Origin of the sequence: Ruegeria halocynthiae, assembly GCF_900106805.1 — a bacterium.
Taxonomy (GTDB): Bacteria; Pseudomonadota; Alphaproteobacteria; order Rhodobacterales; family Rhodobacteraceae; genus Ruegeria; species Ruegeria halocynthiae.
Genome location: NZ_FNNP01000001.1, coordinates 1,700,083 through 1,757,753, shown reverse-complemented (window position 1 = coordinate 1,757,753; position 57,671 = coordinate 1,700,083). Strand labels below are relative to the sequence as shown.

The 57,671-nt window shown below is 54.4% G+C and carries 43 protein-coding genes (2 of these 43 only partly in view); 33 read left to right on the top strand and 10 right to left on the bottom strand.

The window, feature by feature from the left end; translation table 11 throughout:
• The 6 genes in view from BLU89_RS08745 to BLU89_RS08720 are tightly spaced (at most 11 nt apart) and all read left to right on the top strand, a layout consistent with a single transcriptional unit that may run on beyond the window.
• On the top strand, positions 1–205 hold the 3' portion of the coding sequence (locus BLU89_RS08745; RefSeq protein WP_074736110.1) for a carbohydrate ABC transporter permease. 746 nt of this gene lie to the left of the window's left edge; the window shows 205 of its 951 coding nt (coding positions 747–951); its start codon lies off the left edge, out of view; the stop codon is at positions 203–205.
• A gap of 10 nt (positions 206–215) precedes the next feature.
• The gene (locus tag BLU89_RS08740; RefSeq protein WP_074736108.1) at positions 216–1,058 is read left to right on the top strand and encodes a carbohydrate ABC transporter permease; all 843 of its coding nucleotides are present in this window, start codon (positions 216–218) and stop codon (positions 1,056–1,058) included.
• Between the two features lie 11 nt (positions 1,059–1,069).
• On the top strand, positions 1,070–2,137 hold the full coding sequence (locus BLU89_RS08735; RefSeq protein ID WP_074736107.1) for an ABC transporter ATP-binding protein: 1,068 nt from the start codon (positions 1,070–1,072) through the stop codon (positions 2,135–2,137).
• Between the two features lies 1 nt (position 2,138).
• Positions 2,139–4,526, top strand: coding sequence for a transketolase (locus BLU89_RS08730; RefSeq protein ID WP_083347713.1), 2,388 nt, complete (start codon positions 2,139–2,141; stop codon positions 4,524–4,526).
• A 3-nt stretch (positions 4,527–4,529) separates the two neighbouring features.
• Entirely contained in the window at positions 4,530–4,877 is a 348-nt protein-coding gene (locus BLU89_RS08725; RefSeq protein ID WP_083347691.1) for an AGE family epimerase/isomerase, read from the top strand.
• A complete protein-coding gene (locus tag BLU89_RS08720; protein ID WP_074736104.1) occupies positions 4,874–5,260 on the top strand; it encodes a YybH family protein in 387 nt (128 codons plus the stop codon). The genes BLU89_RS08725 and BLU89_RS08720 overlap by 4 nt, the downstream gene beginning before the upstream one ends.
• 788 nt (positions 5,261–6,048) lie before the next feature.
• Here the strand turns inward: BLU89_RS08720 and BLU89_RS08710 are convergent.
• Positions 6,049–6,702: a GntR family transcriptional regulator gene (locus BLU89_RS08710; RefSeq protein ID WP_074736101.1), complete on the bottom strand. Its 654-nt coding sequence runs from the start codon at positions 6,700–6,702 to the stop codon at positions 6,049–6,051.
• A gap of 208 nt (positions 6,703–6,910) precedes the next feature.
• Between BLU89_RS08710 and BLU89_RS08705 the strand changes: the two genes are divergently transcribed.
• The 12 genes from BLU89_RS08705 (at position 6,911) to BLU89_RS08650 (ending at position 20,979) form a co-directional block, all read left to right on the top strand.
• Positions 6,911–8,038 (top strand): Gfo/Idh/MocA family protein, encoded by a 1,128-nt coding sequence (locus tag BLU89_RS08705; protein ID WP_074736099.1) that lies wholly within the window; start codon positions 6,911–6,913, stop codon positions 8,036–8,038.
• A 52-nt stretch (positions 8,039–8,090) separates the two neighbouring features.
• The gene (gene dctP / locus BLU89_RS08700) at positions 8,091–9,101 is read left to right on the top strand and encodes a TRAP transporter substrate-binding protein DctP (RefSeq protein ID WP_074736098.1); all 1,011 of its coding nucleotides are present in this window, start codon (positions 8,091–8,093) and stop codon (positions 9,099–9,101) included.
• A gap of 30 nt (positions 9,102–9,131) precedes the next feature.
• Positions 9,132–9,707 carry a TRAP transporter small permease gene (locus tag BLU89_RS08695; protein WP_074736096.1) on the top strand — a complete coding sequence of 192 codons (576 nt, stop codon included), beginning with the start codon at positions 9,132–9,134 and terminating at the stop codon, positions 9,705–9,707.
• A complete protein-coding gene (locus BLU89_RS08690) occupies positions 9,704–10,999 on the top strand; it encodes a TRAP transporter large permease (RefSeq protein ID WP_074736095.1) in 1,296 nt (431 codons plus the stop codon). The genes BLU89_RS08695 and BLU89_RS08690 overlap by 4 nt, the downstream gene beginning before the upstream one ends.
• Positions 10,999–12,891, top strand: a complete 1,893-nt coding sequence (locus BLU89_RS08685; RefSeq protein ID WP_074736093.1) for a bifunctional sugar phosphate isomerase/epimerase/4-hydroxyphenylpyruvate dioxygenase family protein — start codon at positions 10,999–11,001, stop codon at positions 12,889–12,891. The genes BLU89_RS08690 and BLU89_RS08685 overlap by 1 nt, the downstream gene beginning before the upstream one ends.
• A complete protein-coding gene (locus BLU89_RS08680; protein ID WP_425441368.1) occupies positions 12,888–13,715 on the top strand; it encodes a citryl-CoA lyase in 828 nt (275 codons plus the stop codon). Before BLU89_RS08685 ends, BLU89_RS08680 begins: the two co-directional genes overlap by 4 nt.
• Complete coding sequence (locus tag BLU89_RS08675) at positions 13,705–14,892, top strand: Gfo/Idh/MocA family protein (protein WP_245709684.1); 1,188 nt, start codon at positions 13,705–13,707, stop codon at positions 14,890–14,892. The genes BLU89_RS08680 and BLU89_RS08675 overlap by 11 nt, the downstream gene beginning before the upstream one ends.
• On the top strand, positions 14,882–15,556 hold the full coding sequence (locus tag BLU89_RS08670; protein WP_074736089.1) for a hypothetical protein: 675 nt from the start codon (positions 14,882–14,884) through the stop codon (positions 15,554–15,556). The genes BLU89_RS08675 and BLU89_RS08670 overlap by 11 nt, the downstream gene beginning before the upstream one ends.
• Complete coding sequence (locus BLU89_RS08665; RefSeq protein WP_074736087.1) at positions 15,549–16,739, top strand: Gfo/Idh/MocA family protein; 1,191 nt, start codon at positions 15,549–15,551, stop codon at positions 16,737–16,739. The genes BLU89_RS08670 and BLU89_RS08665 overlap by 8 nt, the downstream gene beginning before the upstream one ends.
• Positions 16,740–16,893: 154 nt before the next feature.
• Positions 16,894–17,808 (top strand): sugar phosphate isomerase/epimerase family protein, encoded by a 915-nt coding sequence (locus tag BLU89_RS08660; protein WP_074736085.1) that lies wholly within the window; start codon positions 16,894–16,896, stop codon positions 17,806–17,808.
• Complete coding sequence (locus BLU89_RS08655) at positions 17,789–19,198, top strand: aldehyde dehydrogenase family protein (RefSeq protein ID WP_074736083.1); 1,410 nt, start codon at positions 17,789–17,791, stop codon at positions 19,196–19,198. The genes BLU89_RS08660 and BLU89_RS08655 overlap by 20 nt, the downstream gene beginning before the upstream one ends.
• Entirely contained in the window at positions 19,198–20,979 is a 1,782-nt protein-coding gene (locus BLU89_RS08650; RefSeq protein ID WP_074736082.1) for a thiamine pyrophosphate-binding protein, read from the top strand. The genes BLU89_RS08655 and BLU89_RS08650 overlap by 1 nt, the downstream gene beginning before the upstream one ends.
• Positions 20,980–21,991: 1,012 nt before the next feature.
• Here BLU89_RS08650 and BLU89_RS08640 read toward each other — a convergent pair.
• The 4 genes from BLU89_RS08640 to BLU89_RS08625 are packed head-to-tail and all read right to left on the bottom strand — an operon-like array spanning position 21,992 to position 25,822.
• Entirely contained in the window at positions 21,992–22,903 is a 912-nt protein-coding gene (locus tag BLU89_RS08640) for a LysR family transcriptional regulator (protein ID WP_074736078.1), read from the bottom strand.
• Between the two features lie 15 nt (positions 22,904–22,918).
• A complete protein-coding gene (gene leuD / locus BLU89_RS08635) occupies positions 22,919–23,524 on the bottom strand; it encodes a 3-isopropylmalate dehydratase small subunit (protein ID WP_074736076.1) in 606 nt (201 codons plus the stop codon).
• A gap of 1 nt (position 23,525) precedes the next feature.
• The gene (leuC, locus tag BLU89_RS08630; RefSeq protein ID WP_074736075.1) at positions 23,526–24,920 is read right to left on the bottom strand and encodes a 3-isopropylmalate dehydratase large subunit; all 1,395 of its coding nucleotides are present in this window, start codon (positions 24,918–24,920) and stop codon (positions 23,526–23,528) included.
• Positions 24,917–25,822 (bottom strand): alpha/beta fold hydrolase, encoded by a 906-nt coding sequence (locus BLU89_RS08625; protein WP_074736074.1) that lies wholly within the window; start codon positions 25,820–25,822, stop codon positions 24,917–24,919. Before BLU89_RS08625 ends, leuC begins: the two co-directional genes overlap by 4 nt.
• Positions 25,823–25,991: 169 nt before the next feature.
• Between BLU89_RS08625 and BLU89_RS08620 the strand changes: the two genes are divergently transcribed.
• From BLU89_RS08620 to BLU89_RS08610, 3 genes are all read left to right on the top strand, one after another.
• The gene (locus BLU89_RS08620) at positions 25,992–26,993 is read left to right on the top strand and encodes a DctP family TRAP transporter solute-binding subunit (RefSeq protein ID WP_074736072.1); all 1,002 of its coding nucleotides are present in this window, start codon (positions 25,992–25,994) and stop codon (positions 26,991–26,993) included.
• Positions 26,994–27,062: 69 nt separating this feature from the next.
• The gene (locus BLU89_RS08615; RefSeq protein WP_074736070.1) at positions 27,063–27,728 is read left to right on the top strand and encodes a TRAP transporter small permease; all 666 of its coding nucleotides are present in this window, start codon (positions 27,063–27,065) and stop codon (positions 27,726–27,728) included.
• The gene (locus tag BLU89_RS08610; RefSeq protein ID WP_074736068.1) at positions 27,728–29,146 is read left to right on the top strand and encodes a TRAP transporter large permease; all 1,419 of its coding nucleotides are present in this window, start codon (positions 27,728–27,730) and stop codon (positions 29,144–29,146) included. The genes BLU89_RS08615 and BLU89_RS08610 overlap by 1 nt, the downstream gene beginning before the upstream one ends.
• 1,610 nt (positions 29,147–30,756) lie before the next feature.
• Here the strand turns inward: BLU89_RS08610 and BLU89_RS08600 are convergent.
• Both BLU89_RS08600 and BLU89_RS08595 read right to left on the bottom strand, forming a co-directional pair.
• Positions 30,757–31,281, bottom strand: a complete 525-nt coding sequence (locus BLU89_RS08600; protein WP_074736065.1) for a redoxin domain-containing protein — start codon at positions 31,279–31,281, stop codon at positions 30,757–30,759.
• 58 nt (positions 31,282–31,339) lie between these two features.
• Positions 31,340–32,089 (bottom strand): hypothetical protein, encoded by a 750-nt coding sequence (locus BLU89_RS08595; protein ID WP_074736063.1) that lies wholly within the window; start codon positions 32,087–32,089, stop codon positions 31,340–31,342.
• A gap of 86 nt (positions 32,090–32,175) precedes the next feature.
• On the opposite strand from BLU89_RS08595, the gene BLU89_RS08590 reads away from it, so the two are divergent.
• The 7 genes from BLU89_RS08590 to BLU89_RS08560 all read left to right on the top strand — a co-directional run bounded on the left by BLU89_RS08590 (position 32,176) and on the right by BLU89_RS08560 (position 41,150).
• Positions 32,176–32,721 carry a MarR family winged helix-turn-helix transcriptional regulator gene (locus tag BLU89_RS08590; protein ID WP_074736062.1) on the top strand — a complete coding sequence of 182 codons (546 nt, stop codon included), beginning with the start codon at positions 32,176–32,178 and terminating at the stop codon, positions 32,719–32,721.
• Positions 32,718–33,416: an MOSC domain-containing protein gene (locus BLU89_RS08585; protein ID WP_074736060.1), complete on the top strand. Its 699-nt coding sequence runs from the start codon at positions 32,718–32,720 to the stop codon at positions 33,414–33,416. Before BLU89_RS08590 ends, BLU89_RS08585 begins: the two co-directional genes overlap by 4 nt.
• Positions 33,417–34,703: 1,287 nt before the next feature.
• Positions 34,704–35,330: a hypothetical protein gene (locus tag BLU89_RS08580; RefSeq protein WP_143030532.1), complete on the top strand. Its 627-nt coding sequence runs from the start codon at positions 34,704–34,706 to the stop codon at positions 35,328–35,330.
• Positions 35,331–35,393: 63 nt separating this feature from the next.
• On the top strand, positions 35,394–35,960 hold the full coding sequence (locus BLU89_RS08575; protein WP_143030531.1) for a hypothetical protein: 567 nt from the start codon (positions 35,394–35,396) through the stop codon (positions 35,958–35,960).
• Between the two features lie 92 nt (positions 35,961–36,052).
• Positions 36,053–36,514, top strand: coding sequence for a hypothetical protein (locus BLU89_RS08570; protein ID WP_143030530.1), 462 nt, complete (start codon positions 36,053–36,055; stop codon positions 36,512–36,514).
• Between the two features lie 395 nt (positions 36,515–36,909).
• Positions 36,910–38,013 carry an efflux RND transporter periplasmic adaptor subunit gene (locus BLU89_RS08565; RefSeq protein ID WP_074736054.1) on the top strand — a complete coding sequence of 368 codons (1,104 nt, stop codon included), beginning with the start codon at positions 36,910–36,912 and terminating at the stop codon, positions 38,011–38,013.
• A gap of 8 nt (positions 38,014–38,021) precedes the next feature.
• Positions 38,022–41,150, top strand: coding sequence for an efflux RND transporter permease subunit (locus BLU89_RS08560; RefSeq protein WP_074736052.1), 3,129 nt, complete (start codon positions 38,022–38,024; stop codon positions 41,148–41,150).
• Positions 41,151–41,224: 74 nt separating this feature from the next.
• Here BLU89_RS08560 and BLU89_RS08555 read toward each other — a convergent pair whose 3' ends face one another.
• Positions 41,225–43,315 carry a heparinase II/III domain-containing protein gene (locus BLU89_RS08555; RefSeq protein ID WP_083347690.1) on the bottom strand — a complete coding sequence of 697 codons (2,091 nt, stop codon included), beginning with the start codon at positions 43,313–43,315 and terminating at the stop codon, positions 41,225–41,227.
• A gap of 789 nt (positions 43,316–44,104) precedes the next feature.
• On the opposite strand from BLU89_RS08555, the gene BLU89_RS08550 reads away from it, so the two are divergent.
• The 3 genes from BLU89_RS08550 to BLU89_RS08540 are packed head-to-tail and all read left to right on the top strand — an operon-like array spanning position 44,105 to position 51,302.
• Positions 44,105–49,939 carry a GAF domain-containing protein gene (locus BLU89_RS08550; protein WP_176797673.1) on the top strand — a complete coding sequence of 1,945 codons (5,835 nt, stop codon included), beginning with the start codon at positions 44,105–44,107 and terminating at the stop codon, positions 49,937–49,939.
• A 3-nt stretch (positions 49,940–49,942) separates the two neighbouring features.
• Entirely contained in the window at positions 49,943–50,284 is a 342-nt protein-coding gene (locus tag BLU89_RS08545) for an Hpt domain-containing protein (protein WP_074736046.1), read from the top strand.
• Positions 50,277–51,302: an adenylate/guanylate cyclase domain-containing protein gene (locus tag BLU89_RS08540; protein WP_074736045.1), complete on the top strand. Its 1,026-nt coding sequence runs from the start codon at positions 50,277–50,279 to the stop codon at positions 51,300–51,302. Before BLU89_RS08545 ends, BLU89_RS08540 begins: the two co-directional genes overlap by 8 nt.
• Positions 51,303–51,534: 232 nt before the next feature.
• Here BLU89_RS08540 and BLU89_RS08535 read toward each other — a convergent pair whose 3' ends face one another.
• Positions 51,535–53,589, bottom strand: coding sequence for an alkyl/aryl-sulfatase (locus BLU89_RS08535; protein ID WP_245709683.1), 2,055 nt, complete (start codon positions 53,587–53,589; stop codon positions 51,535–51,537).
• A 303-nt stretch (positions 53,590–53,892) separates the two neighbouring features.
• Here BLU89_RS08535 and BLU89_RS08530 point away from each other — a divergent pair, with 303 nt between their 5' ends.
• Positions 53,893–55,599 carry a tetratricopeptide repeat protein gene (locus BLU89_RS08530; RefSeq protein WP_074736043.1) on the top strand — a complete coding sequence of 569 codons (1,707 nt, stop codon included), beginning with the start codon at positions 53,893–53,895 and terminating at the stop codon, positions 55,597–55,599.
• A 165-nt stretch (positions 55,600–55,764) separates the two neighbouring features.
• Here BLU89_RS08530 and BLU89_RS08525 read toward each other — a convergent pair whose 3' ends face one another.
• The gene (locus BLU89_RS08525; RefSeq protein WP_074736042.1) at positions 55,765–56,394 is read right to left on the bottom strand and encodes an IS6 family transposase; all 630 of its coding nucleotides are present in this window, start codon (positions 56,392–56,394) and stop codon (positions 55,765–55,767) included.
• Positions 56,395–56,542: 148 nt separating this feature from the next.
• Here BLU89_RS08525 and BLU89_RS08520 point away from each other — a divergent pair, with 148 nt between their 5' ends.
• On the top strand, positions 56,543–57,671 hold the 5' portion of the coding sequence (locus BLU89_RS08520; RefSeq protein WP_074736040.1) for a CocE/NonD family hydrolase. Its footprint extends 848 nt past the window's final position; 1,129 of the gene's 1,977 nt are visible here — the first part of the coding sequence; the start codon lies at positions 56,543–56,545; the stop codon falls past the right edge of the window.

The following is a 57,671-nucleotide window of genomic DNA, read 5'->3' as shown; positions in this document are numbered from 1 at the left end:
CGCAAACTTTGCTGACCTGATATTCGTGATGACTGGCGGTGGTCCAGCCAACTCGACGCAAATTCTGTCGACCTACATATTCACCACGGCCTTCCGCAAACTGGATTTTGGCTATGCGTCCACCATTGCCGTGGCACTCCTGGTGATCCTTCTGATCTACGCCGTTATCCTGCTCTGGCTTCGCAAGAAGCTGGTCAAGATTTGAGGAGTTGGCCATGTCAGCCGTCAAGAACCCCAACCCCGCATTGATCGTGGGAAAATACGCGGCGCTTGCGTTCTATCTGATCTTTGCGCTGTTCCCGCTTTATTGGTTGCTCAAGATCGGATTGACGCCGGATGCGCTGATCTATTCCGAAGGCACCAGGCTGTTTCCGAGCGAGATCACGTTCTCGAACTTCACGACGGTCATTTTCCAGACTGATTTTGTGGCCTACTTTCGAAACTCACTTGTTGTATCCCTAGGGGCAGCCTTCTTTACCACTCTGTTTGCGGCCGGGGCGGGCTATGCCTTTTCACGCTTCGTATTCGCTGGCAAACGGATCATCATTGCATTGATGCTGGTCACCCAGATGTTCCCGCTTCTGATGATCATTGCACCGATCTACAAGATCGTCGCTGAACTGGGGCTGTTGAATTCGCTGACAAGCCTGATCGTCGTCTACACCGCCTTCAATATTCCTTTTGCAACATTTCTGATGCAGTCATTCTTTGACGGTATACCGAAGGACCTGGAAGACGCGGCGATGATGGATGGCTGTTCGCGGTTTCAGGCGCTGTGCAAAGTGGTCTTCCCGCTGACATTACCGGGCCTCGGTGCAACGCTTGGTTTCGTTTTTACCGCAGCTTGGTCAGAGTTGCTGTTTGCGCTGATGCTGATCTCGAAGAACGACGCGATGACCTTCCCGGTTGGCTTGTTGACGTTTGTTTCCAAATTCTCGGTCGATTGGGGGCAAATGATGGCGGCCGGCGTGCTGGCGCTGATCCCAAGCTGTCTCTTTTTCATCTTCATTCAACGTTATCTCGTGCAGGGCCTCACGTCCGGCGCAGTTAAAGGATAGGAGGCCAGATCATGGCACGTATCGAACTTCGTGACGTTGCAAAACGTTATGGATCCGTTGAGGTCTTGCGCAACATCGACCTTGAAATCCAAGATGGTGAGTTCATTGTTTTGGTGGGGCCGTCGGGTTGTGGCAAGTCTACGCTACTGCGCATGGTAGCTGGTCTTGAGCCGATATCAAGCGGTGACTTCCTGATCGATGGCGAGCGTATGAACGATGTAAGACCAAGGGATCGGGACATCGCGATGGTGTTCCAATCCTACGCTCTCTATCCGCATATGGATGTCGCGCGAAACATGGGCTTCTCGATGGAAATCCGCAAAGATCCGGTAGCGGAACGCAAATCAAAGGTCGCCCAGGCGGCGGAAACCTTGGGCCTATCCAACTTGACGGATCGCTTGCCCAAGGCCCTTTCGGGCGGTCAACGTCAGCGGGTTGCCATGGGTAGAGCCATCATCCGTGATCCGCAGGCCTTCCTGTTTGACGAGCCCCTGTCAAATCTCGACGCGGCGCTGCGTGTCGAGATGCGGCTGGAAATTGCGCGACTGCATCAAAAACTCAGCGCAACCATGATCTACGTGACACATGATCAGGTTGAGGCTTTGACGCTGGCAGACAGGATCGTTGTTCTGAACGGCGGTGATATCCAACAGGTCGGCAGCCCGTTGGAACTTTACGAACGTCCGGCCAATAAATTTGTTGCGCAGTTCATCGGCTCGCCCACAATGAATGTCGTGCCTGTCATTGGAACCGATACAGGTGTGACCGCCGGAAATGGAGCCGCAATTGAACTTCCTGATCAACCACTTACCGCGCAGGCGAAAGAGCTGGGTGTAAGACCTGAGCATATCGATGTTGTGGACAACGGGACCGGTGATCTTTCGGCCGTGGCAGATGTTGTTGAACATCTTGGCTCGGACACGAACATCTATGTCAACGTCGAGGGCATCGGATCAATGATGGTGCGCAAGCATGGCAATATCCCCGTAAATTCTGGCGAACAGCTTGGTCTGCGCATTCAGACAGAAAACGCTCATCTTTTTGCCGATGACGGCACAGCTTTGCGGCCGGTCGCCTGAGATGACGAACGAATTGGAAGCTCGAGCAGCGCTTGAGAAAAAGACGCTCTGGCTGTCATCGTGGATGATCCACAATGCCAACAACATTCGCGCCAAAGGCAGGATCAAGGTGGGTGGTCATCAGGCGTCATCAGCCTCGATGAATGCGATACTGAACGCGCTATACTTTGATGTGCTGCGCCCTGAGGATCGCGTAGCTGTCAAACCGCACGCGAGCCCGGTCTTCCATGCAATCCAGTATCTTCTTGGAAACCAGAGCCTGCAGCAGTTGCAGGATTTCCGAGGCCTTGGAGGCGCACAACCCTATCCATCGCGCACCAAGGACAAGGATGATGTCGACTTCTCGACCGGGTCGGTTGGGATGGGTGTTGCGATGACGGCGTTTGCCAGCCTGACGCAGGACTACCTGGTCGGTCACGGATGGCTCAACCAGCCCAAAGGCCGAATGATTGCGTTGGTCGGCGATGCTGAGCTGGACGAAGGCAATGTTTATGAGGCGCTTCTTGAAGGCGCCAAACACGACCTGCGCAATTGCTGGTGGGTCATCGACTATAACCGGCAATCGCTTGATGGCGTCGTTACCGAAGGTCTGAACGCCCGGTTTCGCGATATATTCCTCGCCTGCGGGTGGGAAGTGATTGAACTGAAATACGGCTCGCTCATGCAAGCCGCTTTCCGGCGCCCGGGTGGCGAACATTTACGCGATTGGATTGATAGCTGTGAAAATGCGCTCTATTCAGCTCTGACCTTCAAAGGTGGCGCTGCATGGCGCGCTCAGCTGGAGCAGGATTTCGGTGGTAACAATGAAGCGTTGGCACTGGTCGCGGATCATGACGATGACGCGCTGGCGCAGTTGATGGGCAATCTGGCGGGGCATGATGCTGCGCTGATGTCTGAGACAATGAAGGCCATCGACCACGATCGCCCGGTATGTTTTATCTGCTACACGGTGAAAGGTCACGGGTTGCCTCTTGCTGGACATAAGGACAACCACGCCGGGATCATGACCACGGCGCAGATTGAAAGTCTGCGCGATGATTTGGGGATAGATGCGGGCCATGAATGGGAACGCTTTGCGGGCATCGGTTTAGACCAAGAAGACGTTCAGGCGTTTCTGAACAATGTCCCTTTTAATGCCAAGGGGCGTCGCCGCCACATCGCTAACCCGATCAGGGTTGATGAAGTGGCCCGGCCAAGGGTCAAGGATGTAGCCTCCACCCAGGAAGCATTCGGGCAGATTTTGTCGGCCATTGCCAGTGAAGCTCCGGCCCTCGCCGAGCGGATTGTCACCACGTCACCCGATGTCTCGGTCTCGACCAACCTCGGTCCTTGGATCAACAAGACTGGCCTGTTTGCAAAAGCTGAGCAAGGCGATGTGTTTCGCGATCAGGAAATCCCTTCGACACAAAAGTGGCGCAGACATACGGAAGGGCGGCATATCGAACTTGGTATAGCTGAAAACAACCTGTTCACGTTTCTGGGCGCACTTGGACTCTCTCATTCATTGTTTGGCGAGCGGTTGTTTCCAGTCGGAACAGTCTATGATCCGTTTATTTGCCGCGGGCTCGATGCCCTGAACTATGCCTGCTATCAGGATACGCGTTTCATGTTGGCTGCGACCCCCTCTGGCGTATCGCTTAGCCACGAGGGCGGCGCACACCAATCCATTTCGACTCCTTTGATCGGTATGGCACAGGATGGGCTTGCAACATTCGAGCCTGCTTTTGCGGACGAACTGAACGTGATCATGCGTTGGGGGTTCGAATATTTGCAACGGGATGGCGCAGCACGTCAGGCCGAACAAAACTGGCTGCGCGACGAAAAGGGTGGGTCTGTGTATCTGCGCCTATCCACAGTACCGCAAGAACAAATCGGGCGCGAAATGACCGGTGATCTTGTGCAAGACGTGATTGCGGGCGGGTACTGGATGAGACCCCCAACAGCAACTAGTGCGGTGGTGCTGGCCTACACAGGTGTTGTCGCGTCCGAGGCCATTCAGGCTGCGGGACTACTATCTGATGACGTTCGGGACGTTGCCGTATTGGCTGTGACATCCGCAGATCGGTTGAACGCTGGATGGCAGGCTGCCGAGCGCGCCCGACAACGCGGCGTTGGCACGGCGCTCTCGCACATCGAGCAACTGTTCGCCAATGTGCCGCGAGACGCTGGGTTGGTCACTGTTGCAGATGGTCATCCGGCAAGCCTCAGCTGGCTTGGCGGGGTACACGGGCACCGCACCAAATCCCTTGGCGTGGAGCATTTTGGACAGGCCGCAACAGTGGAAGACACCTATCATCTGCATGGAATTGACGTGAACGCAATTCTGCACGCGGCGCGAGCGTTGCTGCCGGGACGCGGCGGGCGCTACATTACACCTCTTGCGAGATAAAAGATGATCAAAGACCAACCTTTGCCTCCCGGTGCGCATTCCGAGCCTGGGTTTTGGCTTGAAACTTCCAATCACCGCAAATGGTTGATGGATCAGGCTATGCGGCAGCTTGAGTTCTTCAGCGCGAGTTGCCGAAACGGGCCTGGGTTCTTCATCCTTGGTCATGATGGCAGCCCATTGCCTGGTGAGCCTCAAGAGCTGCACACGACAACGCGTCTGATCCACTCATATGCTTTGGGGCATCTTGCAGGTTTTCGGGGCGCTGAGCGGATTATTGATCACGGCATGGCATATCTCGAAAGCCACCACAAAGATCGGGACCATGGCGGGAATCCGAAGGCAACGACATGACACAACGCATTGCCCATCAACCCCGTGAAATCGCTGATTGCGTCAGCGCCTATCTGCAAGAAGGTGATCTGGATGGCATCACCTCGATGTTTCATCCAGATTGCCAGATCTTCTTTCCACCCGACCAGCCGCCACTGACAGGGCTGGAAGGGGCTCGCAAAACCTTTGAAGGTTTCTTGGACATCCGCCCTCAGATCAAAAGCGAGGTGTTCAGCGAGGTCATTAATGGTGATGTCGCCATGCTGCGCGCAAATTGGAGTGTGATTGCGCCGGACGGCACGGTGTTGGCCGAAGGTCAATCCACCGAGGTCGCCAAAAAGCTGGAGAGCGGCGGTTGGGGGTATTTGATCGACTGCCCTAACGGTCCCCCAAGCCTTACGTGATTGCATGAGCATTTGAGGGCGTCCCACGGCTGTCGGGCGCTCTCATGTTCGCTGGGTGGGGTTGCAAAACAGATCGGCATCCGGGCAAAGATCGACGTGAGGCCCGCACATTACATGTGGGATTTCGCGTGGGATAGACCGGCGCTCCGTTGCCATGTGTGCGAGGAGTGAAAGAGCCAAAAAGCAGTTTGGATTTGACTGCTTAGACCAGTTTATAATGGCTGCACTACTGACTTCGGCAACGGTGCAAAGATGGCCGTGCTGCAAGCATGAGAAAATGCAGCGTCAGCAACAACCGCGGAAGCAAACGGCAACAAGGTCCCGCAGACTGATGACTCTTACAAAGCGCAGCGAAAGTACGATCTTTGTTCGGGCGGGAATGCCGCCGGCGAATGACCGGTTTGGCGACATGGGCTGCGAAACGGAGCTGGGGTCGCTGCAGATGCAAACCTATGCTGCGTCGGCGAAGGGTCGAAATCGGATGACGGCTTCGTCCCGCGAGAGAGCCATTCGCAATGATCCCTATGAATGGCGACCACTCAACCAGAGATCGCTTCACATAACACCGCTTCAACGACTTTCGCGGTTCGTTATGGTGGTGCAGGGCAACCCTTGGTTGCAGAAGCTTGGCGTTCTCGTCCCTGTTCAAACGGCTGCCTGATGCAGCGGGGTTAGGAAGTTGAATAATGAACTTACGAAATTCATCTGGTAAGCACAGAAATTAAACTTGCCTATCAGGCCCCGCGGCGCTGATCCAAGTGATGGTGATAGGCAGCAATAACAGCGAGCTACATAGCCTCAAGCGTATGTGAGAGACCGTTTCGGATGTGATCTTCCAACAGCTTCTTTGCGGTGCTCGCGTCTCTTGCCAATGCGGCATCGAACATGCCCTTGTGCTCCTTGACGGCCTCTTCGCCGCGATAGGTCAGCACGAGCATCTGATACCGCAGGTACTTGTCGTAGATGATCGAGTGCAGTGACAGAAGGTTCTTGGAGTTGCAGGCCGCGATCATCGCTTGGTGAAACTCCCAATCATATCGTTTCCAGGTTTCTTTCTCGGACTCGTCGCCCTTGAGAAGCTGTTGTTCCATCAGGTGCAGTTTGTGGTGTGCCGCAACCAAGTTGCCCTCCCAGTCCGTGTCGCCGTTCGCAATGGACAATTCCAACGCGTGGCATTCCAACAGAACGCGCAGCTCTGATATCTCGGTCAGGTCTTCTCGTGAAACCGGCGTGACCAGGAATCCTCGTTGCACGGGAGCTTCGACAAATCCGTCGCTGGCGAGCCTGTTCAGCGTTTCACGAAGTGTCGAAAGGCTTGCCGAGTAGCGTTCCTTCAAGGCGTCCAGCTTCAGTTTAGAGCCGGGCTGCAGCTCCCCGAAGATGATATCCCGCTTGATGCGCTGATAGGTGCTTGCACCTATCGTAGAAGGCTGTTTCGCCATGCGTTTCACCCGATATTATCAGTTTCCTCGTTCAATTAGCATTTTTCAGAGACATCAGCAATCCAAACTGATGTATGGTAAAAATAAAAATATCATACATTATTGTGGAATCGCGAAAACCCCAATACGGTCGTGGCCAAGTTGGGCAAAGCAGCCCGATCGAAATCATCGGTTTCGGGATTGTCCGGACCCTCCGGAAGGAAGCAAAGTGTCTAAGAACTTTCGCATTGCCATTGTCGGCATTGGCCTTGTTGGACGCCGCCACGCAGACGCTATCCGAGCGTTGCGCCATGTTGATCTCGTCGCGGTGGTCGACCCCAGTGATGAAGGTCGTGCTTACGCCGTTGAGCACGGGGTCGCATGTTACGAGACCCTAGAGGAAATGTTTGCAAATCAGACGCCGGACGGAGCTGTGCTTGCGACCCCGACCACGCTTCATGTCGAACAAGGCCTCAAGTGTGTTCGACGTGGTTGTCCCGTTCTTGTCGAAAAACCGATCGCCGTAGAAGCCACTGCTGCACTTGAGCTTGTTCAAGCAGCGGAGAAGGCCAATGTGCCACTGATGGTCGGACATCATCGTCGACACAATCCTTTGATCCGGTCGGCTAAGGAAGCCATTGTCGATGGGAAGATTGGAGATGTGCGCGCTGTCCATGCGAATTGCTGGTTCTATAAGCCAGACGAGTATTTTGATGCTGCGCCCTGGAGAAAGAAACCCGGTGCAGGGCCCATCTCCGTCAATCTTGTCCACGATGTGGATCTGCTGCGGTACCTGGCCGGAGAAGTCATGACCGTACAAGCTCAGTCGGCTGCATCGCAGCGGGGTTACGACAACGAAGATGTTGCCGGTGCGCTATTGACGTTCGAAAGCGGGGCGATAGGGACCATAAGTGTGTCCGACAGCATCGTTGCTCCATGGAGCTGGGAGATGACGTCTCAGGAATATCCAATCTATCCTTCAACTACTGAGAGTAGCTACATGGTAGGTGGGTCTCATGGTTCATTGTCCGTTCCCGATCTTCGCCTGTGGAGTTACCAAAGAGAGCAAAGGGATTGGTGGACGCCAATCTCATCAACCGCGCTGAAGAAGGGTGCCGCTGACCCCCTGGTCAATCAACTCAGGCACTTTGTTGAAGTTGCTCGGTGCGAAGCAGAACCGATTGTGTCTGGATGGGAAGGTTTTAGAACACTTCAAGTTATTGAAGCTATTCAGAATTCCTGCAGGACTGGCGAGACTGTCAGGATAAGAAACCTTCAGGAAACGCAAGAACAGAGACTGCAGGTAATGAAAAATATCAGATATTTTGTAAAAAATCTTGCAAAATGTCCAAAATAGGTCAAAACTCAGAATCGGAAAAATACATCATGATGTCTCAGGGAGGAGCAAAGTGATTACCAAACTTACCCGCCGGGCTGCTGTATCAGCCCTTGTTGCAACCGGTGTTCTGTTTAGCGCAACAAGTGGTGCGCTGGCGGAAGACAAAGTGCAACTTCGCCTCGCAACATCAGGATCGGAGACCGATCAGCGCTCGGTCGCCATGGCCGAGGTTTTTGCGCCCATGGTCGCTGAATTTGCGACGTATGAGCCCAGCTATAACGGCACAATCTTCGCACAAGGTACGGAGTTGGACGCCATCAGCCGGGGCAACCTGGAAATGTCGATCACATCGGCGCAGGAACTGGCGCAGTTCTTCCCCGAGTTTTCGATCTTTACCGCAGGCTATGTCCACCAGGACGCCGCGCATCAGGTGGCTGTCTTCAACGATCCCTTGATGGATGCCTTCAAGCAAAAGGCCGAAGAAGAACTGGGCGTCAAACTGCTTTCGGTCATGTATTTGGGCCGTCGTCAGGTGAACCTGCGCCAACCCAAGGATGAACTGACCGTCAGCACTCCAGCTGATCTGGAGGGTGTGAACCTGCGGATGCCGGGCACAGATGCGTGGCAGTTCCTTGGCAAAGCGCTGGGTGCCGCCCCGACACCAATGGCGTTCTCAGAGGTTTACACAGCTCTGTCGACCGGTGCCGTTGACGGTCAGGACAACCCGTTGCCGACTGTGGTTGATGCCAAATTCTACGAAGTGACCAATCAGATCATCCTGACATCGCATTTGGTCGACTTGAACTATATCGCCATCGGCAAAGAGGTTTGGGACGGGCTGACGCCGGAACAGCAGGCTAAGGTTCAGGAAGCTGCGGATGCTGCGGCTGAAGCCGGCCGTCAGAAGCAGCTTCAGAAAGAAGAGGACCTTGTCAGCTTCCTCAAGGAGCAGGGTATGGAGGTCTACGAGCCCGACCTGGCGGCGTTCCGCGATCAGGTACAGTCTATGTATCTGGAAAGCGAGTTCGCTGGTTCATGGCCGGACGGTGTTTTGGAGCAGATCAACGCTCTGGGCAACTAAGTTCGTCTACACAAGGGAGGGAGAACCACAATGAAAGGCTTCATAAAGGGGTTCTCCCGACTGACAGAAGCAATTGCCGGCGGGATGCTGGCGGCAATCTTCCTGATCTTCCTTCTGCAAATTCTACTGCGGTACTTCTTTACCCCCGCTGGTTGGACGCTTGAATTGATCGGCATCCTCTGGGTCTGGGTGATCTTTTTTAGCTGCGCGTTCATCGTGCGCGAGAGAGATCACGTAAAATTTGACATTGTCTATCTGTCTGTACCCCGACGCGTCCGTCAGGTCTTTGCGATGCTGGCAGCTGCGGCAATCGTGGTCGGGATGCTCTACAGTTTCCTGCCGACCTGGGACTACATCGACTGGATGAAAATCCGCAAGACCGCGACCGTTCGCAATCCCTTCTCGGGTGAGAAGATACCGCTGCGTACCGTGTTTTCGATCTATGCCGTGTTCATGCTGGTTGTCGCCGCACGGTATGCATGGCTGTTCTTTGACATCATGCGCAACGGCCCACCAAAAACCGAACTTGAAATGGTCGTGGGATACAACGTGGTCGACGAACATCCCCGCGTTGACGTGGAAGACGACGGGGACGCAAGCAAATGAGTTTTGAACTTCTTTCCTGCCTGCTGACCCTTTTTGTTCTGGCAGGTATCGGGACCCCTATCGGCTATTCCATCCTTTTGGCGTCACTGATGTATCTGGGTGTCGCTGGTCTGGACGTCGCGCTGGCGGGCGAAAAAATCCTGCAAGGCTTCTACAAAAGCACGATCCTGCTTGCCGTGCCGTTGTTCATCGTCGCCGCCAATATCATGAACGCGGGGTCGATCACCGACCGTCTGCTGAACTTCTGCGTCGCTGCGGTCGGTCGGTTCAAGGGCGGCCTCGGGCACGTCAACGTGGTAGCGTCCCTGATCTTCTCGGGTATGTCCGGTTCGGCTGTCGCGGATGCCGCCGGGATCGGCAAGATCATCATTGAGATGATGACCAAGGATGGCCGTTACAGCCGAGGTTACGCAGCCGCGATCACGGCGGCGTCGGCGACGATTGGCCCGATCATCCCGCCCTCGATCCCGATGGTTTTGTATGCGCTCGTCTCCAAGGCTTCTATCGGATCCCTGTTCCTGGCCGGAATTCTGCCGGGCCTGATCATGGGCGTCGTCCTCATGGCGATGAACTACTATCTGGCCGGAAAGCGGAACTTTGCCTTAGAAGAACCTGTTCCGCTGCGCGAGTTACCGGCTAAAACCGCCAATGCGTTCCCGGCACTGCTGATGCCCGCAATCCTTCTCTATGGTATCTATGGAGGCGTCACCACTCCGACCGAGGCTGCCGCTGTAGCTGCATTCTACGCCCTGCTACTGGCAGCCTTGTTCTACCGTGCATTGACCTTCCGTGGCCTTTATCAGGTGTTCGTCGATAGCGCCCGTTCGTCTGCTGCCGTTGGGGTGGTCATTGGCGGCGCGTTCATCCTGAACTTCATCGTCATTCAGGAGCAAATTCCTCAGTCGATCTCGGCACTGCTGGAGGGTTCGGATGTTAGTCCGATTGTTTTCCTGATCCTGGTTAACCTGCTGATCCTCGCGCTGGGTTGCGTGTTGGACGCGACAACGATCATTCTTGTGATTGTGCCCCTGTTCATTCCAACCTGCGAAGCGCTTGGGATTGATCTGGTGCATTTCGGAGTGCTGGTCGTCGTGAACTCGATGATTGGTCTGATCACGCCGCCTTATGGCATTCTACTCTTTGTGATCAACGCCGTGACGGACATTCCGCTGCGCGAAATCATCTCGGAAATCTGGGCCTTCCTCGCGGTTCTCATCTTTGCCTTGGTGATCATGATGCTGATGCCGGATCTGGTCCTGTGGTTGCCGCGAATGTTTGGATATCAGGGATAATGTGCCTCTCGGTTTCGACAACGTCGATCCCCGGTGATCTGGCCGAAAAACTAAGTGCTATCGCTGAAGCGGGATTCGGAGGTGTCGAATTACACGAACCGGATTTGACCGCTTTTGACGGGCCGCCATCGCAAGTCCGCGAAATTGCGTCGGACCTCGGCCTTAAGATTTGCCTGCTACAACCCTTCCATAAACTTGAAGGCCAGTCCGGCGGTGGACGGGAGCGCGCCTTTGATCGGCTGAAACGCAAACTCGACCTTATGACCGAGTTGGGAACGGAATTACTGCTAATCGGGTCTGCTTTCGACGTCGATGCCGCTGCAACCGAAGAACAGGTAATCGCAGATCTTGGCGAGGCGGCCCAAATCGCTAAAGAAATAGGGATGCGTCTGGCCTATATGGGCTTGCCATGGTCGGATATTATTCGCTCGGATGAGCAGGCGTTACGCGTCGTTGAAGCCATCGACAGCCCCCATTTCGGGCTGGCCCTGAATTCCTTCTTCTCGCTTGCCGATGGGTCCAAACCAGCCCGCCTTCGGGACATTCCCGGAGAGCGGTTGTTCCATGTGCAACTGTCCGATGCACCCCGGCTTGAGATGGATATCCGCAGGCTCAAGCGGCATTTCGGGCTTTTGCCCGGGCTCGGATCGCTGAACCTTGCGGGCTTCGTGCGGGTGTTGTCGCGCGCCGGTTACAAGGGGCCTTGGTCCATTGCGCGCGTCAACGAAGCAGCTCCTCAACCCGGTGGCCGCACACTGGCCCGAGACAGCTATAGGTCGCTGGTGAACCTTTTGGATGAGGTGTCGCGGACCGAGCCGGGAACGGATTTCGGCATCCCGGACTTGCCTGAACGCGTCTATGCGTCAGGCTTTGAGTTCGTCGAATTTACAGCTGATGAAGTAAGCGGCGCGCAACTGGCAGATATGCTGTCAGCAATGTGCTTTCGAATGGAGCGAAAGCATGTGAGCAAGTCCGTCGAGCTGTGGCGGCAGGGCGCGATAAACATCGTGGTGAATACCGAAAAGGAAGGATTTGCCCATTCGGCGTTCCTGGGTCACGGCCCCTCCGTTTGTGACATGGGGTTGCGTGTCAAAGATGCGGATCAGACGGTTCAGCGGGCGACCGCGTTGGGCGCACCGAATTTCTCACAACCGGTGGGAACAGGGGAACTGGATATCCCGGCCATTCGGGGCGTTGGTGGCAACGTCGTTCATTTCATCGATGAGAAATCCGATCTCCATCGGGTATGGGACATTGAGTTCGAGCCGGTTGCGAAAACCAAAGCCACCCAACCTGCCGGTCTGCGTCGTATCGACCATCTGGCCCAGACGATGCGTCACGATGAGATGCAAAGCTGGCTACTCTACTACATTTCGACTTTCGAGATGGCAAAATCCCCTATCGTGAACGTCGCCGACCCGTCTGGTGTCGTGCAAAGCCAGGCTATCGAAAGTCCCGAAGGCGAAGTGCGCTTAAACCTGAATGGGGCAGTTGGGCGTCGAACACTGGCGGCGTCATTCCTTGAAGATGGCTTTGGGGCTGGTGTTCAGCACATTGCCTTCCAGTCGGATGATATTTTTGAAACTTCAGCCCAGTTGCTCAAGTCTGGCTTTCCCAGCCTGTCCGTCCCGGAGAACTACTACGCTGATCTGCAAGCGACATTCGGATTGGATGACGATTTGGTCGCCCAATTGCGCAGGGGGAACATTCTCTACGATCGGGCGGCGGGTGCTGAGTATTTTCAGATATACAGCTGCCCCATCTTTAACGGCTTCTTCTTCGAAATTGTTGAACGCCGTATGGGCTATGCCGGTTATGGCGCGCGCAATGCACCCATTCGCCTTGCTGCGCAAAGCAAAACCCAGCCGGTGAAAGAGGTGCAGACGCAATGACCGCGCAGATGACAGACGATGAGCGCGCCGTTCGCCAATGGTGGCGTACCTCCATCATCGACATGAAACCCGGACAGATCTCTTTTCGTGGCAACGCCATAGAGGACCTGATCGGAAACGTATCTTTCCCGCAGATGATCTGGCTTATGGTGCGGGGCGATCTACCCAGCGACGCCCAAGCGCGTCTGTTCCAGGCCGCTTTGGTCGCTGGCGTGGATCACGGCCCACAGGCTCCCTCAATCGCGGCTGCGCGTATGGCCGCCACCTGCGGGGTAGGTCTCAATAATGCGATGGCGACTGCGGTGAACATGCTGGGCGACGTGCACGGCGGGGCAGGAGAGCAGTGTGCAGAGCTGTACTATGATATCGCAGTCCGCATGGATGCGGGAGGTTCGCTGAATGACGCTGTTCGGGATGGCTTGGACAGTTGGCGCGAGACCTACGGCAAGATCGTATCGGGCTTTGGTCACAGGTTTCACAAACCTGTCGATCCACGCGCACCCCGATTGATGCAACTTGTTAGAGATGCGGCGGCAGAAGGCACAGTTTCTGGCCGGTTTGCCGATATCGGAGAAGAGGTTCAAGCCGAACTCGGTCGTCAACGAGGCGGTCTGCCAATTGCCATGAATATTGACGGCGCGACAGCTGTGATCTTCTGCGAACTTGGCTTTCCTGCGCCCTTGTCGCGAGGGCTGTTCTGCCTGTCCCGCTCGGTCGGAATACTTGCCCACGCTTGGGAACAGATGAACCAGGGTGGCCGCAACAAAGGGCCGATGCCCGCTAATTACTTACCCCTCTACGAAGACAGGAATGATGACACGTGAGACATCGAAATCCTTCCGGGTCGGCCTTATCGGCTGTGGTCGTATCAGCGATATTTATCTAAAAACACTATCCAAATTCTCAAACGTTGAGGTCGTGGCTTGCGCAAGCCTTGACCCTTCGGAAAGCCGCACCAAGGCAGATCAATACGGTATCGCCAAGGCCTGTGCGCCAGATGGGGTGTTTGACGATCCGACGATTGACTGCGTTCTGAATCTGACAATTCCGGCAGCGCATGCCGAAATCAGCCTGCGTGCGTTGGAGGCGGGCAAGCACGTCTATTCCGAGAAGCCGCTGGTTATGGATCGAACGGATGGTAAGACGATTCTGCACATGGCCTCTGAAAAGGGGCTACTGGTCGGTTGCGCACCCGACACATTTCTGGGCGGTCGTTGGCAAACCGTTCGGCGCTTGATCGATGAGGGTGCCATTGGCAAACCGACAGGGGTTTTTGCCCATGTCGGTACCCACGGGACGGAACGCCACCATCCCAACCCGGATTTCTACTACCAGGCCGGTGGCGGGCCCTTGCTGGACCTTGGGCCATATTACCTGACCGCCATGGTTTGCTGCCTTGGTCCGGTTGACCGGGTCGCCGGAATGGCTCGGCGCACGTTCGACAAAAGGATGATCGAAAACGGCCCTCGCAACGGTGAATGGATGGATGTCGAGGTCGACACGCATTCCCTAAGCCTGCTGCAGTTCTCTTCCGGGGCTATAGGGTCGATGACCATGAGCTTTGACGTCTGGGATAGCGAAACGCCGCGGTTCGAGATCTACGGCGAAAAAGGCACCATCAGCATCCCAGACCCTGACCCGGTACATGGTGCCAACATCTTTCAGGGGGATGTCTGGCTGAAAACGCGGGAGACCTCGCGCTGGTCTCATCAGCCGCGCCCATCCGGTCGCGAAGGCTGGCAGGTGGTCGTCAACAAACACGGGTTCAATGAGGACCGCCGTGGTCTCGGCCTTTTGGATCTGGCCCTGGCGGCGCAAGAAGGACGCCAACCCCGTGCAAGTGGAGCGCTCGCCTACCACGTTTTCGAGGTCATGGACGCGATCGAACGGGCACCAAAATTTGGCGCCTATCAGACGATAGAAAGCCGTTGCGCGGCTCCGGAGCCTTTGCCGGTCGATTTCCTTAACGATGAGAGGAAGGAATTGGTTCATGCCGATTGAGACACTCGACTTTACTCAGCCATTCTTTCGCGTCCAGCACACAACTGACGAGCGCAGAATTTCTATCGAGGGTCGCGCCATCGTCCTTAACCTTGGGGGGCGAAATCTCTCTGTCGAGGATCAGACCATTGCACCGCTTTCCTCTGTGATCGTGCAAGACAGCACGCTTAGCGGCGTGGAACGTGCAGTCATTGTCCACGATTTCGACGCCCATGCCGATGACAACGAGTTGTTCGCATGGGTGAAAGATACATGGCCATCTGCTTTTGATGTTCGCCAAGAGGAGCGTTTACGCGGTGTCAGCCACTACATGTCGCCAAAGGTCTTTGTGGGTAACGTTGGGCTGACCATGTACCATTCCGGCTCGGTGCCGCTGAATGTCGGATTGCACAAGGATCATCCGTTCTGCCCGGTACCGGGGTTTCGCGAAGTGCATACGCAAATTGTAGGCTTTGGCAAAATGCAGCAATGCCGCGAACGGGACGTTGAAACCCTTTACCTCGAAGAATTCCTGGCCCCCGGCACGACGCACAAACCGATGTATGACGCTGAAGGCAACTATCCCTGGCATCAGTACGAGACGATTACCCCCAGCATTTTCATGGCGGTGGAAATGCTGCCGGAAGGCGCGCGGGTCCCGGACATGGAGATTCAGAATGGCTGAGAGACTTTTACCCGAAGACCTGAACTTTGACGGACCTTTCCCCCGGTTGTCTCGCCGTTTGCGACTGGGCGTTGTTGGCGGCGGACGTATCTCTGTCACGCAGGCAACGGCTGCGCGGATGACCGACCGGTGGGAGGTCGCCGCAGGTGCGCTCAGTTCCGACGCTGCGCGCAGCAAGGCACGCGGGGCTGAGTGGTTCCTGCCAGCAGACAGGTGCTATGCGTCCTTCGACGAGATGGCAAAGGCCGAGGCGGAGCGCCCGGATGGCGTGGATGCCGTGATGATCACTACCCCGAACCACGTTCATTTCGAAGCGGCCAAAGCGTTTCTGGAGGCGGGCATTGACGTGATGTGCGACAAGCCCCTGACCAACGAAGTCGCCGAAGCAGGGGGGCTTGAGGAGATCACCGCGCGCACGGGGCAGGTTTTTGCCGTCGGTTATTCGATGTCGTGTTTTCCGGTCATCCGGCAGGCCAAGCAAATCGTGTCCGAAGGCGGTATCGGCAAGATCAACCAGATCCATGTTGAGTTCATGCAAGACTGGATGACGCTCGATGATGTGGCCGATGCGCCCCATGTGAAATGGCGGCTGGATCCCAAGATTTCAGGTCCAACCAGTTGTGTCGGCGATATCGGCACCCATGCCGCGCATCTTGCCAGCTTTGTCTCGGGCCTGCCGATGACCGACCTGAGGGCCGAATTCCATGTCTGCGGCGCGCCAAAGCCTTTGGAAGACACGGTATTCATGTTCACCCGCTATCAAAACGAGGTTCCGGGCACCCTGATGGCAACGCGCCTTGCCCCCGGAAACCGGGGCGGGTTGCGGTTGCGGGTCTTCGGCAGCGAAGGGGGCTTGGAGTGGGATCTGGAGAACTCGGAACAGCTGAAGTTCAATCGGTTTGGTGAGCCGGATCGTATCATCAGCCGAGGTCACGGGCACGGCATCGGCCGCGGTGCGGAACGTCTGATCCGTACCGCGCGTGGCTTCCCCGAAGGGATTATCGAAGCCTGGGCCAACCTCTATACGGAATTTGCCATGGCCGTGGCCGCGCGTTGGGATGGCGTTACCGTTCCGGCCGATTGGCTTGCTTACCCCAGTGTCGAACAAGGCGCAGACGGTGTCCGATTCATTGATGCCTCTGTGCGCTCTCACCAGTCCGGAGGTGACTGGGTCACCATCTAATGCTCTGCCAGCACAAAGGTTAAACACGCCCGGGCTATTGCTCGGGCGTTTCTATTTTCTGCTCAGCATTAAAAGTTGATATTTTGAAAAATATCAGATATTTTTTACTACGTGTGATGAAAATAAGATTCGCAGACACCCGGAGCTGTCATTCATGGCGAAACCCGAAGAGGCTGGCACACGCCCCTCTCTCTATTCCTTGGCGCATCTGACGCTGATTGGCTGTACGCCGCCCGAGCTGGTCTATATCGCCGCACGGGCCGGTTACGATGCCGTCAGCCCCCGGTTCATTCCGATGCATGTGCCTGGAGAGTTCACCCAGTCCCCGATCGACAAGGCTCATGTGCAGGCCACCAAAACTGCGCTTTCAACAACCGGTCTGAAAGTCCTCGATGTCGAGCTTGCGCGCATTACCGAAGATGTCGATCCGCGCAGTTTCGAGCCGTCGCTGGAGATCGGCGGGGAACTGGGCGCCAAGCGTATGATCATGAGCGCGTGGACCAACACCCGCGATGATCGTGACTTCCTGATCGACGTCTATTCCGAGACCTGCGAGTTGGCGGCTCCGTATGGGCTAACAGTGGACCTTGAGTTTCCAAGCTTCTCCCGCTTGCGCACTCTGGATGAGGCGCTTGATATCGTGCGTGCCTCCGATCAGCCCAACGGCGGTATTCTGGTCGATACGCTTTATCTGCACCTCAGCCGTGTGGATCTGGGAGAACTTCTGCACGTCCCCTCTGACCTGTTTCACTTCCTGCATATCTCTGACTGCCTGCCCGGCATCGCGGATACGCGTGAGGGCATGATTCAACTGGCCCGTGATGCCAGGCTGTACCCCGGCGAAGGTTGGATCGATTTCACCGGCATCATCGAACGGATGCCGCCCGTCGACTATTCCATCGAACTGCCCAACCAAAGCCGCGTTGCCGAGTTGGGATATGAAGAACACGCGCGTCGCTGTCTCAGCCACGCCAAGCGAACATTCGGCGAGGCGCGGTCACAGCGTCGTGTGCCCGATGCTGCAATTCTAAAACACCAAGAGGATCATCATGGGCAAAGAGCTCACTGAAAACGACCGCAACATGGCGGCCGATATGCTGGCACGCGCCCGCGCTGCTATGGCCGAGATCGAGGACTGGGATCAGGACAGGCTGGACCGCCTGTCTCAGGCAATTGCGTGGTATGCTGGGAACGAGAAGACCTTCACGCGTCTGGCCCAGCAAGGCGTGGACGAAAGCGGTATCGGAGATCGCGAAGGGCGCCCTGCGAAGCGATTTAAGATTCACATGGTGCTGCGTGATGTTCTGCGCACGCCCTCGACGGGGATCGTCGAAGTCGACGAAGAAAAGGGGCTCGTGAAATACGCCAAACCTGCTGGTGTCATCGCATCCCTGATCCCGATGACCAATCCGGCAATGACACCACCGGTGACCGGTGTTTCCGCCGCAAACGCCCGGAATGCGGTCATCTTCAGCCCGCACCCACGAACCGCCCATACCACCTATGAAATGGTCGAAGTCATGCGAGCGGCCTGCCGTGCGGCCGGTGCCCCCGAAGACCTATTCCAGTCGATCCGCAAACCATCGATCCCGTTAACACAGCACCTCATGGAGATTTGTGACCTGACTCTGGCGACGGGTGGCAAGCCCATGGTCAAAGCAGCCTACAGTTCGGGGCGACCGGCCTATGGCGTCGGCGCGGGCAATTCGTCCATCGTCATTGATGAGACAGCCGATCTCGATATCGCTGCTCAGAACACGCGCATTTCTAAGACCTCTGACTTTGGGTCGGGTTGCTCGGCGGACGGCAACATCATCATCCAGCGCTCGGTTTACGATTATATGGTCAAGGCGCTTCAAGCCGAGGGCGGGTACCTGTGTTCGGACGAAGAGAAGGCCATGCTCGAAGCTGCTATGTGGGACGAAAAGGGAAACCGTACGTTCCCGACTATCGCCTGTCCGCCCCAGCAAACGGCCAAGGTCGCCGGTTTTAGCATCCCCGAAGATCGCAAATTCCTGATGGTCGAAAATCAGGGGCAAATCGGGACGGAGCATAAATTTTCCAAGGAAAAACTGACCACATTGATGGCGCTTTATCATTTCGACACGTTCGATGATGCGCTGAAAACTGTCAGCAAGATTTATTATACCGGCGGCAAAGGCCACTCCTGCGGTATTTACAGCCACAATGACGATCATATCGACCGGTTGGCGCGTCTGGCCCCGGTCAGCCGAATGATGGTTCGACAGCCGCAATCCAAAGCCAATGCGGGTGCGTGGACCAATGGCATGCCTATGACCAGCAGCCTGGGCTGCGGCATCTGGGGCGGCAACATCACCAACGAAAACGTCACGATGAAACATATGATGAACTACACCTGGGTCAGCCGTCCGATCCCTGAGGATCGCCCCTCGGAGCCGGACCTGTTCGGTGAATTCTACGGACAGGAGGTCGCGTGATGGACGGAGCGAAACTGGACGGTAAAACCGTCGCCGAACACATCGTTGATTTCCTGGAACGTCGTGAGGTCAAACACGTGTTTGGTCTGTGCGGCCACACGAACATCGCGGTTCTGGCTGCGCTGGCGGAAAGCCCCATCGATTTCGTCACTGTACGGCATGAGCAAATTGCCAGCCATGCGGCAGACGCTTATGCCCGCGTGACGGGCAAGGCCTCGGTGGTGCTGTCCCATCTCTCCCCGGGGCTGACCAATTGCGCCACCGGGGTCGCCAACGCCGCACTGGACTGTATCCCGATGGTCGTGATCGCGGGTGACATTCCCACGCATTACTACGGTAAACACGCGCACCAGGAAGTGAACCTTCACGCAGATGCTGCCCAGTGGGAAATCTATCGCCCCTTTGTCAAACGCGCTTGGCGGGTGGACCGCGCAGATTTGATGGCTGAAATTCTGGAAAAGGCGTTCCATCTCGCCGAAAATGGTCAGCCTGGCCCCGTGTTGGTCAATGTCCCCATGGACATCTTTTCGGAGGTGATCCCCTCGGACAGCTTTGACCGTATCCGCGACAACACGCGCGCGCTCAAGAAACCGTCGATTGACGACGAGACAGCGCGAGAGATTGTCGAAGCCTTGGCGAAGGCCGAATACCCAGTCGCTTATGTTGGGGGTGGTATTCTTCTGGCACAGGCCAGCGAGGAGTTGCGAGAATTTGTTGAACATATGGGCCTTCCAGTCGCGCATTCCCTGATGGGTAAAGGCGCGTTGCGAGACGACCATCCGCTTGTGCTGGGAATGACCGGGTTTTGGGGCACCGAATTGGTCAACCAGTCCTGCTTGAATGCGGACTACATCTTTGCCGTGGGCACTCGGTTCAAAGAGGCCGATTGCTCCAGCTGGTACCCCGGCTATACGTTCAACATCCCCGGTTCCAAGGTCATTCATATCGACATTGAACCGCAGGAGATCGGCCGGAACTACCCCACCGAGATCGGAGTCGTTGCTGACGCCAAGGCCGCTTTACTAGTCCTCAACCGGGTCGCCCGCGAGATGTATCCGGACGGCTTCAAGCGCCCCGTGCTGGAGCAGAAGATCGCTGACTTTCGGACGGACTTCAAAGCGCGCAATGTGGAAATGGCGACCTCATCGGCCTTTCCGATGATGCCCGAGCGCATTCTGGCAGATACCCGCAAGGCACTGCCTGAGGATGCCATCATCACCACGGACGTTGGGTGGAACAAGAACGGTGTCGGACAGCAATTCGATATCCTGACCCCCGGTTCAATACTGACTCCGGGCGGGTTCGCTACGATGGGTTTTGGTCCGCCAGGAGCGATCGGTGCGAAACTGGCAGCGCCAGATCGCGTGGTGATCAGCCTGGTTGGCGATGGTGGTTTCGGTCAAAACCCGTCAATGCTGGCAACGGCTGTCGAACTTGATCTGGGCATCATCTGGCTGGTTATGAACAACAACGCCTTCGGAACGATCGCAGGTCTGCAAAAGGCGCATTATGGTCTGACCTACGGGACTACGTTCCCTGGATCAGCCGCAGCTCCAGCAAACGGACCGGGATATGCAGACATCGCACGAGCTTATGGTGCAGAAGGGCATAGGCTCAGCGCTGCTGATGAATTGTTGCCCGCATTGGAAGCGGCAATCGCCAGCGGCAAACCAACAGTTCTCGACGTCCCAATGATCAACAATCCGACACCAACAACCGGACACTGGAACATCCTCGACATCTATTCGCCAGACAGGGATGTTTCGCACGTTGCCACCTAAAGCAATTTAGAGTGTGCGATCCGCCTGTGCATACGGCTTTTGCCTGTAACTGTTTAACAGAAGGGCAATTGCCGCTATGCGATGGCTTAAGCTTGATGGAAAACCTTTGAGTCGCAAATGGCAAGACTCGTGCCTCGTGCTATTCTAGGGGAATTTAAAATCAAAGGCTTAGATGTCGATGAATGGCAAAACTATGTGTCGCCCGACACTCTTGTTGAACGTCACACGAACCTGACCCAACCGTCACAGTTGGACCAGAAACGGGTGAAAGTTCGACATCGGAAGGCACCCCCCGATGTTGGCCATAAGTTGAAATTGACCATTGCGTCTTAAACTGATCCAGAATCCCCATTTTGATACTCCCGCAAAGATTTTGTTTGATCTGACTTCCCTTTTGGAAAATCAGGGCTGATTTGCAGATCAGACAGCGAAGCTGCCTGTTCCTGCTGATCTGCCACGTGGCGAACGCGGGAGGGGGCGAGGCAATGCTATTCGACAGGGGTGGTGCGGACCGGAGGCGCAGCCGAGGACACGGCCCTGTCTAATAGGGTTGCCCGAGGGGGAGGGCTGCGCCCTCACCCTGACGGCCAGGGGCGTTTGGCTTGTCCAAATCCCGCTGGCCCTTGAAAGGAAAGCGGCGGGGAGGATGACCGCCACCATTGGCGATTGTTACATTCCGTCATACCGCAAAAAGCAATAAGGGCTCTAACCGCTAATTCGGACTTGTTGCAGAGAGAGTCCGTAGCGAGCCCGAAGTGCTTAATGCCGCAGTACGCACGAACGACCGTAGTCCGTAGATGACTGCCGTTGTTGTCTGAACGAGGGGTCCAAGCCAAACTTCACTGACGATCCGACTTCGCCGGATCGCCGGCAGCACTTTCACCGATGCGTTTTGCCTTATCGCGTAGTATTCCGATATACACACTTCAGGCGCGCTGGGGCTATTTCAAGGCTCCCGGATTTGCTACCATTTAGGCGACGAATGCTTCTGCGGAACACAATTGGGGTCGTGTCACTGACCCGCCCCGACGGGGTGCAGGCCCGAGGAGACTTCTTTGACCACGTCCACGAACTCATCCACCATTTTCGAGTTCTCCGCTGCCCGTCGCGCAATGTAGAGTTCGATGCTTTCGCCATCCGTTTGGTACGGGATGCAACTCAAATGTGCAGGCGCCAGGGCGCGAATCCATGCGGGTGCCAGCCCGATGCCAACCCCGTGCGCCACCAGCTGCAACATGGTGGATTTGTCGATGACTTCGCAGGCGATGTCTGGTTGCCACCCATGGGCGCGATAGCTGCTCCAGTGCAGGTCGTGAAGGATCGGGCGGGCGTGTTTTGGAAACCCGACAATCGGATGATCCCTGATATCTGCCGCTGACAGCGTGTCCCGGCCTGCAAGTTCCGATGAGGATGGCAATACCACAACAGCGCCCTGCTGGTACAAAAGGTCCGCTTTCAAATACTCTTCCTCAGGGGGTTTGCGGACAAAAGCAATGTCGGTGCGGTGATTTGCAAGCTCTTGCGTATGGTAATCCGAGGACGAAATCTCAAGAATGTCCACATGCACTGAAGGATGCCGTTTGCGGAATTCCATCAGCGCCGGCGGCAGCAGCATTGAGATCGCCTCATCAACCCCGCTGACCCGCAACGTCCTTAGACCGCTGTCAGCCGTGTGTCGGGCCTTGGAAACGGATTTGTCGATATCCGCCAGAATACGCTTGGCGTCGCGCAGGAACTCGGACCCCGCTTGCGTCAAGCTAACCTGCCGGGTTGTGCGAAAGAACAGGGCAAAGCCCAACTCGTGTTCCAGCGCGGAAATGCGATCGGACAATGCAGGCTGGCTGAGGCCAAGACGTTCGCCCGCCTTTCGAAAATGCAACTCTTCGGCGACCGCTACAAAGCACTGAAGTTGGCGAAGTTCCAAATCAACCTGTCCCGACTACTGTATCACGCGCACCCGTTGCCGTTCTCCTAGCCCGCTTTCATATTTGCGGATCGCATCCGCGAATTCCAGCGAGTTCAGGGTGTCGTCGCGGCCCTCAAGATGGGCAGTCTGTGTCGCGTCGTCCATTTCAAACGGCAGCTTTGCCTCGCCCATTCTGATGACTCGGTTTTCGATATCAATCGTGTAGTTGACGCCATCCTCATGGGACGCCGCATGCATCAACCGATCCCGCACCTCGGGACTGACCATGGCCAAGGCAAGGCCATTCTTGCGCGCATTGTCATAAAAAATGCCCGCAAAGCTAGTGCCGATGATGCCCTGAACGCCCAGTTGAACCAGTCCCCAGACCGCGTGTTCCCGGCTGGACCCGCAACCGAAATTGTCGCCGACAACCAATATTCTGGCCTCATGCCACGGGTGGGTGTTCAGCACAAAATCCGTACGCGGGGTGTTATCCTCGTGAAAGCGCAGATCGGCGAATGTGCCCTCTGCCAGCCCTTCGCGAGTGATCGTGATCAGAAAGCGTTTGGGCATGATCACATCGGTATCAACGTTGGCAAGCGGCAGGGCGGCGGCGAGCCCATGAACAGTTTTAGGCATCTTATTCCGCTCCTTCGCTTAGAAATTCGCGGACATCCGCGATCCGTCCATGGATGGCGGCGGCGGCCACCATTTCGGGATTCATCAAATGGGTGCGTGCACCACGGCCCTGCCGACCTTCGAAATTGCGGTTGGTCGAGGACGCAATCCGCTCGCCATCCAGGGCGATATCGTCATTCATCGCAAGGCACATCGAACAGCCGCTTTCCGGGCGCCAGTCAAAGCCTGCTTCGATAAACACCCGGTCGATCCCCTCAGCCTCGGCCTGTAGACGGGTATAGGTCGAGCCGGGCACGACGATGGCGTTCACCGATCCAGCGACCTTTTTGCCCTGCAGGATTGAGGCAGCCGCGCGCAGATCCTCGATACGGCTGTTGGTGCACGAGCCGATAAAGGCGCTGTCGATCTCGATATCGGTGATCGCCTGACCGGCCCTCAGGTCCATATAGTTTAGTGCGCGGTTCAGCGCCTCGCGTGCCTTTGGCGTCATCCCCTCGGTCTCGGCGGGGACCAAGCTGTCGACTGGAACGGACTGATCCGGGCTGGTGCCCCAACTGACAAGCGGGGCAATCTCGGCAGCGTCAATCTCGAACATCGTGTCATATTCCGCGCCCGCGTCCGAATTCCAGGCCAGACCGCCAAAATCAAGTGTGCCGCTATGCGCGCGCCCCTTGATTGTCTCAAGCGCCTTTTGGTCCGCCCCGATCAGGGCGGCCCGTCCGCCCAACTCAACCGCCATGTTGCAGATCGTCATCCGCCCGGACATTTCCTGCGCGCGGATGGCCGAGCCGGAAAACTCGACAGCATAGCCATTGGCACCGCCCGCACCGACCACCTGAACGACCTTCATGATGATGTCCTTGGCGGTCACACCGGGGGCAATATCCCCATCGATTTTTACCAGCATGGTCTTCAGCCGCTTATAGCGCAGGGTCTGCGTCGCCAGCACATGTTCAACCTCGGACGTACCGATGCCAAAACCAAGCGCTCCGAAGGCCCCATAGGTTGTGGTATGGCTGTCGCCGCAGGCGATCAGCATCCCCGGCGCGACAAGCCCTTGTTCAGGGACAACCACATGTTCGATCCCCTGGCGGCGGTCGCCCAGGCCGTAGAAGGCGATGTTGTGCTTCTTGCAATTGGCTTCCAGATTGTCGATCAGCAGCTTGGAGGCCGCATCATGCGGATCGCGCTGCCGTGTGGCATTCACGTGATCGACCACCGACAGATGGGCCTCGGGCCGCCAAACGGAAAGCCCTTTCTGATCCAGTCCGGAAAAGGCCTGCGGGCTGGTGTATTCGTTCATGATGTGGAAGTCGACATAGACCAGCATGTCGCCGTCCGGCAGATCGCAGACTTTATGTGCGTCCACAAGTTTATCGTAAAGCGTCCTGCTCATTCGGCAGCATCCTTCTGTTCGATCTGGCGCAGGAAAAATGCGCGCATTCGGCTGGCAATTTCGTCCGGTATCTCTTCGGCCATGTAGTGCGTGGCATCGACGGCCTCGCCCTCGACCCGGTGCGCTCGCTCCTGCCACAGCGCCATCGCGTCGAAACAGGTCTCAATCACCCCGCGCCTGGCCCATAGGACCATCAAAGGTTGTTCAACCTTGCGGCCGTCGTCCTGATCGTCATGTTCGATGTCGATGGTCGCCGCGGCGCGGTAGTCTTCGCACGCGGCGTGGATGGCCTCAGGCGTGCTGAAGGCATTGATGTACTCGTCGAGCGCCGCAGGGATAAAGGGATTTTCGCCCTTGGCCTGATTGAAGCATTTCAATTTCCAGAACTGCGCGGGGTCGTTGCCGATGATCTGTTCCGGGATGGGGTGTTTCTGAATCAGAAAGAACCAGTGCCAATAAGCGCGCGCAAATTCCATTGAGGTATCGCGATACATTTCGCGAGTCGGTGCGATGTCCAACAGGGCGATTGCGCGGACTTTTTGGGAATGATCCAGCGCCATTCGGTGGGTGACACGCGCACCGCGATCATGTGCACCGACCAGAAAAGTCTTGTTCCCCATCTGAGACATGACGGAGACCATGTCTTTTGCCATTTCGCGTTTCGAATAGGGCGTATGCCGATCATCTGAGACGGGTTTGGACGACCGACCATATCCGCGCAGGTCCGGGCAGATGACATGGAACTGATCTGTGAGCTGGGGGGCAACCGCATGCCACATGGCCGATGTCTGCGGATAGCCGTGCAACAGCAAAAGGCCCGGATTGCCGGGGTCACCACCGTGGCGAACAAAGATTTTCTGCTCGCCGACATTTAGAGTCAGTTCCTCGAAATCCAGAAACATACTAGTGCGCTCCGCTTAATCGATTGGTTATTCAATATAGTCGACTTTTTCGACAACATTCATCGGTTTTACTGATCAATTCTTACGAAAAATCATCCCCACGCAAGCATGTATTCTCGATCAGCATATTTATTCAGGTCAGACCGGCCTGACAAAAAGGGAGGAAGCCATGAAGTTCTGGAAGACATCAAGTCTGGTCGTTGCGCTTGTCACCGGTGCAGGTGCGACCTTTGCCGCCTGTGACCCGGGCGAGGTCGTCATCAAGTTCAGCCACGTTACCAATACCGACAAACACCCCAAGGGCATCGCAGCGACGTTGCTGGAACAACGCGTCAATGATGAGATGGACGGAAAAGCCTGCATGGAGGTCTTTCCGAACTCAACCCTCTACAATGATGACAAAGTGCTTGAAGCGCTGCTGAACGGTGATGTTCACCTGGCGGCGCCATCGCTGTCAAAGTTCGAAAAGTTCACCAAGAAATTCCGCATCTTCGACCTGCCGTTCCTGTTCAAGAATATTGAGGCGGTCGATGCATTCCAAACCTCGGATGCCGGGCAAGCTCTGCTGGATTCGATGCAGCGTCGCGGCCTTCAGGGGCTGACTTTCTGGCACAACGGCATGAAGCAGATGTCGGCCAATGTTCCGCTGGTTACACCGGCGGATGCGGGTGGGCTAAAGTTCCGGGTCATGTCCTCGGACGTGCTGGTGGCACAGATGGAAGCGATTGGCGGCAGCCCGCAGAAAATGGCCTTTTCCGAGGTCTACGGCGCCCTTCAGCAGGGTGTTGTGGACGGGCAGGAAAACGTCTGGTCCAACATCTACGGCAAGAAGTTCTTCGAAGTGCAGGACGGCATCACCGAGACCAATCACGGCATCATCGACTATCTCGTCGTGACCTCGGTGGACTGGCTGGACAGCCTGGAACCCGAAGTGCGTGATCAGTTCCTGACCATTCTGGGCGAGGTGACCGCGACACGTAACTCGGAATCCTACGCTGTGAACCAGAAAAACCGTCAGGCAATTCTGGATGCGGGCGGAACCATTCGCACGCTGACGGATGAAGAGCGCGAGGCCTGGGTCGTCGCCATGCAACCGGTATGGGAGCAGTTCTCGGGCGATATCGGTCAGGACTCCCTCGACGCAGCAGTTCAGATCAACTCTGGCTTCTGACTCACTCGGCGCGGGCAGGATATTCCTGCCCGTCCTTTGTCAAACAAGCTGCTGTTGGGAGGGTAGGCTATGGCCGACAAACACTCGTTCACGGACCGGATCGAAGAGACCTTGATCGCCGGTATTCTGGGTCTGATGACCACACTGACATTTGCCAACGTCGTTGCCAGATATGTCTTTGATTCAAATATTCTTTGGGCTCTGGAAATGACGGTTTTCCTGTTCGCCTGGCTGGTTCTGCTGGGGTCGTCCTATGCGGTGAAAAAACACGCGCATCTAGGGGTCGATCTAGTGGTGAACATGGTGCACGGCAACGCCCGGAAACGGCTGGCCCTGATCGCCGCCGCGGTTTGTGTCGCTTTCTCACTTCTTATGCTGAAGGGATCCTGGGATTACTGGGCCAACTTCGCCAACCTGCCTGCCACCGAAGGGCGCTGGTTCCCGCTTGGGTTCGAGCAAGACTACCTTGAAAAGGGCTGGTACGAGACCAACGACATCCCGATGCCCGGTATTCTCGCCTGGATGGCAGACACCTTCAACGAGGGCGAAGCCTACGAAAAAATCCCGCGTTTTCTGCCCTATATTGTGCTGCCGGTGTCGATGGCCTTGCTGTTGTTGCGGTTTGTTCAGGCGACATTCAGCATTCTGAACGGAAAGATGGATCGGCTCGTGGCCAGCCACGAGGTCGAAGATGAACTGGCTGAGATTGAAGCCCAGAACGCGGAGGTGAAATAATGGAAGTCGTTCTTCTCTTTGCAATGGTCATCGGCTTCCTGATGATCGGTGTCCCGATTGCAATCTCGCTCGGGATGTCATCCATCCTGTTTTTGCTCTGTTTTTCAGACAGTTCACTGGCGTCGGTCGCGCAGACCTTGTTTGCCGCATTCGAAGGCCACTTTACTCTGCTGGCGATCCCGTTCTTCATTCTGGCCTCGGCCTTCATGACGACGGGCGGTGTGGCGCGGCGGATCATCCGCTTCTCGATAGCATGTGTCGGCCATTTCCCGGGCGGCCTCGCCATTGCAGGTGTGTTTGCCTGTATGTTGTTTGCCGCACTGTCGGGTTCATCGCCAGCCACCGTTGTCGCCATCGGCACAATCGTGATCTCTGGCATGCGGCAGGTCGGATACTCCAAGGAATTCGCCGCTGGTGTGATCTGTAACGCAGGAACATTGGGCATCCTGATCCCACCCTCCATCGTGATGGTGGTCTATGCCGCCTCGGTCGAGGTGTCGGTGGGCCGAATGTTCCTGGCAGGTGTCATTCCGGGGCTGTTGGCCGGTGTGATGCTGATGGTCACCATCTATGTCATCGCCAAGATCAAGAATCTGCCCAAGGGCGAGTGGAAAGGCTGGGGCGAAGTGTTCCAGTCGGGCCGCGAGGCCGGTTGGGGCCTGTTCCTGATCGTGATTATTTTGGGCGGTATCTATGGCGGTATCTTCACGCCGACCGAGGCCGCAGCCGTGGCTGCCGTCTACGCCTTCTTCATCGCCAGTTTTGTCTATAAGGACATGGGTCCGCTGGCCGCCCCCAAAACCCGTAGCCTGTCCGCCGCCGCAGTGTTCGAGGACGCGCCCGCCGGCCCGCGCATTCCCCTGAAGAGCAAGCCCTGGGCAGTTGTCACCGCGATTGTGCATCCGGACACTCAAAAGACCTTGTTTGACGCCGGCAAACTGACGATCACACTGTTGTTTGTGATCGCCAACGCGCTGATCCTGAAACATGTGCTGACGGATGAGCAAATCCCGCAGCAGGTCGCCAATGCGATGCTGTCGGCGGGCTTCGGGCCGGTGATGTTCCTGGTGGTTGTCAACATCATCCTGCTTATCGGTGGTCAGTTCATGGAACCCTCGGGCCTCTTGGTCATCGTGGCACCGCTGGTGTTTCCGATTGCCATCGAGTTAGGCATCGATCCGATCCATCTGGGCATCATCATGGTGGTCAACATGGAGATCGGCATGATCACCCCGCCGGTCGGCCTGAACCTCTTCGTCACCTCGGGCGTGGCTGGTATGCCGATGATGAGCGTGGTCAAAGCAGCCCTGCCGTTCCTGGTCGTGCTGTTCGTATTCCTGATCATCGTTACCTATGTTCCGTTCCTGTCTACATTCCTCCCCAACACGTTCATGGGACCGGAAATTATAACGCAGTGACACGGAATGCGCTGGCGGCAGCTGTCGCCAGCGTATTTTGTTCAAGATAGTAGGATTTGTGCGTCTATTGTGATGGTTCAACGGACCAACAATGCCAGAAGTATCCTTCCCTCGAGGTTGGGGGTTTAGATGGTCAATCTGAAAGTGGCTCAGTCGAATAATCCGGCTCAATTTCCGCTTTATGCGCAGGTCGATCTTACGGTCGCTGTGCGAACATAGCGGTCATTCATAATAAACCAACCGAGGTCCGTTTTGTCCGCGCCCACCTGCCACATGACACTAGAAGTTGAACGTCCGGAATGGTGCGGTTTTCGACGTGCCGCACATGCGAATAACCGAAGCTCTCTAAACGGCAGAAATGGGCTCTTAAACCCATCCGAGCTAGCCGCAGAGAACAACAGCAGTGAGCCCAAAGTGCTGAATGCTGTGATTGAAACGAACGTCAGTTTTCAGGTTCGCGGTTTTTGTCCCTGCTCGTTTCGCCAAACCATCATTGCGAAGTGCTTCCCATCACCCAGATAGTTCGGCAAGGCTATTTCATGTTCAAAACCCGCTTGGAAAGCGATGCCGAGAGGCCGTAGTCCCGATCGTTCCAACGAACCCTTGTCGTCAATTGTCGACCTTTGAAACTCGGTCGTTCCCGACCGTTCGCGGAATCCAGAAAAGCGTGTAGGGAAAGCGACGCCTTGTAAGTTTAGCCTGACAGTCAAATCTTTCAGGGACACAAGGAGCGGACCTATTTCCTTCGATACGTGAGCATGTCCAGGACCTGTTGTATATGCTAGGCGACTGACATATAGCCAAGCTCCATTTTTGTCATGATTTAACGTCGCTCCCTCACCTGTCGCATCCGACCAAACTATTGGCTTTTGTATTAGCTTGCCAGATGTTCGGATCGCGCATGCAAAACTGATGATTTGGTCTTCTTCCTCGCTCACAAACATCGCTTGTGGGAAAGTTCCAAAATAAGCCTCTAGCGTTTCTCGACTGTGATTTGGATGGCAGAATGCTAAGCTTCTCTTGCCTACAGAATTGTGTCCCGGCCTTTTAGGCATTCGCAACATCGGCTCAAGGTCAACCAATTTTGCCCTTCGAGCTGCGTTGTACTTCAACGGCGTCAATCTCCACTGCTTTTGATAATGCTAGTCTTAGCTAACCGATTTACGGCGTTCTTGAAAACAGACCTTGGCGCAGATGCAGCAAAAGTTCACTTTGTCCGCCCTATCGGACCTAAGGCGCTCCTTTTTGTCGACTTCGAATGTCTGCAATGAGCCAAAGTACCTGATGCTGCGTAGGGCTTGAATGGCGGATGAGCACAGTTATTTGACGGCCCAACGATGGACCATCATCACAATAGACGTTGCCGCAGCAAATCATCCCCTATGGTGCCGGTGTGGCAAGCGCGCTTGGTTTGAGCATCGAGTGTGTAGATCTGGCATAAAAACAATTGGCAAGTCCCCGATCTTTTGGGACTTGCCTGACGCTGTGGGTTGTTGGGTAGCGAGCACAGTTTGGTGTTTTTGGGCTTTTCGTCGCCGTGTAAGACAAAACTACGGTTTGGCGACGGCGCTTGGAAAAAACGATTTCCATTTGTGGGCACCTTGGCCGGATCACACATTGCAGCTACCTGGTTTGCATTCGTTTTGATCAACAGTGACGGTGCCGCCTTTGGTCGACACGACCTCCTGTGTCAGAAGACTGCCAATCTCGGACCCCAATTGAAGTTCCGAAACCTGACCAAGGTGATGCGCAACGATCTGCCCCGCCTGATCTACAAGGACAAGGCTTGGTGTGCCGCGCATGCCAAAGCGAGACATCGTGTTTGGCAATGGTCCTGCGCCCTGTTTGTCCACGCCGACAGGGAACGTGATGCGATATTCATGCAGGAAAGCCTGCAAAGACACCGGTGTCATAGCATTGTGATGCTCGAACACGGTGTGCAGGCCAATTACGGCTACCTTCTCTTCAGGAAACGTCCTCTGAATCGACTGCGCCAAGGGAATACCGTGCAGGACACATCCTGGGCACAGCATTTGAAAGGCCTCAATGACGACAACCCGTCCTTTTTGGTTATCTAGGGTTAGGGGCGTGTCTGTGTTGAACCATTCCGTGACGTCTAACTCTGGTGCTTGCATTTTCTTCGTCCTCAGTGGCAGGCAGCCGCCGTGGGTTCGACGGCTGCTCAGTCGAATGTTAGTGAAGCTTGCCCGGCAGGCTCAGATCGCCGGATGCGACGTCGAAGACATCTGTGACGCACAGCAAGGGCGCATGGATATTAGCGTTCACACGCAAGGCCGAGGTGACACCATCGTAAGCGACACCTTCCAGTTCGACGTCGCTGGCGAAGCCTGCGTTCACCGAGATTTCAGGGCCGTCGAACAAGGGCGTAAATCCAGGGCTGTCCAGAAAGATCGGAAACCCAGGCCATGTCGCAGGTAGCTTGGGTAAGGAACCTTCGGGGATGTCACGCACCGCAAGCGCGTCGGGTCCGCAAGCTTCGGTCGGGGTCAACACAACCCAATGGCTGTGCCATTCGATGCCGTCATTCGCCGGGTCGCCGTCACCGTTCTCATCAAAAAGCGGTGTGTCATCAAAATCGGGATGGCTGGTTGCGGCCATTGCAAGGATGCCTGTGCCGCCTTCGAACCCAACGGCCGATGGGTCCAAAGAAGTAGGCCAGACATAGGACCAGACGTCTGATCCACCGACCTTTCCGGTTGCCGCCGGAACCGAGGCACCAGCCACTCCATTCGTTGTCATGTGAAAAGTGACCGTGTTTCCATTGCGGTGCGCGTGCGCGGCCAGAATGTCAAAGTCCGCGACTTTACTGGCGTCTGCCGAAGATATGATCGCGCCATCCTGATGAATGGCATGGTTCTCATCAGCAAGGGCGGTACCGCCGATGACCAAGGCCAAAGTAGAAGTGAGCGTTGAAAGTTTCATGAGTGCCTCCGATTAAAAGATAGCGAGTCGCTACTATAGTGAGAAATACATTGCAACAATAATTTCGAGTCGCTACTAAAAGCGTTATGAACACAGATCATCGCATACGCACACTGATCAACCGTTTGGCCCGGATTGATGCGTCCGAAGGATGGGTGGGAGATTTGAATCCGACTCAGAGAATGGCGCTCGAGTACCTCGCTGAGGCGAACATGTTCTCGCGCTCGCCGTCGCATGTTGCGGAATACATCGGAACAACCCGTGGAACGATGTCACAGACGCTCAAAGCTTTGGCGCGCAAAGGCTATGTAGAAGAGCATCGCAAAGAACATGATCAGCGGTCGATTTCCTACGAACTCACAAAAGAAGGGGCCGAGATCGTACGTCAGTCAAACCCTGTTGCCCAGGCAATTGGAGATATGCCCTTAGAAAACCAAGCCATGCTTGAGCAGGGGCTGATGCAAGGCCTCAGTCTGGCTTTGGCCGTAAATGGAGGCCGGTCCTTCGGACAATGCAAATCCTGCGCCCATCATGATGTCACGACGGAAAACGGTTTTTGCAAATTGTTGTGTGTTTCATTGGAGCCCGGCGAAAAAGACAAGATCTGCATTGAGCACGAGGAAGCCAGATGAACCATCCTGAACTGTCGGCAAACATCGACGGCATTTTCCTTGGAGCCATCAGAGATCGCTGGGAAGGTAAACCCTCGTCGGCCATTCAGAAAGACCGGGTGAACGGGCGGCAAGCTATTACCTCGCTTGGATTTTCCGGGGACGCTCAAGCGGATCTGACTGTGCATGGTGGCGAAGACAAAGCCATCCATCATTATGCTTTTGATCACTATTCGGCTTGGCAAGCAGAGGGCCTAATGGCACCCGGCACAATACCAGCGGCGTTTGGCGAGAACATTTCAACGGCGGGACTGATCGAGGAAAACCTCTGCATCGGCGACATCCTGTCACTCGGGACGGCGGTAGTTCAAATTAGCCAGGGGCGACAGCCGTGCTGGAAACTTGGGCTACATACGGGGCGCAAGGAAATGCCTTACCAGTTTCAGAGGACGGGCCGAACCGGATGGTACTACCGTGTCCTCGAACCTGGCGAAGTTGGCGCCGGTGATCGGATCACCTTGGCTGAAAGGCCAAATCCCAATTGGTCTGTATTGGCTGTAACACGCGCGCGGCTGACTCGTCGCATTCCGCCGGAAGATGCCGAGGTTTTGTCTCAGATGGAAGAACTTGCTGAAGGTTGGCGACAAGCTTTTAGCCGAATGGCTGAAGGCAATGCCAAGGAGGATACATCGGCAAGGCTTGGAAGCTCAGGATAAGACACCCAACGCGCGTTCAGTCATAAGGTAATTTCCTCGAACTTAGTAACCTTCTCAACTCCATAACGGTCAAATCCCCGTTTGTCAGTCGCTGGGTAGAGCAAGCAAAAAATGAGACATCAACTCCAGCATCGATGAAATGCCATTAAGCGCCTTGGGCCAGAAATGCTTGACGTTTGGGTCAAAATTGAATGACGTGATTGACCTGTTTATTGAGGTTTTGGCCGTCAATTGAGTCAAATATCAGTGACGTTCCACATCTCTTGTTGAACGTCACACGAACCTGACCCAACCGTCACAGTTGGACCAGAAAAGCAGTGAACGTTCGACATCAGAAGGCGCCCCCAACGTTGCACATCAGTTGAATTTGACCTTTGCGTCGTCAGCTAACACGCCGCCCCCATTTCATACTCCCGCAGATAGTTTGGTTTGATCTGACTTCCCTTTCGGAAAATCAGAGCTGATTTGTAGGTCAGACACCGAAGCTGCCTGTTCCTGCTAATCTGCCACGTGGCGAACGCGGGAGGGGGAGGGCCGCGCCCTCACCCTAACGGCCAGGGCGTTTGGCTTGTCCAATTGCCGCTGGCCCAAAAAACGGAAAGTGGTGGGGAAGAAAGCCCACCGCAATTTGCGATTGTATCATTCTGTCGAACTGAAAAAGTAACAGTTAGCCACCAAGCAGACCTTCGCTGCTAGTGCAGCACTAGGCCTTAGTGACGGCGGCAATGCCCTGGAAGCGGACTTTAAATCAAAGACGCAGTGTTTTGGGGTCGTGGACAGCAGCTATGCGTGCAAACTGGACTTGCGCAACTGCGCCCATTGCTGACACAGCAATTGTTGGCACGTGCGGCACGTCTTTCGCTGCGGCGCAGCCATTGCTGCTAATCCAGCCGCTCATTAGCATTGATCTTGCCCGAAGCGAAACCATGCTATCGCCGCTGCTTGTTCCAACAAGCTAAGGGTGGACAAAGTGCCTATTTGGGGTCGCTAAATGGGCGTGCATCTACATTTAGCAGGACATGTTGTTCGATCATCTTCGAATTGCCACCTTCATTTTTTGTTGTTTTGTTGTTTTGTTGTTTTGTTGTTTTGTTGTTTTGTTGTTTTGCTGTTTGCCCATTGGTGAAGTCGGGTTTCGGATTTGAAAGATCACTCAGTATTTTTATACCTGAGCCTATGAATTTGGTTTTCGCAAGAATGCGATTTCACTTTATGGTTGTTCTGTTAAGACTTCCTCATGACCCCTTGAAGCGCGAAGTTGCACACGCAAGCTTAAAGGGAGCCGACATGTCGACCGAGCCTGTCTCTATGGGTGAAGATCAATTCGCGTTAAAGCAAATGCAGAAATCACTTTGGGAGCAAAAGATGAGAACGCCAGCCAGAATCCTTGGAACCGCATTATTGTTGGGCACATTCGCGTCTGTGCTCGTAGCACAAACATCGGAAGAAAAGAAAACGCCTGAAAGTGTTCTGTTTGTTCAACATGCAGAAAAAGCGACGCTTGCGGACAATACACTCACCTTGGAAGGCGCCGATAAAAACGTCATCGTGTTCGCTGATCGCCCACATCGAGCCGCAGCCACCATCCCCGTGGTTGAGCTTGTAAAAACATGGGGCGAAGGCGCGGACAGTTTTGCCTCTGATCCACCGAATGCCGCATTGGTCGGCGAAACTGATGATGGCGAACCAGTCTCTTTGATCGTCGAAATACGCAATCCGGTGCTGAGCGAGAATTCTATTAGTTATCAATACAGTATTATTGAAGGGGATGATCAAGGCGCAATCAACAACCCCTATGTTGTGATTGATATGAGCTATCTGGATCAAAACATCGCTTCGACGTTCGCCACAGTTAGCCAAGCGGTCGGAATTCCAACGCCATCTTCCGGCTTAAACTGGACCACGACCGACTAATGCCATGCAACAAAAATGATGCGTGTAACTCATGCGCAGACGATCTTGAAGCGAGGATATGAAATGAACCGAGCACTAAAAAATGTACTTGTCATCTTGGCAACGATTGGTCTTACGACCGCAGCCATGGCGGAAGCATCGGACGACAAACCTACACCTGAAAGTGTACTATTTGTTCAGCACGCCGATACCGCGACACTGTCGGATGGGACCCTTACATTGAAGGGGGTGGACAAGAATGTGGTTGTATTTACAGACAGGCCGCACCGCGCCGCAGCGACTGTCCCGATCGCAGAGCTTTTGAGAGCTTGGGATGAGGGCGCAGACAGTTTTGCTGCTGATCCACCAAATGTTGCGTTGGTGGGGCAGTCTGACGATGGAAAACCCGTCTCCTTAGTCCTTGAAATGAGTAATCCGGTTCTGAATGATGGAGCAATGAGCTTTCAATTCACTCTGATCGAAGGCACGGAGGTCGGACAAATCGACCACCCGTACTTAGTGATTGATGATTGGGGTTGGGAAGCTGTGACTGACACTCTTGCCGGCGCAGTAAATACAGCTGTCGGCGGCGGTGAAAACCAACTTATTTCTGGAGTTGCGTTGGGAAATTCAACTTCGAACACGGATTGAAATTCGGTGAGTTCACTGACCGTTTAGCGACGAGCTGTGAACTCACCAACAATCATCTAGGCATCCTTCCCAGAAGTTGTGGAGTTAGGCTCATGAGAATCCAATTGGTCACCGCGATAGTGACTGCAACGTTCGCGACGACAATCGCAAATGCAGACGATGCACCGGAAAAAAGCTATCTCTTTGTCGAGGTTGGCGAAAAAGCCGAACTCACCGATGGTCAGCTCATCCTGCTCGGCGTGGGGGACGAGGTATCTGTCTTTTCAGACCGTCCCTATCGTGATGCCGGTTTCATCACGCGCGCAGAGCTTTTTGAAATCTGGGGTAAAGGCGAGAATAACTTTGAAGAAAACCCACCTAATGTTGCCTTGACGGGGAGCGTGGGCGGCAAATCTCAAGTTGTCATTCTTGAAATCTCAAACCCGAAAGTCAGCGATGATCAGGTCACCTATGATTACACGTATGTCGAGGGCTCTGACGCCATGGCATTCGATAATCCGGTAATGGTGATTGACTCATTTTCATGGCGTCCACCCTACAGCTGCTGCATCTGAGGCTTCGGCCACCAAATTGTCGAGGATAAGAGAATTCACCAGATTGATCGGACAAATCTGGCCATCGCCGCCCGTTTTGTGAAACATCACCAAGGTTCTGAATTGTGCTGTTTGTTATCCAATGGAAATGCTAGTGCTTCCTCTGGATCGTAAGGCAAGAATAATACCTGAAAATCTCAGCTGCGCGCCCATAGTCAGGCGCGTAGCACATTTGAGACCCACAGAATTGTACCACAAAATTGCTTCAGGCGTCGGGCACCCACAGCAATCGTTGTGCATTCTGCACTGATCAATTTATCAATTATTAAGATCCGCCATATTGGCAGAAAGACATTGCGCCACAGAAGTCGGATGTGGATAGTGATCTAACCCCCTGCCAAACAACCGAGCACTTGATGAACTCAGCTACTTTTCTCTTCAGCACTCTGGCTGTGTTTGCACTCGCCAGTGCTGGTGTGGCACAGACAGAAACGCCAGCGCCGCCTAGTGTGGTCGTTGCATCGGCCACGATGCAAGAACTGCAGAAACAGGATGAATTCGTAGGACGCGTTGTTGCTGATCAGAGCGTCGATTTGCAGGCTCGTGTCGAGGGTATTCTCGAAGAGGTCAATTTTACGGAAGGCGGCACCGTTAAAAAGAGCGACGTGCTGTTCCGGATCGAAAAGAGAAAATACGCAGCAAGCGTTGACAACGCACAGGCCGCGCTAAAAAGCGCTCAGGCCTCGGCACAAAGCGACAAGGCAGACCTGGACCGGCAACAAACATTGTTTGACAAAGGCGATATTCCGCAAGCCATTCTGGATGCCGCCAAAGCGACGTATGCCGAAGGTCAGGCCGCTGTGGATGAAGCCATTGCCGATCTCAAGATCGCACAAATAGATCTCGACTATACCGAAATTGTCAGCCCCTTGGACGGGCGGATCGGATTGTCTGCGGTCGATGCAGGCAATATTGTTGATTCCGACAGCGGAGTTCTTGCGACAGTTTCAAGTATCGATCCCATTTTGGTCAGCTTTTTTGTCAGCGAACCTGTATTACTGCGCGAACGCCGCAACGGGTCCATCACACAGAACGAAATAAAACTGACGACGCAGATCACGCTGGCTGATGGTGGCGTTTTCCCCTCAGATGGCAAAGTCACCTACGTCGGCGATAGTGTCGGTCAGGACACGGGCACCGTCGAGTTGCGGGCTACATTTGCAAATCCGGACGGGGTTTTGATCCCTGGACAGTTTGTCACTGTTTCCCTGAGTGGCTCAGAAGACCCAAAGGTACTGACCGTCCCTCGCAATGCCGTACAGTTCGACAAGCAGGGTTACTTTGTGTTTTCCGTTGATGACAAGAATACTGTTCACCGTATGAACATCGAAATTGGCACCCAGTCCGCGACCAGAACTCAGGTTAAGTCAGGGCTGAAGGAGGGTGACCGGGTCGTTGTGCAAGGTTTGCAAAAAATTCACGATGGCTTGGTCGTAACACCAGTCGACAGCCAGAGTTAGGTAAGGGATTGATCTCTCACTACTTCATCAACAGGCCGCATTTTGCCGCTGTTGTCGCGATCTTGATGGTACTATTTGGCGCGGTCTGTGTTCGGCTGATACCTATTTCTGAATACCCCGACATTGCTCCACCGCAGATCTATGTTCAGGCCAGTTACCCAGGTGCCGATGCGCAGGTTATTCAGGAATCTGTTGCGGCGCCGATCGAAGAGCGTGTGAACGGGATCGAGGGCATGTTGTACATGCAGTCCAAAAGTTCGAATGATGGCAGCTATGACCTGAGCGTTTCATTCGAATTGGGAACGGATCCAAACGTCGCTGCAGTTGAGGTGCAAAATCGGATCGCGCTCGCCAGTGCGGAATTACCATCAGAAGTGCAACAGCAGGGTATCGAAGTCACAAAACAATCCGGAAATATGATCCTGGTGATCAACCTGACTTCTCCGGACGAATCCCGGGATGAGCTGTATCTGAGTAACTATGCGGCCGAGTTCCTGCATGATCCCCTGCAACGCCTTCCAGGCGTCGGCGGCGTTTCGCAATTTGGTCAGTTGGAATACAGCATGCGGGTTTGGATCAATCCGGTTCGCATGGCTGCGCTGAATATCACCGCGGCAGAGATAGCAGACGCCATTGAAGCGCAGAATGTCGTTGCAGCTGCTGGGCAAGTCGGAGCCCCACCTTTCGGAGAGGCACGAACGGATTTTCAGCTTAAGTTGCGTGCAGAAGGTCTGTTGCGAGAAGCAGAGGAATTTGGGCGGATCATCGTTTCGACGGGCGAAGACGGATCAGTCACGCGGCTAGAAGATGTCGCCCGGATCGAACTGGGCTCTGCCACTTATGCCGGGTCGTCGCAACTGAATGGTCAGGACACAGCAACAATTGCCGTGCATCAGGAAAGCACGGCGAATGCGCTCGACATCTCGGACAGCATTCACAGCCTAATGGATGAACTATCTAAGAAGTTCCCTGACGGCGTTTCATATGAGATTACCTACGACGTGACGGACGCTGTTCGTGTGTCGATAGAAGATATTCTGAAGACCCTTGCGCTCACCGCGGGTTTGGTGATCGCCGTGACGTTTTTCTTTTTGGCGAGTTTCCGAGCAACCATCGTCCCTGCCATTGCGATCCCGGTATCATTACTTGGCGCCATTGCGCTGATTTATGCAATTGGATTCAGCGCCAACATGATCACGCTGTTTGCCCTGGTTCTCGCCATCACACTGGTCGTGGACGACGCGATCATAATCATTGAAAACGCCGAACGCATCCTGAAGGAAGATGGCCTGGACCCGCGCGAGGCCACTTTGAAGGCGATGTCGCAGGTTAACCGGCCTATCATCGCAACCACCTTTGTTCTTGCCGCCGTGTTCGTGCCGGTTTGCTTCTTTCCCGGTGTGACGGGGACGATTTACTACCAGTTTGCGGCGACAATTATCTTCGCGTTTGTTCTGTCCGCTGTGAATGCGCTGACCCTTGCTCCGGTGCTGTGTGCCATGGTCCTGAAGTCCGGGGCCAAGCCGATTGGCGTGTTGCGTTTTGTTCCTGCAGTGGTTTCATGGGTCAGAACACAGTATGTGCGTCTCGTAGCGCTCATGCTGCGATACCTCGCGATCTCGTTGTTTGTTTTTGCTGCAGCCGTTGGCGGAACGATTTATCTCTTCAAAACTGTCCCAACCGGTTTAATCCCACAAGAGGACAACGGTGTCTTGCTGGCGGCGATGGCGTTGCCGGACGGTGCATCGCTTCAGCGCACTCAGGCTTTCATGGCAAAGGCTGGTGCGGTTATCGAACAGGCTCCGGGGGTGGACACAGTGACTACAGTGTCCGGCGCAAGCATGCTGGCTGGTGGCCGATCAAACGCTGGTATGGCGATTGTGACACTCAAACCCTGGGACCAACGAAAAACCCCGAACCTGCATTGGAACGCCATCATGCAGGATTTGGACAAGCAACTCGCCACGTGGCCCGAGGCTGAAAGCTATGTGTTTCCATTTCCCACCATCCACGGGCTGGGCTCAACAGGTGGTATATCGGTCGAGCTTCTGGATCTTGAAAAAGGCGATGGGGAAAAGCTGGAATCGGTGATGAACGCCTTTGTGACAGCGTTGAATTCCGCGCCGGAATTTGTCCGCGCAAATGGCAGTTTTTCAGGACAGACGCCGCAATATCGGCTCTTGCTGGATCGGGATCGAGCCGAGGCGCTGGGCGTTAACGTTTCAGATATATTCACAGCTTTGCAGGCCAATCTCAGCACATATTTTGTTGATAACTTCATTCTGTCCGAGCGGGTGTATTGGGTAGTTATCTCGGCTGATGCCCAATATCGCCAAACCCTGGATGACGTGGGCAATATCTATGTCAAAAACAGTGCGGGCGACTCGCTGCAACTTCGAAATTTCGTAAGCAGCGAACCGGTCCTCGCGCCAGATTCGATCCCCCGTTACAACCTGTTCACGGCAGCATCGGTCAGTGCGCAACTTGCAGAGGATATCAGCTCGGGTGCAGGAATTGCGGCGATGCAGAGAATAGCAGACAAAACACTTCCCGACGGGTTCCGGATTGAATGGTCGGGCGTCACGCAAGAGGAAGTGAAGTCTCAGAATTTGGTGCCCTACATTATGCTCTTTGCCCTTGTGCTGGCTTACCTGTTTTTGGTGGTTTTGTACGAAAGCTGGGTTCTGCCTTTATCGATCATTACATCGACAGTCTTTGCGTTGTTGGGCGCGCTGATACCTCTGGCACTGTTTCCGTTTTTGACCAGCAATATCTTTGCCCAAGTGGGAATGGTTTTGCTCATTGGATTGGCCGCTAAGAAAGCTATCATGGTGGTAGAGTTCGCAAACCAGCAGCGCCTGTCTGGTGCAAGCATTCGTGATGCGGCCCTAAAAGCAGCAGAGATCCGGTTCCGGCCTGTCACAATGACAGGCTTGTGTTTTATTGTCGGGGTTCTTCCACTGGTGCTGTCCAGCGGGGCAGGTGCAGCCGCCCGGGTATCGATTGGTTATCCCGTCCTGTTCGGCATGATACTCGACAGTACGCTGGGGCTATTGATGATCCCGGTTTTATACACCGCGTTTCAGGCGCTTAGAGAGTATCTGGTCCGCCTGAGACCTCGTTCCAAACATGCGTGACGCTTGGAAACAGGGCGTGCACCCACCCAGCCGAATCGAATGATCAAGATGGTGTCTGGCACCTGAAAACAGCGCTATTCGCTCGGGTCCGGTCTCGACAGAGTAGCCTGCAATCGCCACTCGCTCAGCGGGACAATTGTCTTGTCAGTTGCGCTCTTGATGCTTTCAAACGTAACGGAAATCGTTTGAAGGGTGTCGGAGTTTTGAACGCCTAAATCGATCATTAATCTGCTGACACCGGTATTGGGGTTCTGATCGGCACAGTCCGAATTGTACGGTGTTTTGCAAGGATCCGCTGAACGCAATGTAAAACGGCCCTCTGGTGGAGATAGAATGCGCGCCAATAGTTCTTTGCCGTCCTTACGCAGTATAGCAGTCTGCCCATCAATGTGGATCTGCGCATCCGTATGCATGGTCCAGAATACAGGTTCACTATGGCCTCGTTTAATTTCGTCCTGAACCACGACCGTATTCCCTTCGATCAAGGCAATGCCGCGTCTAACGGTACCCACGGGCTGGGCATACGGTTCTGAAAGGTCTGCGATTGCAAAGGTGAAATCGGGAAACTGCCCAAACTCTTCGATCTGTGCGCGACCAGTCGTTTGCTGATTTGCAGAATTAAAGGTCAGTGTATTTTGACCGATGGTGGCGGTACGATAATAGTCAAAACGCTTGTTGGTGAAGTAACCCGGTAAGTGATAGTTTCCGATCCCAAGATCAACTGCCCATCGCACGCCATCGGCTTCAAGAACAAATGTTCCGGCATCGAGGTTATTGTGGTGACTGCGCAGTGGCCCTGCCTTGAAGCCGACATAGGTTGCTTGCGGATCATCCCAAGCCGTTCTCATTGTCACAAGCCCTAAGCCGCCAAACCAAAACGAATTTTGCCGCCCGTCGATCGACTTAGCCTTGGTTTTTTGCCGCCAGATCAAATCCAGCGCAATGTGTGAAGAAGGTTTGGAGCCGGAGACACGAAGGTTGTAGTCGGGCCGGTTAAAATGCGACGCAAGCCAAGTCAAAGCGACCAGATCAGTGTTAGTGTCGCTGTCGCCGTAGTTAAACAACATGCCGGACGGTCCGGTCGCATGCGTAAGATAGTCACCAAAATTCGCCATTCCGTCGGTTTTAGACAAATCAAAATCGTGCCCAAGGACAGTTTCCAGAGACGTGATTGCTATTGCCGCATCCCGCGCGGACAAGGCGCCATACATGGGTCCTTCTGGCCACGCCCCATCCGGAGCGAGCATGGCAAACCCATTCCGGATCGAAGTCTGAGCGCTTTCGATAGTCTGCGTCGCCAGCTCTGGCTCAGCTTCAGAGACCGCAAGGGCTGCAACGATCATTCCGGTATTGCAGATGATATTCCAATTAAACGATGCGACTGGCCAGGTGATATCTGCAGTTGCAGTACCATCCGGCAACGTAGTTGGAACCGGCGTAGGATGCACCCAACGCTGCGGGACAACCCATCCCTTGTCGAAATAGGCTTTATCCAGTTTATAGATCCTATTGGCCTCGTTCAGCGCTTTGTCGATAAGAGCTGACCTGATTACGGAGTGTTCGCTTTCATCAAGTGTTTCACCGATCCAGCTGTAGCCGAGCGCAATCGCCAACGTCACTCTGCTTAAGCCCAGGAAATGCTCTGGATGCCAAGTTTCCAGGTCTGCAAGTTGCATAAGCTCCAGTTTGGTTCGTTCAGCATATCGCTTGTCTCGGGTTAGTCGCCACGCCATGCCCAGCGTTGTCAGGCGTTCAACCGGCTTCTGATCAAACCCAACAAATCCCGACTGCAATGTGGAGTCGCGCGCGTTGAGCGCGTCCACAATCGTGGCTCGATCCAAATAAGAATCTGCGGTTGTAAGTAGTGCTTCATAGTCCGAAGCGATAGCAGCGTCTGTTCTGCGAAGGGTTTCAACGCGTTCGACCACGTCATTGGTCAGCATGATTTGCGGCACAACAGCTTCGGACCAAGCACTATTGGTGAAAACAACGATCAGGAACGAGGCCGCAGCATAAGTCGAACGCTGCGACAAAACATTGCCGATGGCCGCGATCATTTGGAATGCTTCCTTTCCTAAAAGATGGCCGAGTCGGCCATCAGAGTTAACATTTCTCACTCGAAGCGACGTTTCTTCTTTCAATCGATCACCTCGAATGTTGTGCATTGAATCTAACCTAAAGAAGAGATCGCAGTCGTCGCTTTCTGGTCCGCAAGTCAGAGATGCCGGTCTGAATCTTCTGATGAGATGGAAGACCCTTGAGTCGCAATTGGCAAGACTTGTGCGCCAAAGAAAATCTCGTTTGTTTAAAATCAATGCCTTGGATGAAAGGGAGTGGCAAAACTATGCGTCGTCTTACCCCTTGCGGCCAGAGGCGTTTGGTTCGTCCAAATCCCGCTGGCCCAAAAACAAAGGCGGCGGGGCAAGCTGCACGATCACCATTTGTAAACAAACCAATTTCATCAGATGAAATTGAATGGTTGGAAAGCGGCCATTCACTACGAAGGAATGCAGTGCCACACACCGGCTTAGAAGCGGAATTTCAAGCTGCTCGATATTCGACCAATTGAAAGTGTCGGTCTGTAGCGGCGGGAGGCGGTCGTTCGTAGCGGCTTTGGAAATATCGAAACATCCGACTGGAGTCTGGTTTCAAGGTTCACTTTCGTTCGTCTCCATCTTCAGTATCTGTGAAATTGTCACTACGATTTCGCTATTTAGGGTAAAGTATCCCCTCATTTGCACCGTATATTGCTTCCCAGATTTCCAGGTAAAGCGTCTGCATATCTCAACGCTTTCAACACATTTCAAAATAGTAAGTGACTTTCAATTCACGTTCACTGACAGTTGACCTGTCATTTTTCGCAAATTGAGTTGGAAACTTGGATATTGGAGAACGGCAACAAAGTGTCTGGGGAAAAAGTTCAACCTGAGCACATTGCCACGCATGATCGGGAATTGAGTGCTGAAGATTTGAAGGTGCGATTTGAGGCAGCTGCTCAGGTCTTGCGTGCGATCGCGGATTCCCCGGATGATGTGCAACCGATAGTCGATCTAATTGTCAGGCTGGCAAAAAATCTGTGTCGAGCTGTTTTTGCCGGGTTAGTTTTGGGGCGCAAGGGCGACAAACTTCAGAGACTTGTGGCGAGTGTTAACCTGCACCCGGAAATCCAGAAATTGTGGGAAGACGGCAAGTACACAATGGAGCCAGGAAACTCGCTTGTTGGGGATGCAATTCTGACCGGTCAGATCAATCGCGTACTGGACATGGGTGACACGGATTTCCACAGGTCAGGTGACGAGCGTTACAAGTTGATTGTCGACAAACACGGATGCCGCAGCAATCTGTTCGTGCCCTTGATGTTGGAAGGTTCTGCGATTGGGTGTCTGATGCTCGCACGCGATGAAGTGCTGGCCTATTCGGATGACGAAGTCGAACTGGTCCAAACCTTTGCTGCACAGGCGGTCATTGCTATCGAAAGCGTGCGCCAATACCGCGAAATTCAAGATCGGCTTGAACGCGAGAAGGCCACCTCTCAGATCCTCGAAGTCATCAGCCAAAGCCGCGATGATGATGCGCGTGTTTTTGACTCGGTTCTTGCGCAAGCAGCGCGAGTATGTGGGGCAGATCAAGCCGCGTTGATATTGGCCAACGAGGCCCGCACACATGGTCGATTGACCGCGGATTGGGGACATGAGCAATCCGCGATGCTCGTTGGTCAGGAATGGCCGTTGGATGGCCCGCTTTCTGCGGCAAAGGCAATTCTAACTGGCAAAGCTGTTCGGATCGATGATTACGCGGATACCGATTTATACCGCTCCGGTGATCCAGTCGCGGTCAACATGGTGGAAATCGAAGGCATCCGATCCCGCGTCGCTGTTCCGTTGATGCTAAAGGGCGAAGCGATCGGTGCGATTGGACTCAGCCGACGTGACGTCCGTCCATTTTCTGACGATGATATTCAGTTGATTGAGGCGTTCGCCAAACACGCCGTGATTGCCATAGAAAACACCCGCCAGTTCCGAGAAGTGCAAGAACGGCTGGAACGCGAGGCAGCGTCGCGCGAGATTTTGGAGGTCATCAGCCAAAGCCGGGATGACGATCAGCCGGTGTTCAATAGCATTCTCAAGAACGCGAGCCGGTTGTGCAAAGCACCGCTTGCTTTCCTTTGCGTCGCAGATCACGAGCGCGGAGTGGCGACGATCCCGGCCAATATAGGTGCGCGCACGGATTTTGATGAGGCACTGCAAGGATTCGTTGAACCCCTTACCCGAACTGAGTTGGTGGCAATCCGCCCTATGATCGATGGGCAGCTCATCCGACAGGACGACATCGCGGATGATCCGCTGTACTATGAGGACCGCGACCCCAAGCGGGTGCAGATGGTTGATCTAGAAGGGGCTCGTTCGGTTCTAGCCGTGCCGCTAATGAAAGACGGCAAGGGGCTCGGCGTAATGGTGCTTTACCGTCGCGAGGTCGCGCCTTTTTCGGACGACGACACAGCCCTTGTTCAGACCTTCGCCGCACAAGCTGTGATTGCAATGGAGAACGTCCGCCAATTCCGTCAAGTTCAAGAGCGGACCACCGAAGTCGAACAGGCGCTGGAATACCAGACAGCCACATCCGAAGTTCTTGAGGTGATTTCAAAATCCCCCAACGAGTTGGAGCCGGTTCTAGAGTCCATTCTGTCCGTATCATCGCGTATTTGCGCGCCAGAATATGCGTTTTGCGCAATGTTGGACGTTGAGGACGGATTATATCGTGTGGCGCTGACGCATGATGTGTCTGACGAGTTCAAACAGTATTTGAATGACAATCCCATTGCGCCAGGCGAAGGCACCTGTATCGGGCGTGCAGCATTGTCTGGCAAGTCAGTCTATATCGAAGACACCAGCCAAGACCCAACTTATGAATGGAAAGAAGCAGCCAAAATTGGTGACTACCTGACCACGCTTGGCGTGCCTCTGGTTAAAAACGGTGTAACGGTCGGTGTCATCGTGATGGCTCACAGCGAAGCCAGCGCGTTCACGAAAAAGCAAATTGGATTGTTGGAGACCTTTGCTTCACAAGCGGTAATCGCAATCAGCAATGCACGGCTGTTTGACGAGGTTCAGGCCCGTACCGCTGAGGTTGAGGAGGCACTTGTCCGTGAGCAAGCCAGCGCTGAGATTTTGCAGGTCATCAACGAAGCATCATCCGACCTGCAACCAGTCTTTGATCTGGTTGTCCAGAAAACCGCCGAACTGAGTGACGCTCAATTTGCGGTACTCGAACAATTTGACGGCGAGCATTTCCAATTCTGTGCCCAATACGGGTTCCCTCCCGAGACCTTAAAAACGCTGACCGCCGATTACCCGCTGAAACCTGCAAAAGGGCATATGGCGCCCTTGGTCGTAGAGACTGGCACCGCACAGCACATGGCCGATGCCTGGTCGTCTGAGTATTTCAATCCGAACCTTGCCAAGGCCGCTGGATATCGGCGTTTGATGGGTATCCCTGTACGGGCTGATGGGCGTATCTGGGGGGTTGTGATAGTTGGGTGGTCAGAACCCGGCGCACCGCAGAAAAACTGCGTCGAACTTGTGCAGGGTTTCGCCAATCAAGCAAGCATCGCGATCGAAAATGCCCGCCTGTTCAACGAAACGCAGACCTCCTTGGCGCGCCAAACGGCCAGTGCGGATATCCTGCGTGTCATCAGCCAATCACCGGATGATGTGACCCCTGTTTTTGAAGAAATTGTTCAGGCGGGTATTCGACTGATCGACTGTGATCTGGCAATTGCCGGGCAAACCGATGGGCAGGACGTTTGGCAAACCGCGGTGGCCACACCGCGCGGATTGGAAAAGTGGAAATCAGACGCCCGCGCGCCTTTGGATGCCGACGACAACACGCCTGCCAGAGCTATGGTTCTGGGCAAAACCCAACACCACAGTTATGGCCAAGACAATCTTCCAGCGCGCGATGTAGAAAGATCAAAGAAACATGGGTACAAGGTTTCGCTGCACGTGCCCATGATGCGCAGGGACGCTTCTTTGGGTGCTTTAACCTTCATTCGTAAAACCGAGAAACCCTTCAATGCGGAAGAGATTGCACTGGCTGAGTCCTTTGCAGACCAGGCTGTAATCGCCATCGGGGGTGCACGACTGTTTAATGAAACGCAAAGCGCTTTGGCACGTCAGACCGCCAGCGCGGATATCCTGCGGGTAATCAGCGAAACACAGTCCGATCTTGAACCCGCATTTGAGGCGATACTCAGCCGCGCGGCAAAGCTCTGTGCCTCACCCATGGCGAGTTTGAACATCGTGAATGAAACGCGCAGCCATGCCGATCTTGTGGCGCATCACGGGGACAAACTTGATGTGATCGAAGTCGGAACAACCAGATGGGAGATGGAACCGGGAGTGTCGATCGCCGACAGCATTCTCGAATGCAAAGCCGTCCACATTCACGATCTCAAAGATACGGACAGATACCGTGCCGGAAATGCCAAGCGACGCATGGCAGTGGATGAGGAAGGAATTCGAACATTCTTGGTGATCCCGTTGGTTCAAAATGGTCAGGGAATTGGCAACATCGCGCTGTATCGTCGCGAGATCAAACCCTTTACCACAGAAGAAATCTCTCTGTTGGAAAGCTTCGCCGATCAGGCCGTTATCGCCATCCAAAACGCGCGTTTGTTCAATGAAACCCAAACCTCGCTTGCGCGCCAAACGGCGAGTACGGATGTGTTGCGGGTGATCAGTGAATCCCCCAACGAGATCACACCGGTCTTTGAGGAAATTGTCAGATTGTCCATCGATTTGATCGGGTGTGACCTTGCTGTAGCGCTGCAAAGCGACGGTACGCAGCTTTGGCAAGCCGCTGTCGCGACACCGGATGGCATTGAAGCAGACTTTACGCAAATCCCATTTCCCATCGATCCCGCCAACAACCTGCCGTCACGCGCAATGTTAAGTGGCAAAAACAATCAGATCGGCCCGGAAACGCCCATTGAAGAATTACCGCCACGAGAACAGGAGATAATCAAGAAGCACAAGTTTAGATCCGCAATGAACGTACCCCTTATGCGCGACAAGGGAAGCATCGGATGTCTGATATTCGTGCGCAATTCAGGCGAGGTATTTGGCGCCGAAGCAATATCCGTCGCTGAATCTTTTGCAGATCAGGCCGCTATCGCTCTGGAAAATGTGCGTCTGTTCAACGAAGCTCAAGAAGCTCGCGAAGCGGCAGAAACCGCCAATGAGGCTAAAAGCGCGTTCCTCGCCACGATGAGTCACGAGATCCGCACCCCGATGAATGCTGTGATCGGGATGAGTGGGCTGATGATGGACACAGAGCTTGACGCCGAACAGCGCGACTATGCCAGCACGATCCGGGACAGTGGTGATGCGTTGCTTGGGATCATCAATGAAATTCTCGACTTCTCGAAGATCGAAGCCGGTCAGATGGATATTGAAACCCACCCCTTCGATCTGCGCGAATGTATCGAAAGCGCGTTGGATCTTATCAGCGGCAAAGCGGCGGAAAAGCAACTTGATCTGGCCTATGAACTTGATGACGCATTGCCGGTTGCGATCAGTACAGACCTGACGCGGTTGCGGCAAATCCTGCTGAACCTGCTGTCCAACGCAGTTAAGTTCACTGAAAGCGGCGAGGTCGTCTTGTCTGTCGAACAAACGGCCAAGAATAGGGACATTCTGGAACTTGCCTTTGTCGTGCGTGACACCGGTATAGGTCTGTCTGAAAAAGGCATGAGCCGCCTGTTCCAGTCCTTCAGTCAGGCCGACAGTTCCACAACACGGAAATACGGCGGCACCGGTCTTGGGTTGGCCATCTCAAAACGGTTGGCTGAATTGATGGGTGGTAGCATGTGGGCCGAAAGCGGCGGGAAGGGGCTTGGCTCCACCTTCACTTTCACAATTCAGGCAAAACCATCCAAACCCATCAAATCGTCATCACGTAATCTGGTGGGGGTCCAGTCCGAGCTGGATGGTAAGCGCATCCTGATGGTTGATGACAATGCCACCAATCGCAAAATCCTGTCGCTGCAAACCGAAAAATGGGGTGCGAAAACAACCACGTTTGAAACGCCCTCTGAGGCATTGGGCGCACTCGGGAAAGGCGACACATTCGACCTCGCTATCCTTGATATGCATATGCCCCAGATGGACGGGGTTGAGTTGGCCAAGAAAGTCCGAAACGCGAACCCGAACCTGCCGCTGATCCTGTTCAGCTCTCTTGGTCCGCGTGAATTGGACCTTGAGGACGGCCTGTTTGTCGCGAACCTCGCCAAACCTCTTCGTCAATCGCATTTGTTTGATACATTGGTCACCTTGTTTGAATCAAATACAACACCGGTCAAAAGGACCAAAATTGATGGCAAAGCGCAAACCGACCCAGAGATGGCCAAGCGTCACCCGCTACGCATCCTGCTTGCCGAAGACAATCTGGTGAACCAGAAACTCGCGCTGCGCCTGTTAGAGCAGATGGGTTATCGCGCAGACCTTGCATCTAACGGGGCCGAGGCCGTCGAAAGCGTTGCCCGCCAACGATATGATGTCATTCTGATGGATGTGCAGATGCCTGAAATGGATGGGTTGGAAGCCTCCCGCCGCATCAACACTTCCTTCCCCGGTGACAACCGACCCCGTATTGTAGCTATGACCGCCAACGCCATGCAAGGTGACCGGGAAATGTGCCTGGAGGCGGGCATGGACGACTATATCGCAAAGCCAATCCGTGTCCCTTCTCTTATCGAAGCCCTTTTGAATGTTCCTAGCCAAAGAACGTGATCCATGACCAACGGCCCCATAGATTTAGATGTTTACAACGAACTCAAAGACGCAACCGGTGACAAATTTGCAGTCGAACTTGTCAGTACTTTCTTGGATGAAGCCCCGGGAATGATGGCCGACTTAACTACGGCACTTGCGGGCGGAGATGCCGATGGGTATCGCCGCGCAGCCCATTCATTGAAATCCAACGCTGCAACTTTTGGTGCGTGTTCATTGGCTGAGTTGGCACGCAAAATCGAACTAGGGGACATGCCAGAAGACGGCGACCTGACGGGCGTGAATACCTTGCAGACTGCATTGGACATGGCTAGATCCACTTTGCAGGACTTGATAAATGGTTGAGTTGTCTGGAAATCTTCTGATTGTCGACGACAACAAGGTCAATCGCCTGCTTCTGTCTCGCAGCGTCGAAATGTTGGGGTATCGGGCTTTGCTTGCTGAAAATGGCCGCGTCGCGGTGAATTTGTTAGCCACGCAAGACGTTGACCTTTTGCTGCTTGATATTGAGATGCCGGAAATGGACGGGTTTGAGGTTCTCGAAGTTCTAAAATCCAATCCGGAATTTCGAGACATCCCTGTCATTGTGACATCCTCTGTTGAGGGGCTTGACAACATCGTTCGCTGTATCGAACTGGGCGCCGATGACTACCTGCCCAAACCCGTCAACAAAACCCTGCTAAAAGCCCGGCTGGCCAGTTGCCTGGAAAAGAAAAGACTGCGCGACGAACAAAAGCGCCTGCTTGAGCGTTTCGCAACCAGCGAGGTGGCGCAGGACCTGCAGAACTCAGGCTTTGCCATCGGGGGCAAACGCGCCCATGCATCCGTTTTGTTTTGCGACTTACGGGGGTTTACCGGTCTGTCTGAACAGCTCGATCCCGAGGCTACGATTGAGCTGCTCAACACTTTTTACACGCTGATGTTTGAGGCGGTCACCAGCAATGACGGGATCGTAAGTCTGATGTTGGGTGATGGGCTGATGGCTCTGTTCGGAGTTCCTCAACCTCTTGAAAACTCTTCCCAAAGTGCTGTTCAGGCGGGGCGGGAAATGTTTGACATGATAGAGACTTTAAATACTGAACGAGCCGGCGAAGGATTAGACGATTTGCGGATTGGTGTTGGCATTGCCACTGGTGAGGTCGTTGCAGGTTATGCGGGAACAGACAACCGGGCGACATATACTTGCATCGGTTCCACCGTAAACTTAGCCGCTAGGTTAGAAGCAGAAACGAAAATTACTGGAAGCCAGTTTCTTATCGATCAATCGACATTTGATCTGCTGGAGGAGGTCGAGGTGGCACGAACTTATAAACGCACCCAGATCAAAGGCTTTGCTGAACCACGAGACATTCACGCTTTGTGACTGGACTGGTCCAGGGGTAAAGTTCTAAAAGTTCCGCTGACTTGCTGCGCAGGACATTTTGCCAAAGTATGTGCAAATTGCTTCCTACACCTTTTGGCCACCTGCCAGTCAAATCATGAGCGACCGTTTCGAGGGAAAACTATCCCAGATCAACTTCGAATTCGGGTCCGAATTTCTCTTGTGGCCAAAACTGGGGTCGATCTGGGATAGTTCGCCCAGACGGGCGCGGAGACTAGCCTCCGTTTGAATTCGCCAACGGAGGCTGGGCAAAGTCATTTGTCTGGGGCGTAAGATCCTTGGCCCCGGTGCCAGGCATCAGTTCAAACCCAATATCGAACTGGTCCAATGTGGATGCCAGTTGGGCCACAACATCCGTGTTGCCTTTGGACTGTGCCGTCCCGTCCGCCAGCAATTCGGTAAGCTTGCGCTCACCTGTCATGACCTTCTCCAGATCGGCGCGGTTCAAACTGATTGACAGATCCGCATTCGGGGCTGTCTGGTCGATGATATGGGTCAACGTGGCATTGCTCATCTCGACCACGATGTTCTCATCCCGGTCCGGAATGGACAGGTTGATGACAAACTCCATACCCGCCGCTTTTGCGCTATTGACGCGAATGGCGATAAAATCCAGCCACATCGACGTTTCCATTGCCCGAATTGTGTCGGGACCCGTGGTTTCGATAGTGGCGCCTTGCGGGATGCCATTGCGCAGCTCATAAGCGGCACCCAGGAACGAGTTGCGGACCGAGGGGCTTTCTTTCTGGTAGCCGATCTGTTCGAACGCATCAGCCAACAAATCCTTGGCTTGCTGGTTGTGCGGTTCGGCATAGACCAGTTTATTCAGAATTTCAGTAGCATGCAGGTATTGACCTGCGTCAAACAACGCCTGTCCTTTGGCCAGGATCGGTTCTGCACCACCCATCATCTCGACAAACAGCGGCGCGCTGTCCTTTGGGGACAAGGGCGTCAAAGTGGTCGGGTTGGCATCCCAATATCCCAGATACCGGTTGATAACCGCACGGCTGTTATGCTCGACCGAGCCATGGTAGCTGCGCGCGGCCCATTGCTGCTGCAGGCTTTCCGGCACCTCATAGACATTGTGGACCTCGTTGATGGTCACACCCTTGTTGGCCAGGTTCAACACGCCGTTGTTGAGGTTGGCATAAGTGTCACGTTGCGCGCGCATAACTTCTTGAATGCGGTCATTGCCAAAGCGAGGCCAGGAATGCGAGGCGAACATCAAATCGGCATCTTGCCCGAATTCATAAAGCGCGTCGTTGATATGCTTTGACCAGCTGAGCGCATCGCGCACCAGCGCACCACGCAGCGTATAGATGTTGTGGATCGTGCCGGTGATGTTTTCCGCCGCCCAAAAGGCATTGAGATCGGGGAAATAGGTGTTCATTTCAGCCGGGGCTTCGGTTCCGGGCGTATTCTGGAAGATCATGCGCACGCCGTCGATAGTAATCTCTTCGTAGTCGTCCGAGACATAGCGGGTCGGTTCGATCAGACCGGTAGTACCGGCAGAGATATTCTTGCCGATCGACTGATCCACGTGACCATGCGGGTCGCGCGGTAGCAGAACACCGTATTGGAAGAACAGGCGGCGGTTCATCACGTTTCCGGCGTAGACGTTTTCTGAAACGGCATGTTCCATAAAGCCTTCGGGCGCGATGACCTCGACGCCATTGGCAACATCTTCATCAGTGATGACACCGCGGACACCGCCATAGTGATCGGCGTGGGAATGGGAATAAATGACCGCTTTGACAGGCAGTTCTCCGACCGTGTCGTTCAGCAGCTTCAACGCGGCGGCGGCGGTCTCTTTTGACGCCAGAGGGTCAAATATGATCCAACCGGTGTCACCCCGGATGAACGAGATATTCGACAGATCAAAGCCACGCACCTGATAGATCTTGCCTTCCAGGATCTCGTAAAGGCCGTAGTTCATATTCAGAATAGCCTGGCGTTGCAGCGATGGATGGATCGAGTCAAAGGCCTGACCGTCTTCGAGCAGGAAGTCATAGCTGCCGATATCCCACGCGACCGTTCCGTCTTCGGTTTTGATCTGACGATAGTCAGGAACTGCAATCAGACCTTTGCGGCTTTCTTCAAAGTCACGCTGATCTTCGAACGGCAGAGAGTCACGCATCTGCTTCTGAAACTCGACAGTGAATTCCGATGGCATCTTACCCTTGGGGTCAAAATGTTCCTGCGCGGCCCCTACACCCCCGGTCAACATCAATAGTGCGGTGGTGAATAGTAGTTTTTGTCGGCGTGCCATGATCAGACAGCTCCTGTCGAAGAGAATTCAATAATCGAAAGCGGCAAGGAAGCGGCTACAAAACCAAATCACGAGGGAAAATCTGGTCGTTCACGTAGAACGGCATCTTTTCGAATACAAAGGCCGTTTCCCTGTCGCTCCGGCGCTTGCCTGCATGGCAAAGTGCTTGCCCGTGTTAGCGAAAGAAATACCGCAGAGAAGTGCGAACATGTTGCTACCTGCCGTTGATCCCCTGTATTACACCCGGAGTCGCGTGTTGATTGTTTGTTTTCTTTAGATTTTTACGGGAATGAGGTTCTTTGGGTGGACATATCGGAAAATGACATTCGGGCGCAGTTGCATTGTATATTGGCCCATCCCGATTTTGCAGCGACACCGCAACGCCGCGCCTTTCTATCCTACATCGTCGAAGAGTATCTGGCGGGTCGCGCTGATCAGATCAAAGGTGTTTCTATCGCTATGTCTGTTTTTGACAGGGATGAGACATTTGATCAGCAAATCGACCCGATTGTCCGGCTTGAGGCACGACGCCTGAGACAGGACATAGATGGCTACTATGCCGGACCGGGCCGGCAAGATCCGCTGCGTCTGACCATTCCCAAGGGAGGCTACGCCCCAAGGTTCGAACGTGTTGCACCGCCTGAACAACCGGGTCTTTTACCCGAGGTCGCGCCACTGGAAATCCGCAACCCCCGACGAATTCCCGCGATCGGTCTTGGTGTTGCCGGGCTATTGGCACTATGCGCGTTGGTCTGGTTTGCGTTTGTTGGCTGGTGGGCATCAAGCCCCTCAGTCTCTGAAGGAGCATTACCGCAAGGCCCTGTCGTGGCTGTCCTTCCGTTTGACACATTAGGTGAGGGGCCGGGATACTTTGCCGATGGGCTGACACAGCAATTGACAAGCGAGTTGGCGCGATTCCGTGACATTTGGGTGTTGCCATTGGGCAGTGGCCAGAGATCGTCCCAAGGGGGCTCTGATCTGCAGGGCCTCAGGACAGAATTCAATGCGGATTTTGCGCTTGAAGGAAGTGTTCTCGACAAGGGCGATACCATTGTGCTGTCAGCCCGCCTCATCGACCTCAAGAGCCAGCGATATGTTTGGGTGAATGACTATTCCACCGGCCGCGCCCCTAGCGAAATCTACTCCGCTCAAGATAATATAATCCGTGATGTAATCGGAAGATTGGCCGGAAAATACGGTGTTCTGACTCAGGATGCGATGAAAACCGCGACCAGAACGCCACCGAGTAATCGCGATGCATATGATTGCGTGCTTAGCTATTACAGTTACCAGATCACAATCGACCATGGCCGTCATCCGGCAATCATGGACTGCATTCAACGATCTCTGGAACAAAGCCCAGACTACGCCGAAGCATGGGCCGTGTTATCCAATCTTTATCTTCAACAAATCCGATTTGGTCTTGGTGGCGACCGCCAAGAGGTGATCGCCGCCGCCTCTGATGCGGCGCGGCGTGCCGTTGAGATAGATCCGAACCTGGCGGCCGGACATTTGATGTTGGCCAATATGCGCTTTGTGCGTGGAGATTTTGATGGGTTTCGCAGGGCCGGTCAGATTGCAGTTGGCCTGAACCCAAATGACAGCTCTGTTCTGGCACATTATGGTATGAGGCTTGCCTTCAGCGGTGATTGGGACGAAGGTCTGGCCATTGTGGATCGGGCCATCGCCTTGAACCCCGTACATCCGCATTGGTACCATTTCCCGCGTATCTTTTATGAATTCGATCAAGGGAATTACCAACAGGCACTCACGGTTTTGGACCAGATTGACATGCCAAACTTCCTTTGGACACACCTTTGGAGCGCGGTTCTGAATGCGAGTTTGGAACGCCAGCAAGAGGCCCAGTCCTCGCTGAATGAGTTGTTATTGCAACGACCCGCCTTTGCATCCGAGGCAAACAGCATTCTGTCAATCTGGCAACTGGGTGATCAGTTCGAGCAAAAGCTGCTAGGCAGTCTTCACAAGGCGGGTCTCGAGATCGACAAATGAATGCTTGCGGTCTGGGCTTTGAACGGTGTTGCTCATGGTTGATTTAGTGTGAGCGTGGATGGGATCTGTTGCGAAATTTCTGACTGAACGAAGAGCTAATACCGAACCCGCGGCTTATGCCGCCAGTTCTGCAAATTGACGAAACGGACAGATTCCGGGCGTGATTTAGTCTTTGTGGATCATGTGCGCCACTTCGATTCCGGTCAGCGTTGTCGCCGCTGAAGCGAAGGTCTTGAACCCTAGGATCGGTCGAGTGCGTCGCTTGATGAAGCGATGGTCCTGTTCCACAATGACATTCAGATACTTCCGCCTGACCATCTCGATTGGAATTGGGCCGCCAAAGCCTTTCAGCATCTTGTTGATGGCTTTGATGCCGGCTGTGTTCGCACCGCTCTTGTTGATGACGATCTTTCGTGGAAGACCATTGCTTTCCAACATTCGAGCGAAGAATTTCGTAGCGGCAGGTTTGTTCCGACCTCCTGAATGCATGAAATCCAAAATCTTGCCGTGTTTGTCGACCGCTCCGTAGAGATAGACCCACGCACCTTTCACCTTGTTGTAAGTATCATCGATCCGCCAGGAGCGGTCACTTGGTTCCTTATGCATGCGCGCTACGTCGGGGATTGCACTGGCGTATTTTGTAACCCAACGGTTCAGCGTCGTGTGATCTACCGTAACGCTAAGATCGGACATGATTTCTTCAAGATCACGGTACGACACGCCGTAGCGGACATAGGAGAAAACAGCAAAGAGGATCAAATCCTTGGGATATTGCGCGCCTTTGAAAGAGATCATGAACGGGCTTTCGACTAGTTGGGACCGAAAGCCATCCACGCGCTAAACCCAAGCGCGTCAGCAGCCAAAAGTTTGCAACAGAGCCCAATTTGTTTTATCTGCAAATCGATTTCTTCTTTAGCATCAGCTCGCAACAGAGGAGCCTCAGATGCCAATCGAAACCATCGAAAACACATGGATCACTCTTGCCGACGGGCGACGGCTTGCTGCGCGCCTCTGGTTACCTGACACGAGCCCGGCCCCGGCCATTCTGGAATACCTGCCATATCGCAAACGAGACGGTACTGCATCGCGTGATGAAACAACGCACACGGTATTTGCTGCAGCGGGCTATGCCTGCATCCGGGTCGACATAGCTGGCACCGGGGACAGCGAGGGGCAATTCGACGACGAGTATTCCGAGCAGGAACTGCGTGATGGCGAGGAAGTCTTAGCCTGGATCGCCGCGCAGGATTGGTGCGACGGCAACGTTGGCATGATCGGAATATCGTGGGGCGGGTTTAACGGCTTGCAACTGTCCTTTCGGCAGCCACCGGCGTTGAAGGCTGTTGTCAGCGTCGCCTCGACCGTGGATCGCTATGCAGACGACATCCATTTCATGGGCGGGTGCCTGCTGAGTGACAACGTGAATTGGGGCGGTCAGATGTTTGCATATCTGACTCGCCCCGCTGATCCGGATCTTCGTGTAGATTGGCGAGAGGATTGGCTAGCGCGACTGCAAACCGTCCCATTCTCGTCTGTGGATTGGTTGCGTCACCAGACCCGTGACTCATATTGGAAGCATGGCTCTGTTTGCGAGGACTGGTCGGCAATCCAAACCCCAGTGTTAGCTATTACTGGCTGGGCAGATGCTTATGTTAATGCGCCCTCTACTTTGGCGGCAAACCTGACGGTGCCGACAAAAGCCATCATCGGGCCGTGGGAGCATCGCTATCCTCATATCTCGAAACTTGGTCCAGGAGATTTTCATTCTGAGGTCATTGGGTGGTTTGACCGCTGGCTAAAAGGTCAAGAGAATGGCGTCGAAGATTTACCTGCGTACCGGACGTATCTGCAAGAACACTTTAATCCGACGCCTAAGAACAGTCCTCGGCATGGTCGTTGGATTGCTGAAACCAACTGGCCGTCACCTAATGTCATTGAACAGGTCTGGAATCTGGCTCCTGGTGGGTTTTCGCAGGAACCGGCTGGTGGCACGGTCACAGTCGCGTCACCTTGCAATGTTGGCGCGGAAAGTGGGTATTTCTGTGCCGGTATGCGGATCGACAACGAGCTCG

Coding starts and splice junctions, on each gene's coding strand:
- BLU89_RS08740 (WP_074736108.1), top strand. CDS start 216: ATGTCAGCCGTCAAGAACCCCAACCCCGCATTGATCGTGGGAAAATAC.
- BLU89_RS08720 (WP_074736104.1), top strand. CDS start 4,874: ATGACACAACGCATTGCCCATCAACCCCGTGAAATCGCTGATTGCGTC.
- BLU89_RS08695 (WP_074736096.1), top strand. CDS start 9,132: ATGAAAGGCTTCATAAAGGGGTTCTCCCGACTGACAGAAGCAATTGCC.
- BLU89_RS08685 (WP_074736093.1), top strand. CDS start 10,999: ATGTGCCTCTCGGTTTCGACAACGTCGATCCCCGGTGATCTGGCCGAA.
- BLU89_RS08670 (WP_074736089.1), top strand. CDS start 14,882: ATGCCGATTGAGACACTCGACTTTACTCAGCCATTCTTTCGCGTCCAG.
- BLU89_RS08725 (WP_083347691.1), top strand. CDS start 4,530: ATGATCAAAGACCAACCTTTGCCTCCCGGTGCGCATTCCGAGCCTGGG.
- BLU89_RS08565 (WP_074736054.1), top strand. CDS start 36,910: ATGAACTCAGCTACTTTTCTCTTCAGCACTCTGGCTGTGTTTGCACTC.
- BLU89_RS08675 (WP_245709684.1), top strand. CDS start 13,705: ATGACACGTGAGACATCGAAATCCTTCCGGGTCGGCCTTATCGGCTGT.
- BLU89_RS08620 (WP_074736072.1), top strand. CDS start 25,992: ATGAAGTTCTGGAAGACATCAAGTCTGGTCGTTGCGCTTGTCACCGGT.
- BLU89_RS08655 (WP_074736083.1), top strand. CDS start 17,789: ATGGGCAAAGAGCTCACTGAAAACGACCGCAACATGGCGGCCGATATG.
- BLU89_RS08545 (WP_074736046.1), top strand. CDS start 49,943: ATGACCAACGGCCCCATAGATTTAGATGTTTACAACGAACTCAAAGAC.
- BLU89_RS08615 (WP_074736070.1), top strand. CDS start 27,063: ATGGCCGACAAACACTCGTTCACGGACCGGATCGAAGAGACCTTGATC.
- BLU89_RS08595 (WP_074736063.1), bottom strand. CDS start 32,089: ATGAAACTTTCAACGCTCACTTCTACTTTGGCCTTGGTCATCGGCGGT.
- BLU89_RS08585 (WP_074736060.1), top strand. CDS start 32,718: ATGAACCATCCTGAACTGTCGGCAAACATCGACGGCATTTTCCTTGGA.
- BLU89_RS08610 (WP_074736068.1), top strand. CDS start 27,728: ATGGAAGTCGTTCTTCTCTTTGCAATGGTCATCGGCTTCCTGATGATC.
- BLU89_RS08625 (WP_074736074.1), bottom strand. CDS start 25,822: ATGTTTCTGGATTTCGAGGAACTGACTCTAAATGTCGGCGAGCAGAAA.
- BLU89_RS08570 (WP_143030530.1), top strand. CDS start 36,053: ATGAGAATCCAATTGGTCACCGCGATAGTGACTGCAACGTTCGCGACG.
- BLU89_RS08660 (WP_074736085.1), top strand. CDS start 16,894: ATGGCGAAACCCGAAGAGGCTGGCACACGCCCCTCTCTCTATTCCTTG.
- BLU89_RS08735 (WP_074736107.1), top strand. CDS start 1,070: ATGGCACGTATCGAACTTCGTGACGTTGCAAAACGTTATGGATCCGTT.
- BLU89_RS08535 (WP_245709683.1), bottom strand. CDS start 53,589: ATGGCACGCCGACAAAAACTACTATTCACCACCGCACTATTGATGTTG.
- BLU89_RS08690 (WP_074736095.1), top strand. CDS start 9,704: ATGAGTTTTGAACTTCTTTCCTGCCTGCTGACCCTTTTTGTTCTGGCA.
- leuD (WP_074736076.1), bottom strand. CDS start 23,524: ATGCCTAAAACTGTTCATGGGCTCGCCGCCGCCCTGCCGCTTGCCAAC.
- BLU89_RS08580 (WP_143030532.1), top strand. CDS start 34,704: ATGTCGACCGAGCCTGTCTCTATGGGTGAAGATCAATTCGCGTTAAAG.
- leuC (WP_074736075.1), bottom strand. CDS start 24,920: ATGAGCAGGACGCTTTACGATAAACTTGTGGACGCACATAAAGTCTGC.
- BLU89_RS08600 (WP_074736065.1), bottom strand. CDS start 31,281: ATGCAAGCACCAGAGTTAGACGTCACGGAATGGTTCAACACAGACACG.
- BLU89_RS08650 (WP_074736082.1), top strand. CDS start 19,198: ATGGACGGAGCGAAACTGGACGGTAAAACCGTCGCCGAACACATCGTT.
- BLU89_RS08540 (WP_074736045.1), top strand. CDS start 50,277: ATGGTTGAGTTGTCTGGAAATCTTCTGATTGTCGACGACAACAAGGTC.
- BLU89_RS08710 (WP_074736101.1), bottom strand. CDS start 6,702: ATGGCGAAACAGCCTTCTACGATAGGTGCAAGCACCTATCAGCGCATC.
- BLU89_RS08730 (WP_083347713.1), top strand. CDS start 2,139: ATGACGAACGAATTGGAAGCTCGAGCAGCGCTTGAGAAAAAGACGCTC.
- BLU89_RS08590 (WP_074736062.1), top strand. CDS start 32,176: ATGAACACAGATCATCGCATACGCACACTGATCAACCGTTTGGCCCGG.
- BLU89_RS08680 (WP_425441368.1), top strand. CDS start 12,888: ATGACCGCGCAGATGACAGACGATGAGCGCGCCGTTCGCCAATGGTGG.
- BLU89_RS08555 (WP_083347690.1), bottom strand. CDS start 43,315: ATGCACAACATTCGAGGTGATCGATTGAAAGAAGAAACGTCGCTTCGA.
- BLU89_RS08575 (WP_143030531.1), top strand. CDS start 35,394: ATGAACCGAGCACTAAAAAATGTACTTGTCATCTTGGCAACGATTGGT.
- BLU89_RS08525 (WP_074736042.1), bottom strand. CDS start 56,394: ATGATCTCTTTCAAAGGCGCGCAATATCCCAAGGATTTGATCCTCTTT.
- BLU89_RS08665 (WP_074736087.1), top strand. CDS start 15,549: ATGGCTGAGAGACTTTTACCCGAAGACCTGAACTTTGACGGACCTTTC.